Annotated in this window: 58 protein-coding genes, 1 tRNA gene and 2 pseudogenes (2 of these 61 cut by a window edge); 31 read left to right on the top strand and 30 right to left on the bottom strand. The window is 65.5% G+C overall.

The genetic code is table 11. The features are described 5' to 3' along the window. The 3 genes in view from LPJ38_RS15825 to LPJ38_RS15815 are tightly spaced (each overlapping or abutting the next) and all read left to right on the top strand, a layout consistent with a single transcriptional unit that may run on beyond the window. Positions 1-299, top strand: partial view of a phosphatase PAP2 family protein gene (locus LPJ38_RS15825; RefSeq protein WP_145637196.1) — the 3' portion only. 271 nt of this gene lie to the left of the window's left edge; the window shows 299 of its 570 coding nt (coding positions 272-570); its start codon lies beyond the left edge, outside the window; the stop codon is at positions 297-299. After that, entirely contained in the window at positions 296-643 is a 348-nt protein-coding gene (locus tag LPJ38_RS15820) for a DUF3147 family protein (protein ID WP_145637193.1), read from the top strand. Before LPJ38_RS15825 ends, LPJ38_RS15820 begins: the two co-directional genes overlap by 4 nt. Beyond that, entirely contained in the window at positions 643-1113 is a 471-nt protein-coding gene (locus LPJ38_RS15815) for a hypothetical protein (protein ID WP_145637189.1), read from the top strand. Before LPJ38_RS15820 ends, LPJ38_RS15815 begins: the two co-directional genes overlap by 1 nt. 157 nt (positions 1114-1270) lie before the next feature. On the opposite strand, the gene LPJ38_RS15810 is transcribed toward LPJ38_RS15815, so the two are convergent. Next, positions 1271-1429: a hypothetical protein gene (locus LPJ38_RS15810; RefSeq protein WP_167520546.1), complete on the bottom strand. Its 159-nt coding sequence runs from the start codon at positions 1427-1429 to the stop codon at positions 1271-1273. A 172-nt stretch (positions 1430-1601) separates the two neighbouring features. Between LPJ38_RS15810 and LPJ38_RS15805 the strand changes: the two genes are divergently transcribed. Next, entirely contained in the window at positions 1602-1850 is a 249-nt protein-coding gene (locus LPJ38_RS15805) for a hypothetical protein (protein WP_167520545.1), read from the top strand. A 142-nt stretch (positions 1851-1992) separates the two neighbouring features. On the opposite strand, the gene LPJ38_RS15800 is transcribed toward LPJ38_RS15805, so the two are convergent. Both LPJ38_RS15800 and LPJ38_RS15795 read right to left on the bottom strand, forming a co-directional pair. Then, positions 1993-2196 (bottom strand): hypothetical protein, encoded by a 204-nt coding sequence (locus LPJ38_RS15800; protein WP_145637186.1) that lies wholly within the window; start codon positions 2194-2196, stop codon positions 1993-1995. A gap of 318 nt (positions 2197-2514) precedes the next feature. Next, entirely contained in the window at positions 2515-2709 is a 195-nt protein-coding gene (locus tag LPJ38_RS15795) for a hypothetical protein (RefSeq protein ID WP_145637183.1), read from the bottom strand. Between the two features lie 93 nt (positions 2710-2802). Between LPJ38_RS15795 and LPJ38_RS15790 the strand changes: the two genes are divergently transcribed. Then, the gene (locus LPJ38_RS15790) at positions 2803-3318 is read left to right on the top strand and encodes a DUF4142 domain-containing protein (RefSeq protein WP_145637180.1); all 516 of its coding nucleotides are present in this window, start codon (positions 2803-2805) and stop codon (positions 3316-3318) included. A 9-nt stretch (positions 3319-3327) separates the two neighbouring features. Here the strand turns inward: LPJ38_RS15790 and LPJ38_RS15785 are convergent, their stop codons facing one another. Further along, positions 3328-3612, bottom strand: a complete 285-nt coding sequence (locus LPJ38_RS15785) for a hypothetical protein (RefSeq protein WP_167520544.1) — start codon at positions 3610-3612, stop codon at positions 3328-3330. Between the two features lie 261 nt (positions 3613-3873). Here LPJ38_RS15785 and LPJ38_RS15780 point away from each other — a divergent pair, with 261 nt between their 5' ends. Beyond that, a complete protein-coding gene (locus LPJ38_RS15780; protein WP_145637172.1) occupies positions 3874-10173 on the top strand; it encodes a HAMP domain-containing protein in 6300 nt (2099 codons plus the stop codon). Positions 10174-10187: 14 nt separating this feature from the next. Beyond that, positions 10188-11678, top strand: a complete 1491-nt coding sequence (locus LPJ38_RS15775) for an HWE histidine kinase domain-containing protein (protein WP_145637169.1) — start codon at positions 10188-10190, stop codon at positions 11676-11678. Here the strand turns inward: LPJ38_RS15775 and LPJ38_RS15770 are convergent. After that, entirely contained in the window at positions 11675-11896 is a 222-nt protein-coding gene (locus LPJ38_RS15770) for a hypothetical protein (RefSeq protein WP_145637166.1), read from the bottom strand. The two genes, LPJ38_RS15775 and LPJ38_RS15770, sit on opposite strands and share 4 nt — an antisense overlap. 140 nt (positions 11897-12036) lie before the next feature. Here LPJ38_RS15770 and LPJ38_RS15765 point away from each other — a divergent pair, with 140 nt between their 5' ends. After that, on the top strand, positions 12037-12294 hold the full coding sequence (locus LPJ38_RS15765) for a hypothetical protein (RefSeq protein WP_145637163.1): 258 nt from the start codon (positions 12037-12039) through the stop codon (positions 12292-12294). 95 nt (positions 12295-12389) lie between these two features. After that, positions 12390-12632 (top strand): hypothetical protein, encoded by a 243-nt coding sequence (locus LPJ38_RS15760; protein ID WP_145637160.1) that lies wholly within the window; start codon positions 12390-12392, stop codon positions 12630-12632. A gap of 83 nt (positions 12633-12715) precedes the next feature. Here LPJ38_RS15760 and LPJ38_RS15755 read toward each other — a convergent pair whose 3' ends face one another. Both LPJ38_RS15755 and LPJ38_RS15750 read right to left on the bottom strand, forming a co-directional pair. Continuing rightward, entirely contained in the window at positions 12716-12925 is a 210-nt protein-coding gene (locus tag LPJ38_RS15755) for a hypothetical protein (RefSeq protein ID WP_145637157.1), read from the bottom strand. A gap of 15 nt (positions 12926-12940) precedes the next feature. Continuing rightward, positions 12941-13159: a hypothetical protein gene (locus tag LPJ38_RS15750; RefSeq protein WP_145637154.1), complete on the bottom strand. Its 219-nt coding sequence runs from the start codon at positions 13157-13159 to the stop codon at positions 12941-12943. Between the two features lie 116 nt (positions 13160-13275). On the opposite strand from LPJ38_RS15750, the gene LPJ38_RS15745 reads away from it, so the two are divergent. Together LPJ38_RS15745 and LPJ38_RS15740 are read left to right on the top strand one after the other, a co-directional pair. Then, a complete protein-coding gene (locus LPJ38_RS15745) occupies positions 13276-13470 on the top strand; it encodes a DUF3072 domain-containing protein (protein WP_145637151.1) in 195 nt (64 codons plus the stop codon). A gap of 87 nt (positions 13471-13557) precedes the next feature. Beyond that, positions 13558-13860, top strand: coding sequence for a DUF6496 domain-containing protein (locus tag LPJ38_RS15740; RefSeq protein ID WP_145637148.1), 303 nt, complete (start codon positions 13558-13560; stop codon positions 13858-13860). A 6-nt stretch (positions 13861-13866) separates the two neighbouring features. Here LPJ38_RS15740 and LPJ38_RS15735 read toward each other — a convergent pair whose 3' ends face one another. The 12 genes from LPJ38_RS15735 to LPJ38_RS15680 all read right to left on the bottom strand — a co-directional run bounded on the left by LPJ38_RS15735 (position 13867) and on the right by LPJ38_RS15680 (position 27588). Continuing rightward, complete coding sequence (locus LPJ38_RS15735) at positions 13867-14229, bottom strand: hypothetical protein (RefSeq protein WP_145637145.1); 363 nt, start codon at positions 14227-14229, stop codon at positions 13867-13869. A gap of 271 nt (positions 14230-14500) precedes the next feature. Then, positions 14501-16042, bottom strand: coding sequence for a Do family serine endopeptidase (locus LPJ38_RS15730; RefSeq protein WP_145637142.1), 1542 nt, complete (start codon positions 16040-16042; stop codon positions 14501-14503). A gap of 270 nt (positions 16043-16312) precedes the next feature. Further along, positions 16313-16525, bottom strand: a complete 213-nt coding sequence (locus LPJ38_RS15725; protein ID WP_008551558.1) for a hypothetical protein — start codon at positions 16523-16525, stop codon at positions 16313-16315. Between the two features lie 183 nt (positions 16526-16708). Next, on the bottom strand, positions 16709-18565 hold the full coding sequence (locus LPJ38_RS15720; RefSeq protein ID WP_145637139.1) for a putative bifunctional diguanylate cyclase/phosphodiesterase: 1857 nt from the start codon (positions 18563-18565) through the stop codon (positions 16709-16711). A gap of 262 nt (positions 18566-18827) precedes the next feature. Continuing rightward, the gene (gene rpe, locus LPJ38_RS15715) at positions 18828-19565 is read right to left on the bottom strand and encodes a ribulose-phosphate 3-epimerase (RefSeq protein ID WP_145637135.1); all 738 of its coding nucleotides are present in this window, start codon (positions 19563-19565) and stop codon (positions 18828-18830) included. Then, the gene (gene cbbX / locus LPJ38_RS15710; protein WP_167520543.1) at positions 19562-20491 is read right to left on the bottom strand and encodes a CbbX protein; all 930 of its coding nucleotides are present in this window, start codon (positions 20489-20491) and stop codon (positions 19562-19564) included. The genes rpe and cbbX overlap by 4 nt, the downstream gene beginning before the upstream one ends. 97 nt (positions 20492-20588) lie before the next feature. Continuing rightward, positions 20589-20996: a ribulose bisphosphate carboxylase small subunit gene (locus LPJ38_RS15705; RefSeq protein ID WP_008566800.1), complete on the bottom strand. Its 408-nt coding sequence runs from the start codon at positions 20994-20996 to the stop codon at positions 20589-20591. A gap of 12 nt (positions 20997-21008) precedes the next feature. After that, positions 21009-22469, bottom strand: a complete 1461-nt coding sequence (locus LPJ38_RS15700) for a form I ribulose bisphosphate carboxylase large subunit (protein WP_145637132.1) — start codon at positions 22467-22469, stop codon at positions 21009-21011. A gap of 38 nt (positions 22470-22507) precedes the next feature. After that, positions 22508-23593 (bottom strand): class II fructose-bisphosphate aldolase, encoded by a 1086-nt coding sequence (gene fba / locus LPJ38_RS15695; RefSeq protein WP_145637129.1) that lies wholly within the window; start codon positions 23591-23593, stop codon positions 22508-22510. Between the two features lie 22 nt (positions 23594-23615). Then, positions 23616-25634, bottom strand: coding sequence for a transketolase (gene tkt / locus LPJ38_RS15690; protein WP_145637127.1), 2019 nt, complete (start codon positions 25632-25634; stop codon positions 23616-23618). 28 nt (positions 25635-25662) lie between these two features. Then, positions 25663-26538, bottom strand: a complete 876-nt coding sequence (locus tag LPJ38_RS15685) for a phosphoribulokinase (RefSeq protein ID WP_008557539.1) — start codon at positions 26536-26538, stop codon at positions 25663-25665. Positions 26539-26550: 12 nt separating this feature from the next. Next, positions 26551-27588: a class 1 fructose-bisphosphatase gene (locus tag LPJ38_RS15680; RefSeq protein WP_145637123.1), complete on the bottom strand. Its 1038-nt coding sequence runs from the start codon at positions 27586-27588 to the stop codon at positions 26551-26553. Positions 27589-27706: 118 nt separating this feature from the next. On the opposite strand from LPJ38_RS15680, the gene LPJ38_RS15675 reads away from it, so the two are divergent. Further along, the gene (locus LPJ38_RS15675; RefSeq protein WP_145637120.1) at positions 27707-28684 is read left to right on the top strand and encodes a LysR family transcriptional regulator; all 978 of its coding nucleotides are present in this window, start codon (positions 27707-27709) and stop codon (positions 28682-28684) included. A 229-nt stretch (positions 28685-28913) separates the two neighbouring features. Here the strand turns inward: LPJ38_RS15675 and LPJ38_RS37945 are convergent, their stop codons facing one another. Together LPJ38_RS37945 and LPJ38_RS37940 are read right to left on the bottom strand one after the other, a co-directional pair. After that, the gene (locus LPJ38_RS37945) at positions 28914-29483 is read right to left on the bottom strand and encodes an NAD-dependent epimerase/dehydratase family protein (protein WP_283811479.1); all 570 of its coding nucleotides are present in this window, start codon (positions 29481-29483) and stop codon (positions 28914-28916) included. A 125-nt stretch (positions 29484-29608) separates the two neighbouring features. Further along, positions 29609-30055 (bottom strand): annotated as a pseudogene (locus tag LPJ38_RS37940) (dTDP-4-dehydrorhamnose 3,5-epimerase family protein); the annotation flags it as partial. Positions 30056-30183: 128 nt separating this feature from the next. On the opposite strand from LPJ38_RS37940, the pseudogene LPJ38_RS15665 reads away from it, so the two are divergent. Continuing rightward, positions 30184-31404, top strand: a pseudogene (locus LPJ38_RS15665) (methyltransferase domain-containing protein). Positions 31405-31418: 14 nt separating this feature from the next. Here LPJ38_RS15665 and LPJ38_RS15660 read toward each other — a convergent pair. The 4 genes from LPJ38_RS15660 to LPJ38_RS15645 form a co-directional block, all read right to left on the bottom strand. After that, on the bottom strand, positions 31419-31628 hold the full coding sequence (locus tag LPJ38_RS15660) for a hypothetical protein (RefSeq protein ID WP_008557515.1): 210 nt from the start codon (positions 31626-31628) through the stop codon (positions 31419-31421). A gap of 138 nt (positions 31629-31766) precedes the next feature. Continuing rightward, positions 31767-32186, bottom strand: coding sequence for a DUF4118 domain-containing protein (locus LPJ38_RS15655; protein ID WP_145637117.1), 420 nt, complete (start codon positions 32184-32186; stop codon positions 31767-31769). A gap of 141 nt (positions 32187-32327) precedes the next feature. Beyond that, positions 32328-33521: an MFS transporter gene (locus LPJ38_RS15650; RefSeq protein ID WP_145637114.1), complete on the bottom strand. Its 1194-nt coding sequence runs from the start codon at positions 33519-33521 to the stop codon at positions 32328-32330. Between the two features lie 57 nt (positions 33522-33578). Next, on the bottom strand, positions 33579-34196 hold the full coding sequence (locus LPJ38_RS15645; RefSeq protein WP_145637112.1) for a TetR/AcrR family transcriptional regulator: 618 nt from the start codon (positions 34194-34196) through the stop codon (positions 33579-33581). Positions 34197-35352: 1156 nt separating this feature from the next. Between LPJ38_RS15645 and LPJ38_RS15640 the strand changes: the two genes are divergently transcribed. Beyond that, positions 35353-35577 (top strand): hypothetical protein, encoded by a 225-nt coding sequence (locus LPJ38_RS15640; RefSeq protein WP_060736712.1) that lies wholly within the window; start codon positions 35353-35355, stop codon positions 35575-35577. Between the two features lie 111 nt (positions 35578-35688). Further along, entirely contained in the window at positions 35689-36015 is a 327-nt protein-coding gene (locus LPJ38_RS15635) for a hypothetical protein (RefSeq protein ID WP_145637107.1), read from the top strand. Positions 36016-36221: 206 nt separating this feature from the next. On the opposite strand, the gene LPJ38_RS15630 is transcribed toward LPJ38_RS15635, so the two are convergent. Next, positions 36222-36298: transfer RNA gene (locus LPJ38_RS15630), tRNA-Pro, on the bottom strand. A 68-nt stretch (positions 36299-36366) separates the two neighbouring features. Between LPJ38_RS15630 and LPJ38_RS15625 the strand changes: the two genes are divergently transcribed. The 6 genes from LPJ38_RS15625 to LPJ38_RS15600 all read left to right on the top strand — a co-directional run bounded on the left by LPJ38_RS15625 (position 36367) and on the right by LPJ38_RS15600 (position 42129). Next, on the top strand, positions 36367-37356 hold the full coding sequence (locus tag LPJ38_RS15625) for an L-threonylcarbamoyladenylate synthase (RefSeq protein ID WP_145637105.1): 990 nt from the start codon (positions 36367-36369) through the stop codon (positions 37354-37356). A gap of 16 nt (positions 37357-37372) precedes the next feature. Then, complete coding sequence (locus LPJ38_RS15620; RefSeq protein WP_145637104.1) at positions 37373-38800, top strand: FAD-binding oxidoreductase; 1428 nt, start codon at positions 37373-37375, stop codon at positions 38798-38800. Next, a complete protein-coding gene (locus LPJ38_RS15615) occupies positions 38797-39240 on the top strand; it encodes a GNAT family acetyltransferase (protein WP_145637102.1) in 444 nt (147 codons plus the stop codon). The genes LPJ38_RS15620 and LPJ38_RS15615 overlap by 4 nt, the downstream gene beginning before the upstream one ends. Before the next feature lie 9 nt (positions 39241-39249). Then, positions 39250-39831, top strand: coding sequence for an NUDIX hydrolase (locus LPJ38_RS15610; protein ID WP_145637100.1), 582 nt, complete (start codon positions 39250-39252; stop codon positions 39829-39831). 141 nt (positions 39832-39972) lie between these two features. Continuing rightward, positions 39973-40899: a glycine/sarcosine/betaine reductase selenoprotein B family protein gene (locus tag LPJ38_RS15605; protein WP_145637098.1), complete on the top strand. Its 927-nt coding sequence runs from the start codon at positions 39973-39975 to the stop codon at positions 40897-40899. 36 nt (positions 40900-40935) lie between these two features. Next, on the top strand, positions 40936-42129 hold the full coding sequence (locus LPJ38_RS15600; RefSeq protein WP_145637096.1) for a CaiB/BaiF CoA transferase family protein: 1194 nt from the start codon (positions 40936-40938) through the stop codon (positions 42127-42129). Between the two features lie 84 nt (positions 42130-42213). Here the strand turns inward: LPJ38_RS15600 and LPJ38_RS15595 are convergent, their stop codons facing one another. Beyond that, positions 42214-42978: an SOS response-associated peptidase gene (locus tag LPJ38_RS15595; protein ID WP_145637092.1), complete on the bottom strand. Its 765-nt coding sequence runs from the start codon at positions 42976-42978 to the stop codon at positions 42214-42216. Positions 42979-43055: 77 nt separating this feature from the next. Here LPJ38_RS15595 and LPJ38_RS15590 point away from each other — a divergent pair, with 77 nt between their 5' ends. The 4 genes from LPJ38_RS15590 to LPJ38_RS15575 all read left to right on the top strand — a co-directional run bounded on the left by LPJ38_RS15590 (position 43056) and on the right by LPJ38_RS15575 (position 44895). Then, on the top strand, positions 43056-43556 hold the full coding sequence (locus LPJ38_RS15590) for a hypothetical protein (RefSeq protein WP_145637089.1): 501 nt from the start codon (positions 43056-43058) through the stop codon (positions 43554-43556). 3 nt (positions 43557-43559) lie between these two features. Beyond that, positions 43560-43994 carry an NUDIX hydrolase gene (locus tag LPJ38_RS15585; RefSeq protein ID WP_145637086.1) on the top strand — a complete coding sequence of 145 codons (435 nt, stop codon included), beginning with the start codon at positions 43560-43562 and terminating at the stop codon, positions 43992-43994. A gap of 45 nt (positions 43995-44039) precedes the next feature. After that, a complete protein-coding gene (locus LPJ38_RS15580; protein ID WP_145637083.1) occupies positions 44040-44417 on the top strand; it encodes a TIGR02301 family protein in 378 nt (125 codons plus the stop codon). Positions 44418-44628: 211 nt separating this feature from the next. Then, on the top strand, positions 44629-44895 hold the full coding sequence (locus LPJ38_RS15575) for a hypothetical protein (RefSeq protein WP_008562226.1): 267 nt from the start codon (positions 44629-44631) through the stop codon (positions 44893-44895). Between the two features lie 171 nt (positions 44896-45066). On the opposite strand, the gene LPJ38_RS15570 is transcribed toward LPJ38_RS15575, so the two are convergent. Together LPJ38_RS15570 and LPJ38_RS15565 are read right to left on the bottom strand one after the other, a co-directional pair. After that, entirely contained in the window at positions 45067-45936 is an 870-nt protein-coding gene (locus LPJ38_RS15570) for a sulfurtransferase (RefSeq protein ID WP_145637080.1), read from the bottom strand. A 163-nt stretch (positions 45937-46099) separates the two neighbouring features. Next, positions 46100-47434: a dihydroorotase gene (locus LPJ38_RS15565; RefSeq protein ID WP_145637078.1), complete on the bottom strand. Its 1335-nt coding sequence runs from the start codon at positions 47432-47434 to the stop codon at positions 46100-46102. A 101-nt stretch (positions 47435-47535) separates the two neighbouring features. Here LPJ38_RS15565 and ygfZ point away from each other — a divergent pair, with 101 nt between their 5' ends. The 6 genes from ygfZ (at position 47536) to LPJ38_RS15535 (ending at position 54181) form a co-directional block, all read left to right on the top strand. Next, positions 47536-48417 carry a CAF17-like 4Fe-4S cluster assembly/insertion protein YgfZ gene (gene ygfZ, locus LPJ38_RS15560; RefSeq protein WP_145637075.1) on the top strand — a complete coding sequence of 294 codons (882 nt, stop codon included), beginning with the start codon at positions 47536-47538 and terminating at the stop codon, positions 48415-48417. Beyond that, the gene (locus LPJ38_RS15555; RefSeq protein WP_145637072.1) at positions 48414-49040 is read left to right on the top strand and encodes a DNA-3-methyladenine glycosylase I; all 627 of its coding nucleotides are present in this window, start codon (positions 48414-48416) and stop codon (positions 49038-49040) included. The genes ygfZ and LPJ38_RS15555 overlap by 4 nt, the downstream gene beginning before the upstream one ends. Further along, on the top strand, positions 49037-49651 hold the full coding sequence (locus tag LPJ38_RS15550; RefSeq protein ID WP_145637069.1) for a YfbR-like 5'-deoxynucleotidase: 615 nt from the start codon (positions 49037-49039) through the stop codon (positions 49649-49651). The genes LPJ38_RS15555 and LPJ38_RS15550 overlap by 4 nt, the downstream gene beginning before the upstream one ends. A 145-nt stretch (positions 49652-49796) precedes the next feature. Then, positions 49797-50303, top strand: a complete 507-nt coding sequence (locus LPJ38_RS15545) for a tyrosine phosphatase family protein (protein ID WP_145637065.1) — start codon at positions 49797-49799, stop codon at positions 50301-50303. Positions 50304-50466: 163 nt separating this feature from the next. Beyond that, complete coding sequence (locus LPJ38_RS15540) at positions 50467-51435, top strand: NUDIX hydrolase (protein ID WP_145637062.1); 969 nt, start codon at positions 50467-50469, stop codon at positions 51433-51435. Positions 51436-51481: 46 nt separating this feature from the next. Next, the gene (locus LPJ38_RS15535; RefSeq protein ID WP_145637059.1) at positions 51482-54181 is read left to right on the top strand and encodes a DUF2339 domain-containing protein; all 2700 of its coding nucleotides are present in this window, start codon (positions 51482-51484) and stop codon (positions 54179-54181) included. 4 nt (positions 54182-54185) lie between these two features. Here LPJ38_RS15535 and LPJ38_RS15530 read toward each other — a convergent pair whose 3' ends face one another. Continuing rightward, positions 54186-54390: the final stretch of a methyl-accepting chemotaxis protein gene (locus LPJ38_RS15530; RefSeq protein WP_167520542.1), read on the bottom strand. It continues 1484 nt past the right edge of the window; only the last 205 of its 1689 coding nucleotides appear in the window; the start codon falls outside the window, past its right edge — the gene reads right to left on this strand; the stop codon is at positions 54186-54188.

The following is a 54390-nucleotide window of genomic DNA, read 5'->3' as shown; positions in this document are numbered from 1 at the left end:
CGGACCGACTCACCGCGAGCGGGCACGGGCGCGGCGTTCCCTATTCGGGGCGCCCCCGCGACGCGTTTCCCTCGGGCCACGCCGTGCACATGGGCGCCCTCGCCTCAGCCGCCGGCCTGTTGCCACCGGCCTCGCGCCGCCTGGCACGCTCCATCGCCGTGACGTTGTCATTGACGCGCGTGGCGCTACTCGCGCATTGGGCCAGCGATGTGGTGGCGGGCTTCACTCTCGGCGTCATCGTCGAGCGAGCCATCAGGCCGTTCACGCTGGCAGGGTCGCGGCAGCGGGCACGGCCATGACGGAGTATCTCGTGCGTTTCGTTGCCGGTGGCCTGATCGTCTCCATGTTCGCGATCGTCGGCGACATGCTGAAGCCCAAGAGCTTTGGCGGGCTGCTCGGCGCCGCGCCGTCGGTCGCTCTCGCCACGCTTGGCATCGCGGTCGTTCAGCACGGCCCGCACTATGCCGCGGCCGAGAGCTGGACCATGATCTATGGCGCGGTCGCCCTTGGCTGCTACAGCGTCGTCGTCTGCCATCTTCTGATGAGATTTCGTCTCGGGGCGCTGGCGGCGACCATCCTTGCATTTGTCGTTTGGCTTGCTGTCGCCTTCGGCCTGCTCACCGGTTTCGGAGGGGCCGCCTGATGCTGATCAAGCTGTCGCCAGCCGCGCTCAAGCAGACGCATTGGTACGAATACGCGGTGCGTTTCGCTCTCGGCGGCGTTGCGACTGTCGCGACAGGACTCATCGGTAGCCATTTCGGCGTCGCGATCGGAGGACTGTTTCTCGCGCTTCCCGCCATCTTCTGCGCCAGCGCGACGCTGATCGAAAGTCATGAGCGCCGGGCCAAGGAGAAAGCCGGCCTCAGCGGGCGAAGACGCGGACAACAGGCCGCGGCATTGGACGCAGCGGGCGCCAGTCTCGGAAGCATCGGCCTCGCCGCGTTCGCGGCGACGTTCTACATCGTGGTATCGACGAGCATCATCGGAGCCTTCGCCGCCGCCATCCTAGCCTGGACCCTGGTATCGGTGTCGGCATGGTGGCTGCGGCGGAAGCTTCGCACCACCTCAGGCCACGCACCGGCCCAACATGGGCCACGACCAGCGCGGAGCTGAAAGCTTCTGTCGCAGCATCAGGAAGTCGTACATCTCGGCGGCGGTCTGGAGCTGTTCGAGGCGCGCAACGACGCGTTGCTGCCCGTCCTGCAGTCTCGCGATCTCATGCTGGAGCCGCTGTCTTGGGGCGTCGAGGCGTTGCTCGAATGTGTGTGGCTCAGAGCGTCTTCGTATCGTCCGTCCTCGGTGGCTGCAGGCCCGGGCTGTTCGCCCAACGCTCGATGTCCTCAATGACCTTCTGATGGCTCGGACGTACCGGCTTCGGCGTTTCCGCCTCTTCGGAAAGTTTGCGGGGTAACCTGACGTCGTCCGTCATGGCCTTTCTCCCTTTCCACGGAAATGCACCAGCGCACGAGACGTTCAACCATAACACGTTGATTTTATTTGTATTTCCTACTCACTTAGGGATTCCTCCGCTACTTGTGGAACTTGCTCGGAGCTCGCAGGTTGAGTAAGTTACTCAACCTGCTCAATTCGCGTGATCGACCATGAACGACCTTCGCGCCGAGCGCCTGCAGGTCATGCTCTCGCCGGAAGAGCTGGCCGCCATCGATGATTTTCGATTCAAGCATCGCATGCCGACGCGAGCTGCCGCGGTGCGCGAACTGCTCAAATTCGGGCTGGCTGCGGCGGGCGTCGATGCGGCAGCCGGCGTGAAGTCCAGCAGTTTTGGCGTATTCGGCCGCGGACCCGACGGACACACCCAGGGAGATTCAGAGGGCGAGGCCGAGAAGTAATCCGCAGAGCCGTTCGCCCAAGCAAACGGCCCCGGCACAGGGTGCCGAGGCCGTCCTTGGAGATTGCTTCCGGCGCACCGGGGGCATGACAACCGGAAGCAATCCGTCGACTCTTCGCGCGGGGATTCGTTCCGCGTGACGGCTACCCCGTAGCGTCGCTTGATCCGTCAGGCATCGCACCGGAACCCGGCGTCTTGCTCTCATCGTTCAGCTTGGGATCGCGCGTCGCCTCCCGCGTGGGGGAGCCCTTGGGATCGGTCTTGTGCACAGATTGCGCACGCTGCTTATCGCGCGGCTGCTCCTCCGCCCGCTTGTCCTTGACGATACCGTGGTCGGAATGGGCCATGATCTGCTCTCGCCTCTCTTGATGTTCGAAGCGTTACGCGCAGGCCCGTCGATTGTTCCGGCGCATCAAGACCGCCGCTAACTGTGGGCCGCGTGGACCGCGGCCGATGCCTTTTCCAGATGCACCTGCCGTACTGTCGTGACCGTCGCGAACGCGACCGAAACGCCAAAAGCGAGGATCAGTGACACAAGAGCCAGACGTGGAGCCATTGCAAACCTCCTTCTGGAATCGAACATCAATGCGATGGACCGTTCACGGATGATCCTGGACCGGTCTTTTGCATTCCGTGCGCGGATTCACACACGGCTCCACAGGCGCCTACCTGTCCTGCTTCTGGGGGAGATGGACCGTGAGCGGCGGGATTTCCCCGTCCAGCCAATCCTGTTCCTTCGCAAGCGCCGTCCAGGCGTCCGCCATACGCGAATAGCGTTTGTAAGCGGGTTGCCCTTCAGCTCGCTCGGCGAGCTGAAGACAGTTGTCGGCGTTATCCCTGAAAATGTCAGACTGTTTCATGCAGAAAGACGTGGGGACGGAACTCCGTGGTCGCAATGCCCTTACGACATCGTAACGTTCGGGAACTTGGCGTGCCATCGTTCGTTGGCATCGATGCGAATCTTTGTCGCGATCATCCTGGCATCCATCAGCACCGCAGCGCTTGCCGACAGCACGGGCGACCGTAAGCTTGGCGACCGCACGCCGCCGAGCGCAACCGACGTCATCAGCGGCCTCTATGCCTTCAGCCGCTTCCAGCAGGGCCTGTTGGAAAGCACCGACCTGAAGGGCAATGCGGAGGTCAAGAATCTTGCCGCATTGCGCGCCGAGGAAGCGGCCAAGCGCGACAAGGCGCTGAAACACATCCAAGAGACGATCGGTGCGGAACCCCGCGTCAGCAAGACGGCGTCGGCCAGCGCGAGCCTCGTCGAGCCTGAAACTTCGGACGGACCCACCTACGTCAGAAGCTTTTACGCCTCGCAGATTCCCGAATATGAAGCGACCATTGAGTTGCTCGAACGCTACCTGAAGGCGCCCGACAATGCCGCGCTTGCAGCCTTCGCGCGCGAACAGCTGCCTCTGCTGCGCGCACAGGTCAAGGCCGCCGAGCGCACCATGGCGGACAAGTAGTCCGCTCTCCTACTTCGGACGTTGCTGACTCTCCGGAAGCACTGTCCGGTTGCTCTCCGGCATCTTGTCCCGGCCTCCATCCCTATTGTCGTCCTTCCCGCCCGAGGTCGAAGTGCCGCTGCCGCTGGGGTTCGACCGGTTGGCCGTACCCGTGGTCGGCGTATCGGCACGGGGGGTCGCCGAGCTTGCGGCTGGATCGCCGGTCACGGCCCCACGACCGCTGGGCTCGCCGCCCTGGGCGAGGGCCGATCCGGCAAACAACACGGCGATGATGGCAGCCAATCCAGCTTTCATTTGCGTCCTCCTGTCCTGCTGGGTAACCGCAGGGCCGCAGCTCCGTTCCGAAGGGTATCGGGCCGCCGGGCGGAGGCCAAATCTCTGGACCTGGCATGGAACCAATTCGGGGGGATGGACGTTACTGACATCGGGCTGAGCAAAGCAGGTTCCACATTCTCGCGCCGCACCTTGGCGCTTGATTTCGAATTAGGCTGACGCTCTATTTTGACTGAACGCGTCACGCCTTGGATTCGGCCGACGCCTGCGGGGGAATCAAGTATGAGCGACCTCGATCCCGGAACTGCATCACGCTCCGGTCGTCGCGTCCCAAAGCCAAAAAACAGCGATATGTCGGACCCAGATTCCCGGGCGGAATTGCTGCTCGCCCTGCAGGCGATGCGCAGCGGCGACTTCTCGGTGCGGATGAGCGGCGATTATCTTGGCATCGACGGCAAGATTGCCGACACTTTTAATGAAATCATCGCGGCCAACCAGCGCATGGCGCAACAGCTCGAGCTGGTCGGCCAGGTGGTGGGGCGCGAGGGCAAGACTCGCCAGCGCGTCAAGTTCGGCCTCGCCTCCGGCTCCTGGGCCGACATGGAAGGCTCCGTCAATACGCTGATCGACGATTTGCTGTGGCCGACCCGCGAGGTGACGCGGGCGGTCGCGGCGGTGGCGCAAGGCGACCTGCTCCAGACCGTCAAGCTCGACGTCGACGGCCGGCCGCTGCGGGGTGAATTCCTGCAGTCGGCCAACATCGTCAACACCATGATCAAGCAGCTCGGCGTGTTCACCTCCGAGGTGACGCGCGTGGCGCGCGAGGTCGGCACCGAGGGCAAGCTCGGCGGCCAGGCCCAGGTGCCGGAGGTGACCGGCGTCTGGAAGGACCTGACCGAGAGCGTCAACTCGATGGCGAACAACCTAACCAACCAGGTTCGCAACATCGCCGAGGTGACGATCGCGGTCGCCAACGGCGACTTGTCGAAGAAGATCACCGTCGACGTCCGCGGCGAGATCCTCCAGCTCAAGGAAGCCATCAACACGATGGTCGACCAGCTGCGCTCCTTCGCCTCCGAAGTGACGCGCGTGGCGCGCGAGGTCGGCACCGACGGCAAGCTCGGCGGACAGGCGATCGTGCCCGGCGTCGCCGGCACCTGGAAGGACCTCACCGATTCCGTCAACGCGATGTGCGGCAACCTGACCGCGCAGGTGCGCAACATCGCCAACGTGACGACGGCCGTGGCGCGCGGCGACCTGTCGCGCAAGATCACCGTGGACGTGCGCGGCGAAATCCTGGAGCTGAAGGACACCATCAACACCATGGTGGACCAGCTCAACTCGTTCGCCTCGGAAGTGACGCGCGTCGCGCGCGAGGTCGGCACCGAGGGCAAGCTCGGCGGCCAGGCCCAGGTGCCGGGCGTGGCCGGCACATGGAAGGACCTCACCGACAACGTCAACTTCATGGCGTCGAACCTGACCGCACAGGTCCGCAACATCGCCGACGTCGCCACCGCGATCGCCGGCGGCGACCTCTCCAAGAAGATCACGGTGAACGTGTCGGGCGAGATCCTTCAGCTGAAGGAAACGCTGAACACGATGGTCGACCAGCTCAACGCCTTCGCCGGCGAAGTGACGCGCGTCGCGCGCGAGGTCGGCACTGAAGGACGGCTCGGCGGCCAGGCCAACGTGCTCGGCGTCGCCGGCACCTGGAAGGACCTGACGGAGAGCGTCAACTCGATGGCTTCGAACCTGACCGCGCAGGTCCGCAACATCGCAGAGGTGACGACGGCGGTCGCGGGCGGCGACCTGTCGAAGAAGATCACGGTGGACGTGCGCGGCGAAATCCTCGAGCTGAAGGACACCATCAATACGATGGTCGACCAGCTCAACGCCTTCGCAGGCGAAGTGACGCGCGTGGCGCGCGAGGTCGGCACCGAAGGCAAGCTCGGCGGCCAGGCCGTCGTGCGCGGCGTCGGCGGCACCTGGAAGGACTTGACGGACTCGGTCAACTCGATGGCCTCGAACCTGACCGGTCAGGTCCGCAACATCGCCGAAGTCGCGACCGCGGTGGCGAAGGGCGATTTGTCCAAGAAGATCACGGTGAACGTGTCGGGCGAAATCCTTCAGCTGAAGGAAACGCTCAACACCATGGTCGACCAGCTCAACGCCTTCGCAGGCGAAGTGACGCGCGTGGCGCGCGAGGTCGGCACCGACGGCAAGCTCGGCGGTCAGGCCCAAGTCACCGGCGTTGCTGGCACCTGGAAGGACCTGACCGACTCCGTGAACTCGATGGCCGGCAATTTGACCGCCCAGGTCCGCAACATCGCGGAGGTCGCGACCGCGATCGCCGGCGGCGACCTGTCCCGCAAGATCACGGTCGACGTCCGCGGCGAAATCCTGCAGCTGAAGGAAACGCTGAACACGATGGTCGACCAGCTCAACCGCTTCGCGGGCGAGGTGACGCGCGTTGCGCGCGAGGTCGGCACCGAGGGCCGCCTCGGCGGTCAGGCCAACGTGCCCGGCGTCGCCGGCACCTGGAAGGACCTCACCGACAGCGTGAACTCGATGGCGGGCAACCTCACCGCCCAGGTCCGCAACATCGCCGAAGTGACCACCGCGGTGGCGCGCGGCGACCTCTCCCGCAAGATCACCGTGGACGTGAAGGGAGAAATCCTCGAGCTGAAGAACACCATCAACACCATGGTGGACCAGCTCAACGCCTTCGCCGGCGAAGTGACGCGCGTGGCGCGCGAGGTCGGCACCGAAGGCAAGCTCGGCGGTCAGGCCGAAGTGCCCGGCGTCGCCGGCACCTGGAAGGACCTCACCGACAACGTCAACTTCATGGCCTCCAACCTGACGGCCCAGGTCCGCAACATCGCGGAGGTCGCGACCGCGATCGCCGGCGGCGACCTCTCGAAGAAGATCACGGTGGACGTGCGCGGTGAGATCCTGCTGCTCAAGGACACCTTGAACACCATGGTCGAGCAGCTGCGCTCCTTCGCGGCGGAAGTGACGCGCGTCGCGCGCGAGGTCGGCACCGAGGGACGGCTCGGCGGCCAGGCCGTCGTGCCCGGCGTCGGCGGCACCTGGAAGGACCTCACCGACAACGTCAACCTGCTCGCGGCCAACCTCACGACGCAGGTCCGCAACATCGCCGAAGTCACCACGGCGGTGGCGCGCGGCGACCTCTCGCGCAAGATCACCGTCGACGTGAAGGGCGAGATCCTCGAGCTGAAGAACACCATCAACACCATGGTGGACCAGCTCAACGCCTTCGCCGGCGAAGTGACGCGCGTCGCCCGCGAGGTCGGCACCGAGGGCAAGCTCGGCGGCCAGGCGCAGGTGCCCGGCGTCGCGGGCACCTGGAAGGATCTCACCGACACCGTCAACTTCATGGCCGCGAACCTGACCGAGCAGGTCCGCGGCATCGTCAAGGTGGTGACCGCGGTCGCCAACGGCGATCTCAAGCAGAACCTCACCGTGAAATCGAAGGGCGAAGTCGCGGCGCTCGCCGACACCATCAACAACATGACCGAGACGCTTGCGACCTTCGCCGATCAGGTGACGTCGGTGGCGCGCGAGGTCGGCGTCGAGGGCCGCCTCGGCGGTCAGGCCAACGTGCCCGGCGCCGCCGGAACCTGGAAGGACCTGACCGGCAACGTCAACCTGCTCGCGGCCAACCTCACCTCTCAGGTGCGCGCGATCGCGGAAGTCGCGACCGCCGTGACCAAGGGCGACCTGACGCGGTCGATCCAGGTCGACGCCCGCGGCGAGGTCGCCGAGCTGAAAGACAACATCAACACGATGATCACGAATCTCCGTCTGACGACGGACGTGAACACCGAGCAGGACTGGCTGAAGACAAACCTCGCCAAGTTCACCAACATGCTCCAGGGCCAGCGCGACCTCACCACCGTCGGCCGGCTGCTGCTCACCGAGCTGTCACCGCTGGTGAACGCCCATACCGGCGTGATCTACCAGGTCGAGAGCGAGGACAATCCGCAGCTCCTGCTGCTGGCGTCCTACGCCAGCGACGGCATCTACCCCTATCAGCGCGTGCTCCAGTTCGGCGAAGGCCTGATCGGCCAATGCGCCCTCGACAAGCGGCCCCGGGTGGTTGGCGACATTCCCTCCGACGTGGTGCCGATCAACTCGGCGCTGTTCCGCGTCGCGCCGAAGAATCTCGTGGTGCTGCCGGTGCTGTTCGAAGGCCAGGTCAAGGCCGTGATCGAGCTCGCTTCGCTCGTCTCCTTCACGACGTCGCAGATGACCTTCCTGGAGCAGCTCACCGACTCCATCGGCATCGTGCTCAACTCGATCGAAGCGACGATGCAGACCGAAGGCCTGCTCAAGCAGTCGCAGCAGCTCGCCGGCGAGCTCCAGACCCAGCAGCGCGAATTGCAGCAGACCAACGACCAGCTCGAGCAGAAGGCGCAGCAGCTCGCCGAACGCAACGTCGAGGTCGAGCGCAAGAACCAGGAGATCGAGCAGGCCCGCCGCGCGCTGGAGGAAAAGGCGACCGAGCTCGCGCTGACCTCGAAATACAAGTCCGAGTTCCTCGCCAATATGAGCCACGAGCTGCGCACGCCGCTGAACTCGATCCTGATCCTCGGACAGCAGCTCACCGACAATCCGGACGGCAACCTTTCGGCCAAGCAGGTCGAATTCGCTCGCACCATCCACGGCGCCGGCACCGACCTGCTCAATCTGATCAGCGACATTCTCGATCTCTCCAAGATCGAGTCCGGCACGGTGACGGTCGACGCCGAGGAGATCCTGACTGCGAACCTGCTCGAGACCGTCGGGCGGCCGTTCCGGCACGAGGCGGACAACCGCAACCTATCGTTCAAGATCGACATCGATCCGAACCTGCCGCGCAGCATCGTCACCGACTCCAAGCGCTTGCAGCAGGTCTTGAAGAACCTGCTCTCCAACGCCTTCAAGTTCACTGCCGAAGGCGAGGTGCGCCTCACGGTCGCCGGAGCGGTCGGCGGCTGGGGCACCGATCACCCGGTGCTGAATTCGGCGCCGGCCGTGATCGCGTTCGAGGTGTCCGATACCGGCATCGGTATTCCCCTGGAGAAGCAGAAGCTGATCTTCGAAGCGTTCCAGCAGGCAGATGCCGGCACCAGCCGCAAATATGGCGGCACTGGCCTAGGACTTGCGATCAGCCGCGAGCTCGCGAGCCTGCTCGGCGGCGAAATCCACCTGCGCAGCTCGCCGGGCAAGGGCTCGTCCTTCACGCTCTATCTGCCGCTGAAATATTCCGGCCCGACGCTTGCACCGCGCGCAGCGCCTGCGCCGCAGCAGTACAACCAGCCGCCGGCACTCCAGCCGGCCGCGCCCGACCAGCAGCAGCGCGTCATTGAGCAGCTTCCCGACGACCGGCTCAATCTCGAGCCCGGCGACACCATCCTCCTGATCGTCGAGGACGACCCGCATTATGCACGCGTGCTGGTCGATCTGGCGCGCGACAAGGGATTCAAGGTGCTGGTCGCGGCCCGCGGCGCCGAAGCACTCGAGCTCGCCAAGCAGTACCAGCCGACGGCCGTCTCCCTCGACGTGTTCCTGCCGGACATGCTGGGCTGGACCGTACTGAGCCAGCTCAAGCACAATCCGCTGACTCGCCACATCCCCGTGCAGATCATCACCCTCGACGAGGACCGCCAGCACGCCTTGGCGCGTGGTGCCTTCTCCTTCGTCAACAAGCCGACGACGACGGAAGGCGTCTCCGCCGCGCTGACGCAGATCAAGGAATATGCGCGGCCGCGGCGCAAGCGGCTCCTGATCGTCGAGGACAACGAGGCCGAACGGCTCTCGATCCGCGAGCTGCTGCACCACGACGACATCGAGATCGTGGCAACGGACACCGGTGCCGGCGCGCTTTCGACGCTGCGCGAGCAGCCCTGCGACTGCGTGGTGCTCGACCTCAGGCTGCCCGACATGACCGGCTTCGAGGTGCTCGACCAGATCCGCAACGACGAGGCGCTGTCCAACATCCCGGTCGTGGTGTTCACGGGCCGCGAGCTCTCCGCGGAAGAGGATGCGGAACTCCACACCATGGCGCGCAGCATCGTGGTCAAGGGCGTCGAGTCGCCGGAGCGCCTGCTCGACGAGACCGCGCTGTTCCTGCACCGTGTCATCACGGAACTGCCGGTCGAGAAGCAGCGCATGCTGGAGAAGCTGAACAGTTCCGACGAGGACCTGATCGGCAAGACGGCCCTGCTCGTCGATGATGACGCCCGCAACATCTTCGCGCTGTCGAGCGTGCTGGAACGGCGCGGCATGAAGGTGCTGACGGCCACGACCGGCAGCGAGGCGGTTGCGTTGGTCGAATCCAATCCGGAAATCGCCATCGTGCTGATGGACATCATGATGCCGCAGATGGATGGCTATCAGACCATGGGCGTGATCCGAGAGAATCCGTCCTTTGCGCGGCTGCCGATCATCGCGCTGACCGCCAAGGCGATGAAGGGCGATCGTGAGAAATGCCTGGAAGCCGGTGCGTCCGACTACCTCGCCAAACCCGTCAACACCGATCAATTGCTGCTTGCGATCCGCATGTGGCTGCACCGCTGAGTTTGGATCCGCGAATGGACCACGAAAAGGTCAACATCCTGCTCGTCGACGACCAGCCTGCCAAGCTGCTCGCCTATGAGGTGATATTGAAAGACCTCGGCGAGAACCTCGTGATCGCCTCGTCCGGACGCGAGGCGCTGGAGGTCCTGCTCAAGACCGAGATCGCGGTGATCCTGGTCGACGTCTGCATGCCCGAGCTCGACGGTTTCGAGCTCGCCGCGATGATCCGCGAGCATCCGCGCTTCCAGAAGACCGCGATGATCTTCATCTCTGCCATTCAGGTCAGCGACATCGATCGGTTGCGCGGTTACGAGATGGGCGCGGTCGATTACGTTCCGGTGCCGGTCGTGCCGGAGGTGCTGCGCGCCAAGATCAAGGTGTTCTCCGAACTCTATCGCAAGACGCGCGAGCTCGAGCGACTGAACCAGGAGCTCGAGGACCGCGTCCGCGCGCGCACCGCCGAGCTGGAAAACTCCACCGCCAAGCTGCGCGAAAGCGAGCAGCGGCGCAGCATGGCGATCGCCGCCGGCAAGATGGGCTCCTGGGACTGGGACTGGATCACCGGCGACTGGATGTGGGACGAAGGCCAGTATCGCATCTTCGGCGTCGGCCCGGAGAGATTCGAGGTCAATCCGGCCAACGTCCAGGCGTTGCTGCATCCCGATGACGTCGACCAGTTGCGCAAGGCGATCGCCGAGTTCAACAGCGGCACGCGCGCCTATGAAACCGAATTCCGCATCGTGCGGCCCGACGGGGAGGTGCGCTGGTGCGTCGGCACGGCGGCCGCAACCATCGACGATAACGGCCGCGTGGTGCGGGTGAGCGGCGTCACCGTGGACATCACCGAACGCAAGCGCGCCGAGGAGCGGCAGAATCTCCTTGCGCGGGAAGTCGACCATCGCGCCAAGAATGCGCTGGCGTTGGCGCAATCGATCGTGCGCCTCACCCGGGCCGACGAGGTCAAGGCCTATGTCAATGCCGTCGAGGGGCGCATCAACGCGCTGGCGCGCGTCCACACCATCCTGTCACTGTCGAGCTGGCAGGGCGCCGAGCTCTCCAAGCTGATCGACGAGGAGCTTGCGCCCTATTCGCTGGGCGGCCAGATCAAGTTGGCAGGCCCCGAAGTTCAGTTGCTGCCGGCAACCGCCCAGACGCTAGCGCTCGCTCTGCACGAGCTCTTCACCAACTCGGCCAAGTATGGCGCGCTGTCGACGCGGTCGGGACGGCTCATAATCGCCTGGCAGGCCGAGGACGACCGCCTCACGCTCACCTGGGAGGAATCCGGCGGCCCGCTGGTCAGGACGCCGAAATCCCGCGGCTTCGGAACGCGGAGCCTGCTTGCGAGCGTCGAGTCCCAGCTCGGCGGACAGGCGCAATTCGATTGGCGTGCCGAGGGCCTGTTGTGCCGCCTGGAGGTGCCGTTGACGCGCAAGACCGCGGCGACCACCGGACCCGGCAAGTTCGATGCCGCAGCCGCGGCCGAATTGCAGCGCGCCTCCGGCTAACCGGACGCCGCGCCCGTCATGCGCTGCTCGGTTCGTGGATCGCGCGCAATGCGTCCTTCGAGCCAGGCTTCCGTTCGGGAGAGATCGCGTAACGCCTTCGCATAGCGGCGAGCCGCACTTCGTTCTGCGCCGCGCGGGAGCTTGCGTGCCTTACGCAGGATGTCCGCGGCCGCATTGCGATAGGCCAGCGAGCGGTACAGAAAGACTACCTTGCCCATATCGACTATTCCCGTGTTGATGGCGTCATCTTCGCAAGCCCGGCATGAACGTCGGATGAAGCCGGCGATGACAATTCCTTCATCCGGATGGAACCAGTGAATGCCGCGTGCGTTTGCAAGCCAGCTCGGGACATTGTTCCATGCGCGCGAAAAAGTCGTCCGACCTGATCTCTCCCACCGGCCTCATCAAGCTGATGACACACGCGATGATGGGCGCAGCGCTCGGCCTTTCCTTCAGCCTCGCGCTCATTCTGTGCAATCCAGCCGTCGCCAACCTGCTCAAGAACGGCGGAAGCCAGGCCGCCATCGTCTTCGTCCTCACACTGGTGACGACGTTCACGATCGGCGCCACGCTGACCGGCGTCGTGTTCATCCTGGAAGAGAACAACCAATCTTGAAGCATCCGTGACGTAGGGAGACGCTTTGTCGGGGAACTCCTGCGACCAACGGCCGTTGGCCGCCTGCGTCAATTTAACTCAGGGAGTTCCCTTACATGAAGACGACCAAGCTCGCACTCGCCGTGATGCTGGCAACCGGCCTCGCCGCCGCACCCTTCGCCGCGCAGGCGAAGTCGCACAAGGCAAAGCATGGATCCTCGATGTCATCGTCGCAGACCACCGGCGCCAACACCAAGACCTCCAAGGGCGCCGATCCCTCCGGTCAGGGCGGCTCTGGTCCGGGCTCCGACCAGGGCGGCACGATGACCAACAAGGGCGGCACGAATAACGCCAAGTGAGCTCTGCACGGTAAGCCGATTCAAAAGTCCCGCGTTCTGCGCGGGACTTTCACGTAAACCCTCTCGCGCCACATGGTCGGCGCTTAGCTGCGCCGGATGTCAGTGACGTTAGGGCTGCGCGTTGCGGGACTGTTTTTTGCGAGACGATCGAGCAGCGCCCGCTTGCGCGCGATCAGGAGTTGGGCCGCAGCATCCTCGAGGCCCTCGCGCTGCAATTGCCTGATGGCAGAACCCAATTCCAGAATCTCGGCGCGCAATTTCAGGATCCGGTAATCGTCCGGGTCTTCCTCCATCGCGCCCCCCATGTCTCAGCTGCGAACCAATATGCTTGCCGGCTTGTCCTTCGTCACGGCGCGAAGACGCATCCGGCCGCGGACATCAGGCAGAGCATCGCCGCCCCCGGCCGCCTTCCATTCCTCGATGAGCAGGTTGAGTTTGCGGCGCAGATCGATCTGAACCAGGGCGTGTTCGGCGCAGTCGCAATCGCGATTGACGAGATCGCGCACGGACGCCTCGACGTCGGCCATCTCCAGCCTCAAGGCGCTGATTTTACGGCGAATTTCATTAATCCTATTGTCCATGGCTTGTTAGAACAAAATAAGAACATATAGTCAAGTCACGATTTCCAGAACGGAGGAGCGACATGCAGGTTCAGGCCAAATATGATGCCAGGGTTTTTCTGAGCGAGCGGATGACCCGGACGCAGGGACTGAGATTGAAGCGGCTCAGCGAAGAGGCGTATCAGCCGGCACAATATGCGCGCGATCTGTCGTCCGCCGAGGCTGCGCGGCGCATCCAGGTGCTGGAAGCCGAGATCGAGCTGGCGAATTCGTTCTAGGCTGCCCGGCCAGCCGGTCCGTTGCTCGCCTGACTTCGGAACCATGCCTGTGTGGAACGGTTCTTCCCCGGCCAAGGGAGAACAGGCATGGCACGCAAGGCAAAGAAGCGCCGCTACTCACGCAGCTCCGGCAGCGATGTCGAAAGCGAGATGCGGCGCTACAAGAAGGGGACCGCGAAGAGCGGGCGTGGCGGTCGCGGCGGACGCGTGAAGAGCCGCAAGCAGGCGATCGCGATCGGGCTGTCGAAGGCCCGCAAGAAGGGCAAGAAGGTCCCGAAGAAGGCATCCAAGCGCACGACGTCCAAGAAGAAGACCGCCAAGAAATCTTCCAAGAGCAAGAAATCTTCCAGGGAAACGTCGAAGCGGAAGTCCGCCAAGCGCTCGCGCTGACTTTGGTCAGATCATGCTGCCGGGCATGAAGCAGCGGATCGAAATCCCGAACGCAGTCTTCACCGGCCACACCATGGTGCGGCCGGCGCGGTTCGGCTCGGTGATGACGGCTTCGTCCGGCACGTCGATCCACTGCCCATCCAGCCTGACGCGGTAATGTCCGTCGTGCGATTCCCAGTCGGGGTCGGCGACGGCAAAGCCGTCCGCATCCGAGCAGCACGGACCGAGATGGCTGCGGAGGCTGTCGAACCAGGGCTTCAGGGGCGAGTTGGCATAGCGGCCGTCATCGCGCCCGAGGGCGCTTGCAGTCGGCAGCACGAAAGACGCCACAAATAGTGCCGTCATCAGCGAGAGCTTCAATCGATCCATGTCGGCACCGATCAAATGCGAACCACCGGCCAGTCCCACAAAGCGACGGGGCGGCTCGAAGTTCCACGCTTGCAACCCGACCGCGCGGCGCCATTGCCGCAGGGCACGCGGGTGCTGTTCGGAACTGTGATCGACGAACACGGCTTTTTCGGACGAAGCGGGTCATCTTCACTGCCGTTAACGAGATTGTTATCGGCGCCGCGATCTCGACAGCACATTGGAAAGGCGGCCCGAGGGCCGCCTTTTTGGAGCTTCGCTGATGAGGTGCATCTTATGCGAGTGGGACCGCGACGAATCGCGTCGCCTCCGCGCTCTTGACCTGCAACAGCACGCTGCGCTTGCCGGACGATTTGGCCTGAGCCAGCTCCGAGCGAACCTCGCCGACATTGCTGACGGCCTTGCCGCCGACATTGAGGATGACGTCGCCTGTCTGGATGCCGCGCTGCGCCGCCGGCCCTTCCGGATCGACCTCGGTGACGACGACGCCCTTCTGGCCGGCGCCCTGAACCTCGCCGGCGGGCGCCAGACCAAGCCCGAGACGCGGGGTGCCGGTGTCCGGCTGCACTTTCCCGTCATTGGCCTTGCCCTGAGCCTGCTTTTCGTTCGACAGCTCGCCAAGCGCCAGCGTCACCGTCTTGCTCTCGCCCTTGTGGTAGACATCGAGCTTGACCGAACTGCCCGGCGCCAACGTGGCGATGGTGCGGGCGAGATCGCGGGAATCCTTGATCGCGGTGCCGTTGACCGCGGTGATGACGTCGCCCGCCTCGATACCCGCCTTCGCCGCCGGACTGTCGGCTTGCGGATTGTCGACGATCGCGCCGCGCGCCTCCTTCAGGCCGAGGCTGTCGGCGATCTCGGACGTCACGGGCTGCACCTGCACGCCGAGCCAGCCGCGGGTGACCGCGCCCTTGTCCTTCAGCTGCGCCACCACGAGTTTCGCGGTCGAAGCCGGAATGTCGAAGCCGATGCCGACCGAACCGCCGGAGGGCGAGAAGATCGCGGTATTCACACCGATCACGTTGCCGTTCATGTCGAAGGCCGGACCGCCGGAATTGCCCTTGTTGATGGGCGCGTCGATCTGGATGAAATCGTCATAAGGACCATTGCCGATGTCGCGCCCGCTGGCCGAGACGATACCCGCAGTCACGGTGCCGCCGAGGCCGAAGGGATTGCCGACAGCAACGACCCAATCGCCGATCCGCGGCTTCTGGTCGGAGAATTTGACGAACGGAAAATCCTTCTTGCCGTCGACCTTGATCAGCGCGAGATCGGTCTTGGGATCGGTGCCGACGACCTTCGCCTTGTAGGTCGTGCCGTCGTCCATGGTCACCTGCACGGATTCGGCGTGATCGACCACGTGGTTGTTGGTGACGGCATAGCCATCGGCAGAGATGAAGAAGCCCGAGCCTTCACCCGTGATCATTTGGTGGCGCTGGCGCGGCATGCCATTCATGCCGCCCGGAAAGCGGAAGCCGAACTGGCGGGAGAACTGGTCGGACGGCGAGTCCTCGTCCGAATCCATCCGGTTCTGTTGCAGCATCGCGCTCTTGTCGTTGTCCTGGTCGATCCTGACCCGCACCGAGATGACGGCGGGTTTGACCCTGGCCACGAGATCGCCGAAGCCCGGCGGCGTCCCAGCCGTCTCGGCGGCGTGGGCCGGCGCGACGAAGGAGGTCACGCCGAATGGCGAGGTCCCGGGCGTGGCCGCGAGCACGGCCACGCCTAGCGCGGCCACGGTGCCAAGCAACGCCAGCCGGCGCGGCCTCAAGATCTTGCGGGTCGTGGGAATGTCGGAATTGACGCGATCGTTCATGTCAGAATGTCCATGTTGAGCAGGTGTCGCCTTGCACGCAACATGGGCGTTGGCACCTTACGGCGTCCCGTCCCCGCGATTAAATCTTGGCAAAGAATTGAAGGCCGGGGCGCGGCGACGAAAACTGCCGCGGCACATGACGCGGCTCGACGCGAATCCTTGATGCAGTGAAGGCAGTCGTCTCACTGCCCGTGCGCCAGCCCGCGACGTCCGTTCCAGGCGCGCTACCAGAGATCGTGATGCCATTGAGCGGAGCCGTTACGACGCTCGTTACGCCGCAGCCGGCCTTTCCCATGCCTCGGCGTCAGCGGCGCTCTCGTCGCCTTGTGCATTGCACGCGTCGAAATGCGCCTTGAGCTCGACTTCCGCAAGATATTCGAAATGTTCGGCCTGGCCGAGGAGCTCCCAGTTCTGGAGCGGGCGATAGGCCGCCTGCTGACGACAGAGGGACGCCAGTGCGCGGTAGCGACGTACGTTCTCCATGAGACCCTCCCTCGCATTCACGGGGCTTATTGCTCAGATTTGCGTCAGGCCGATGGCGGCCATGCAAAAGTTTTGCTGCGCGCCGCACGCCCGAACTCCGTCGATTCCAGGAAGTGCCGGGACAAGCCAAAGTTCCAGTCGGCGGCTCTCTCCCTTCCGAATTCCCGCCGCTGCCTGCCCAACCTAGACGGAGAGGCCGCGCTCGACGGTCACGCCGACGAGGTCGAGATAGCGCTCGATCAGATCCGGCCGGCCGACCAGATGGCCCTGCATTTCCTCGCAGGCCTCGCGCGTCAGGAAGGCACGCTGCGCCTCCGTCTCCACACCTTCGGCAATGACGGGGATACTCAAGGCGCGCGCGAGGCTCAGGACTGCACGAACGATCTCGCCCGATTGCGGCGTCGCTTCGAGATTGGAGATGAAGCTGCGATCGATCTTGATCTTGTCGAACGGGAACGACTGGAGATAGGACAGCGAAGAATAGCCGGTGCCGAAATCGTCCATCGCGATGCGGATGCCCAGCGCCTTGAGCCGTCGCAGCAGATCAAGTGCGCCGTTGAAATCACCGATCAGCACGCCCTCGGTGATCTCGACCTCGAGCCGCGTCGGCGCGAGCCCCGTTTCCAGTAGGATCCGTTGGATCGACCCTTCGAGATCGCCGGCCTGGAATTGGACCGGAGAGAGATTTACCGCGACCTGCAACGGTCTTTGCCATGACGCCGCCTCGCGGCACGCTTCGCGCAGGATCCACTCGCCGATCTGGATGATCAACCCGTTCTCCTCGGCCAGCGGAATGAACTGATCGGGCAACACGAAGCCGCGCGTGGGGTGATTCCAGCGCAGCAGCGCCTCGAAGCCGATGACCTCGCCCTCGATCCGCGCCTGCGGCTGGAAGTAGACGAGGAGCTCGTTCTGCTCCAGCGCCCGCCGCAGATCGTGCAGCAACAGCCGGCGGTCGCGCAGCTCCTGGTCCATCTCGGATTCGAAGAACCGGACCCTGCCCCTGCCCTCGCGCTTGGCGCGATAGAGCGCGGAGTCGGCGTTGGCAAGCAGCGTGGCGGCATTGACGCCGTCATCCGGATAGGACGCGATGCCGACGCTGAGGCCGACATGGGAGAGATAGTCGTCGACCTCGAGCTCGTTGCCGATGGTCTCGACCAGTCGTTCGGCAAGGGCCAGCACGTTCTCGCGGCTGACATTATCGGGCATCAGGATCATGAATTCGTCACCGCCGATGCGCGCGACGAAAGCGCCGTCGGCTTCGGCGGCAAGGCGATCGCCCGCCGCCCGCATCAGCATGTCGCCGACGGGGTGGCCGAATACGTCATTGACCTCCTTGAAGCGGTCGAGGTCGAGGCTGAGCACGGCAAAGCTGGTCGATGCCTCCTGCGCCCGCTCCAATCGTTCCTCCAGCGCGGCGTTGAAGGCGCTGCGGTTCGGCAGGTCGGTCAGCACGTCATGATGCGCGAGATGGCTGATCCGCGCCTGGCTCGCGATCCGTTCGGTGACGTCCTCGATGACGCCGACCAGATATTGCGGCTCCCCGTCGGAATCCTTGATCAGCATCTTGCGTGAATTGACGACACAGCCACGGCCTTTGACGCCCACTTCGAGCAGATGCTCCTCCAGGAACAACGGCAGGCCGCTGGCCACCACGCGTCGATCCTGCTCGTTGACCACGCGGGCGACTTCGGCTGGGAAAATCTCCTCGGGTGTTCGGCCCAGCATCTGTTCGCGCGGCATGCCGTAATAGTCTTCCCCGGCGCGGTTGAGCAGGATGTAGCGCGAACTCTTCGCGCATTTCGCGAAGACGGCGATCGGAACGTTTTCGACGATGGTATCGAGGAATTCCTGAGTCCGCAGCAGATCTCGCTCGACCACACCCTGCGTGTGTGCGCGTGCCTCGATCATCCGCTGGCGGTCGCGATCGCTCGCCTCATAGGCAGCGCTGACGAGCTCACCCAGCCTCACGACGTCGACCTGTCCAGCCGCGTCGGTAGCGCAGCGGAGCTGCTCGGCAAACAAGCGATGCATGCTCATAGCATCGTCTCGTGCCGCGTGCAGGCTTCATGCCTGCCAATGTACTGGATCCGCATCCCCACGCTCTCTCGCGTTCCTGGACCCAGACTGCGACGCACGGCCTTGCGCAGGGGTTAACCGAAACTTCGTGCCCAACCCGTTGGTTACTCAGGCCTGAAGAGTTGTTAATTTTTCCGCGCTAACTCCCGTAGCCCCCCGGAGAAAGTGCCACGCCTTAGGACAACCGGCACGTCGATCCATCGACGCTTGCGCCTCCCGTAGTCTAACGGATACGGCCTCCATCGCTGAGGCGCATCCGATGTGTACAACTGTCCTGCAACTTCGGAACCCGGCCGGCCTCGGCGGCGGTGCGAATGGCCGCGATATTGGCCGCATATTCGGCAGCGCTGTTGCCGCGAAATACCGCGGAGCCCGCCACGAGCGTGTCGGCGCCCGCTGCGGCCACGGCAGCGGCATTGTCGCGTGTAACACCGCCATCGACTTCGAGCCGGATCGGCCGGGCGCCGATCATGCTTTTGATGCGCGCGATCTTCTCCAGCTGGGACCCGAGGAAGGACTGGCCGCCGAAGCCTGGATTGACCGTCATCACCAGCACGAGATCGAGACGATCGAGCACATGTTCGATCGCGCTCTCCGGCGTCGCAGGGCACAGGCTCACGCCGGCCTTCTTGCCGAGCATGCGGATCGCCTGGAGCGAGCGATCGAGATGCGCACCGGCTTCGGCATGCACGGTGATGACATCGGCCCCGGCCTTCGCGAAGGCTTCGAGATAGGGATCGGCCGGCGCGATCATCAGATGCACGTCGAATATGTTCTTCGTCCGCGGACGGATCGCCTTGATGACATCGGCACCGAAGCTGATGTTCGGCACGAAGTGCCCGTCCATGACGTCGCAATGGATCCAGTCAGCCCCGGCCGCATCGATCGCCGCGACTTCTTCGCCAAGGCGCGCAAAATCCGCGGCCAGGATCGAGGGCGCGATGAGGATCTCTTTCGTCATGGCTTTGCACTCCGCGCGTCGGCACCGCCGCTGAAGACACGGCTTGCCAGGACATCCATGGGATCGATGGTCTCGAGGTCGGCGATGTCGAGCATGCGGTCGAGATCGGACACCAGACGATCGGCCTGCCGCAGGCGGATGCGGTCGACCGCGTTACGGATCGAGCGCGCGTTGGAGAAGAATGGCTGGGTCCGCCGCAGCGCGATGTACTTCTCGAACGCCTCGCGCGCTGCCGCCGAGAAGCGATAGCCCCGCTCCTTCAGCATCAGCTCGGCGATGACGAGCAGCTCGGCTTCGGCATAGTCCGGGAATTCGATGTGGTGCGCGATGCGCGAACGGAAGCCGGGATTGGAGGCGAAGAAGCTCGTCATACGCTCGCCATAGCCGGCGAGGATCACGACCAGATCCTCGCGCTGGTTCTCCATCACCTGGAGCAGGATCTCGATCGCCTCCTGACCATAGTCACGCTCGTTGTCGGGGCGATGGAGATAATAGGCCTCATCGATGAACAGCACCCCGCCCATCGCCTTCTTCAATATCTCCTTGGTCTTCGGTGCGGTGTGGCCGATATATTGACCGACCAAGTCGTCGCGCGTCACCGAGATCACCTGCCCGCGCCGCACGAAGCCGAGGCCGTGCAGGATCTTGGCCATACGCAGCGCCACGGTGGTCTTCCCGGTGCCGGGATTGCCGGTGAACGACATGTGCAGCGTCGGCGGCGCGGAGGCGAGGCCCGCGCGCTGCCGGATGCGTTCGATCAACAGCAGCGAGGCGATCTGGCGCACGCGGGTCTTGACCGGCTTCAGTCCGATCAGCTCCTGCTCGAGTTGTTGCAGCGTGGCGGTGATCCCGGCCGCCTCGGCCTCCTTGCGGAGATCGAAATTGGTCTCGCCATGTTCGGTCGTCGAGTGGGGAACATCGAGCATCGGCACCTCGAAGAAAAGGGCTTCGCCGCGGGGAGCGGCGAAGCAGTGGTCCGCCAAGGATACGGAGCAGGGAGCGCTCCGCGCGGAGGAGAACGGTTCAGGTTGAGGCGTACGCGACCGGCTTGCGCACGGTGGTGTAACGGATCGCGCGGCCGCCCACCTCCTGCCGCACCAGCTCGAACTCAGCCTCCTGAGGCGGCCGGTTGACGAGGAAGGAGATGCGCACGGACTCCCAGCCATGGCTGGAATCGAAGCCGCTGATGCGGATGTAGCGGTCGCCGTACACTCTGCGGCATTCGGCGAGCTCCATCATCACGCCGGCGGCATCCTGGAGATCGAACATCGGCAAGCCCCACATTTCCCAATAAGTGTTACGGGGATGCGGATCGTCGGTGAACTCGATGTTCACCGCCCAGCCATTGGCGAGGCAGTATTGCACCTGCTTGGTGATCTGGTCGTCGGTCAGGTCGGGCAGGAACGAAAAGCAGCCCTGGGTCAGTTTCATGGTCAAAGCTCCTCAGACGGTTTCCAGCGCCGTCGGCACGAAGTCCGGCGTGTCGGTGGATTGATAGTTGAAGGTGACGTCCTTCCAGACCTCGAGCGCCGACTTCAGCGGCGTACAGGTCTGGGCCGCCTTGGCCAGGATTTCCGGGCCCTCGTGGACATAGTCGCGGCCCTCGTTGCGGGCGAGGATCATCGCTTCCAGCGCGACGCGGTTGGCGATGGCGCCGGCCGCGATTCCCATGGGATGGCCGATGGTGCCACCGCCGAACTGCAGCACGACGTCCTCACCCAGGAGATCGAGCAGCTGATGCATCTGGCCGGCATGGATGCCGCCCGAGGCGACCGGCATCATCTTGTTCAGGCTCGCCCAGGACTGGTCGAAGAAAATGCCGTGCTCGAGCCTGGTCGGGTTGAACTCCTCGCGACAGACGTCGTAGTAGCCGCGCGTGGTATTGGGATCGCCTTCGAGCTTGCCGACCACGGTGCCGGCATGGATGTGGTCGACACCGGCGAGCCGCATCCATTTGGCGATGACACGGAACGACACGCCGTGGCTCTTCTGCCGCGTATAGGTCGAGTGACCGGCGCGGTGCAGATGCAGGATCATGTCGTTGCGGCGCGCCCATTTCGCCATCGACTGGATCGCGGTATAGCCGATCACGAGGTCGATCATGACGATGACGGAGCCGAGCTCCTTGGCGAACTCCGCGCGCTCGTACATGTCCTCCATCGTCCCCGCGGTGACGTTGAGATAGGTGCCCTTCACCTCACCCGAGGCAGCCTGCGCGCGATTCACGGCCTCCATGCAGTAGAGAAAACGGTCGCGCCAATGCATGAAGGGCTGCGAGTTGATGTTCTCGTCGTCCTTGGTGAAGTCGAGCCCGCCCTTCAACGCCTCGTAGACCACACGGCCGTAATTGCGCCCGGAAAGACCGAGCTTCGGCTTGACGGTGGCGCCCAGCAGCGGCCGGCCGAACTTGTCGAGCCGCTCGCGCTCGACCACGATGCCGGTGGCAGGTCCCTGGAACGTCTTCACATAGGCGACCGGGAAGCGCATGTCCTCCAGCCGCAGCGCCTTGAGCGGCTTGAATCCGAACACGTTGCCGATGATGGATGCCGAGAGGTTCGCGATCGAGCCCGGCTCGAACAGGTCGAGATCATAGGCGATGTAGGCGAAATACGAGCCCGGCGAGCCCGGGACCGGATCGACGCGGTAGCACTTGGCGCGATATTTCTCGGCGGCGGTCAGGCGATCGGTCCACACCACGGTCCAGGTCGCGGTCGAGGATTCACCGGCCACCGCAGCCGACGCTTCGATCGGATCGACACCTTCCTGCGGCGTGACGCGGAACAGCGCGATCACGTCCGTGTCCTTTGGCGTGTAATCGGGCTCCCAATAGCCCATGCGCTTGTATTCCATCACCCCGGAGCGATAGCGCTCTTTGCCGCGGACCGTGCCTGCATGTGCGTTCATGTCTCTCTCCTGCTCTTTTCTCTCTGCTTTCTGATTGACTATGCCGCGACGGACTCGCGGGCGTCCACGCGCGGATCAAGCTCGCCGGCGCGGTAGCGCCGCGCCATCTCGCTCATCGGGATCACCTTGATCTTACTGGCGTGGCCTGCCGTGCCGAATTGCTCGAAGCGCTCGCGGCAAAGCTCGCGCATTGCATCCATCGCGGGCTTGAGGAATTTGCGCGGGTCGAACTCCGAGCGTGTTTGCGCGGCAACCTTGCGGAAGACGGCCGTCATCGCGAGGCGGCAGTCGGTGTCGATATTGACCTTGCGTACGCCGCTCTTGATGCCGCGAACGATCTCCTCGACCGGCACGCCCCAGGTCTGCGGCATCTCGCCGCCGAATTCGTTGAACATGTCCTGGAGCGGCTGCGGCACCGAAGACGAGCCGTGCATCACCAGATGCGTGTTCGGCAGCCGGCGGTGGATCTCCTCGACCACGCGCATCGCCAGGATGTCGCCGTCGGGCTTGCGGCTGAACTTGTAGGCGCCGTGCGAGGTGCCCATCGCGATCGCAAGTGCATCGACCTTGGTCGCGCGGACGAAGTCGACCGCCTGGTCGGGGTCGGTCAGCAGCTGGTCGTGGCTGACCTTGCCCTCGACACCGTGACCATCCTCCTGCTCGCCGCCGCCATGCTCGAGCGAGCCAAGCACGCCGAGCTCGCCTTCGACGGAGGCGCCGACCCAATGGGCGAGATCGACGACGCGGCGGGTGATCGCGACGTTGTAATCGTAATCGGCCGCGGTCTTCGCGTCGGCCTTCAGCGAGCCGTCCATCATGACGGACGTGAAGCCATGGGCGATGGCGGAGGCGCAGGTCGCCTCGTCATTGCCGTGGTCCTGGTGCATGCAGAGCGGGATGTCCGGATAGGTCCGCTCCAGCGCGTCGATCATGTGCGAGAGCATGATATCGCCGGCATAGCTGCGCGCACCGCGCGAGGCCTGCATGATCACGGGCGCGTCGACCTCGGCCGCCGCCTGCATGATTGCGATGCCCTGCTCCATATTGTTGATGTTGAAGGCCGGCACGGCGTAGCCGTGGCTGGCCGCGTGATCGAGCAATTGGCGAAGGGTGGTACGAGCCACGATTGATCCTCCTTGTTGTCCCTTATTGTCCCTTGTGGGCGACCGCCCGGCGGGCCGCTTCCGCAACGCTTTGCGGCGTGATGCCGAATTCACGGTACAGCACGGGCGCCGGCGCCGAGGCACCGAAGCCGCGCATGCCGACGAACTCACCGTCGGCACCGATCCAACGTGCCCAATCACCCTGCACGGCCGCCTCGATCCCGACACGCGGCGCCGTGCCGAGCACCGTGGCGCGGTAATCCTCCGGCTGCTCCTCGAACAGAGCAAAGCAAGGCGCGGACACCACTGCCGCACGGATATGCTCGGTCGCGAGCAGGCGAGCGGCTTCCAACGCGATCGACACTTCCGAGCCCGTTGCGATCAGCGTCACGTCGCGTCCTCCATCCGGTGAGACGATGAGATAGGCACCACGGGCGACCCGGTTTCTGCCGCGCGCATCGCTGCGGAAGGTCGGAAGCGCCTGGCGCGACAGGCAGAGCACGGACGGGCGGCTCTCGGAGCTGAGTGCGCAGTCCCAGGCCTCCAGCGTCTCCACGGCGTCAGCGGGCCGGAACACGAGCAGATTGGGAATCACCCGCAGCGCGGCGAGATGCTCGACCGGCTGGTGCGTGGGGCCATCCTCGCCGAGACCGATGGAATCATGGGTCATGACGTGGATGGCGCGCAGCCGCATCAGCGCCGCAAGGCGGATGGCGGGCCGGCTGTAATCCGAGAACGCGAGGAATGTGCCGCCATAGGGGATGAAGCCGCCATGCAGCGCAAGGCCATTCATCGCGGCGGCCATGCCATGCTCTCGAATGCCGTAATGGATGTAATCGCCGGCGAACGCGCCGCTCTTGACCGGAGCCTGCGCCTTGACGTGCGTGAGGTTCGAATGGGTCAGGTCGGCCGAGCCACCGACCAGGCCCGGGATGGTCCCGGCGATGCCGTCGAGCACCTGCTGTGAGGCCTGGCGCGTTGCGATCTTCGGACGTTCGCTGGCGAAGCGCTCGCGCAGCTTCGCCACAGCCAGCGCATAGCCGCCCGGCAAGGCGACGGCCCTGCCCTCGACGAACAGATCGCGCTGCTCCGGCGTCGCGCTTTCGTAGCGATCGAGCCAGGCGAGTCGATCGACCTGCCCGCGCTGTCCGATCATCCGCCACGCCTTCTGGATCGTGACAGGCACCACGAAGGGCTGATAATCCCAACCCAGCGTCCGGCGCGCCGCCGCGGTCTGCTCGGTGCCGAGCGGTGCGCCATGCGCCTTCTCGGTGCCCTGCCGGTCCGGCGCGCCGTAGCCGATGATGGTGCGGCAGGCGATCAATGACGGCTTGGCGGTCTCGCGCTCCTCCGCGATCGCCTGCGCGACGGCTTCGGGATCGTGGCCGTCGACACGGCGCACCGACCAGCCGGAGGCGGCGAAGCGCGCGAGCTGGTCATCCGACGTCGCCAGCGAGGTCGGCCCATCGATGGAGATGCCGTTGTCGTCGAACAGCACGATCAACCGGCCGAGCTGGAGATGACCGGCAAGCGAGATCGCTTCCTGGCTGATGCCTTCCATCAGGCAGCCGTCGCCGGCGATCACATAGGTGAAGTGATCGACGAGGCCGTCGCCATGCCGCGCATTGGCCATGCGCTCGGCGAGCGCCATGCCGACGGCCGTGGCAATCCCCTGCCCCAGCGGACCTGTCGTGGTCTCGACGCCGGGCGTATGGCCATATTCGGGATGGCCCGGCGTCTTCGAGCCCCACTGCCGGAACGCCTTGATGTCGTCGAGGCTGACGTCGCCGCCGGTCAGATGCAACAACGCATAGAGCAGCATCGAGCCATGACCTGCGGACAACACGAAGCGGTCGCGGTCGGGCCAGTTCGGATGCGCCGAGTCGAATTTGAGGAAGCGCGAGAACAGCACGGTCGCGACGTCGGCCATGCCCATGGGCAGGCCGGGATGGCCCGACTGCGAGGTCTCGATCGCGTCGACCGCAAGGAAGCGGACGGCATTGGCGAGATCGTTGTGGCTGACGGCATAGAGGTCGGCTTCGGCATGAACCGAGATGTTCATCAGATCCTCCCGTTGCTTGTCTTGCGGATCACTTCAGGCTCCGCTTGCGCTCGATCAGTTGCATGATCAGTGGCGTCAGGATGAGCTGCATCGCGAGGTCGAGCTTGGCGCCGGGGCAGACGATGGAATTCGCCCGGGACATCCAGCTTTGCGGCAGCATCGACAGCAGATAGGGAAAGTCGATGCCGCGCGGATTCTTGAATCGGATCACGACCATCGATTCGTCGGGCGTCGGGATCCAGCGCGCGATGAACGGATTGGAGGTATCCACCGTCGGCACGCGCTGGAAGTTGATGTCGGTCTCGGTGAATTGCGGGCAGATGTAGTGGATGTAATCCGGCATCCGCCGCAGGATGGTGTCGGTGACGGCCTCGGTCGAATAGCCGCGGGCGCTGCGGTCGCGGTGCAGCTTCTGGATCCATTCGAGATTGATGACGGGCACGACGCCGATCTTGAGGTCGGCATAGCGCGCGACATTGACCTTGTCGGTGACGACGGCGCCGTGCAGACCTTCGTAGAACAGCAGGTCGGAGCTCTCCGGCAGCTTTTCCCAATCGGTGAAGGTGCCGGGAGGCGCGCCATGCAGCGCCGATTCCTCGGCGTCATGAACGTAGTGACGCGTCACCGCCGTGCCGGTCTCGCCATAATCGCGGAACGCGCGCTCCAGCTCCTCGAACAAATTGGTCTCGGGACTGAAATGGCTGAAATGCTTGTTGCCGCGCTCGGCCTCCTTGGCCATCTGCGCGCGCATCTCGGCGCGGTCGTAACGATGGAAGGCGTCACCTTCGATGTAGGCGGCGTTGACCTTCTCGCGGAAGAAAATCTGCTCGAAGGTCTTCTTGACCGAGGTGGTGCCGGCGCCGGAGGAGCCGGTGATGGAGATGATCGGATGCTTCCTGGACATGCGTCACCTCGCTCAGAGCCGGAAGAATCCGCGCCGCGCGAAGAGCGGCGCAGAGACGCTGGCGACCAGCAGCGGATCGCAATGCAATTCCTCGACGCGCCGCACCTCGTTGATCGAGCCCATGATCAGCGGCACGCGCTGGTGCAGGCTTTGCGCCGACAGTTCGAGGATGCGCTCGCGCCCGGTCGAGGCGGAGCCGCCGGCCTGCTCGATGATGTAAGCCATCGGGTGCGCCTCATAGACGAGGCGCAGGCGGCCGTCGCCGTAACCGGGGCGCGCGTCCGAGGGATAGAGGAAGACGCCGCCGCGGGTGAGGATGCGATAGGCCTCTGCGACCAGCGAGCCGATCCAGCGCATGTTGAAATCGTGGTTGGCGGGTCCTTCAATGCCGGCGAGGCATTCGTCGATGAAGGCGCGCACCGGCGGATCCCAGTGCCGGCGGTTCGAGGTATTGATCGCAAACTCCTCGCAGGCCTCGGAGATCTGCACGCCGCTGCGGGCGAGGCGGAAGCAGCCGGCCTTGCGGTCGAGCGTAAAGACGTCGACGCCGTCGCCGAGCGTGAGCACCAGCGAGGTCTGCGGCCCGTAGGTGACGAACCCCGCCGCCAGCTGCGCCGAGCCGCGCTGGTGGAAGGCGAGCGACAGATCGTCGGGCGCGGGCAGGATCGAGAAGATCGTGCCGACGGTCATGTTGATGTCGATGTTGGAGGAGCCGTCGAGCGGGTCGATCGCGACGCAGATGCGGCCGTCGCGGTCGACGATCTGGGCTTCACGCATCTCCTCCGACGCCAGCGCCGCGATCGACAGCGTGCCGAGACAGCGGCGCAGGATCGCATCGGCTTGGACGTCGAGATTTCGTTGGACGTCGCCGTCGCTATTGCGGCCCGTCGTCAGGCCCGAGGCGTCGGCGAGATCGCCGGAGGCGATGAGATCGGCAATCTCGATCGCCGCTGCCGCGATGGCATCGACGGCGGCCGCCACGGCGAGCGCATGGGGTGCGGTCTCACAATACCGCTGAAGGAGGTCGTCCAGCCTGAGTTGCCCGGTCATCTGCGTCCATCCCTTGCCGGCGCCGCATCCGTTTCCCTCCCCAGTGGAGGTCGATGCGGTCAGTCCCAGCACGATGAGATTGACAGGCACCACTTAATAAGGAAAATTTCTATTTATAATGAGCGCCAAAGAATTTTCTTATAATGGCCCCAGCCATGGGGCGGCTCAGCTCCGGCATCTGACGATCCGGCAGCTGCGTTCGCTCGCGGCGCTCTCGGCCAAGGGCAGCGTGACGGCGGCGTCCAGCCATCTCGGGCTGACGCAGCCCGCCGTGACCCAGCAGCTCCGGCAGCTTCAGGACCTCGCAGGTTTGCCGCTGGTGCAGCGGACCGGCGACGGGATGCTGCTGACCGAGGCTGGCAAGGAGGTCTTGGCGCTGGCCGAGCGGGTCGAGGCCGCCATCATGGACTGCCAGGGCGCGCTTGACCTGCTGGCGGGGCGGACCGGCGGCACCGTGCAGCTCGGCGCGGTCTCCACCGCGAAATACTTCGTGCCGCATGCGATCGCGGCGTTCTCCAAGCGGCATCCCAAGATCGAGATCAAGCTCACCATCGGCAACCGCGAGGAGATCCGCGAGGCCATGCACGGCTACGACCTCGATTTCGCAGTGATGGGTCGGCCACCGACCGACGTCACGGTCGACGTCCGTCAGCTCGGGCGCAATCCGCACATCATCGTCGCGCGCAAGGGGCACTGGCTGGAGAAGGATTCCGGCCTCAACCTGACCGACCTCGTGCACGAGACCTTCCTCACCCGCGAGCCCGGCTCGGGGACGCGGACACTAATGGAAGGCATGTTCCAGAAGTCGGATCTCGAGCCGATCATCGGCATGGAGATGAGCAGCAACGAGACCATCAAGCAGGCGGTGATCGCCGGGCTCGGCATCGCCTTCATCTCGGCCCACACCGTGGCGCACGAACTTGCCGAGGGCCGGCTGATCGTGCTCGACGTCGCCGGCCTGCCGATCGTGCGGCAATGGTACGTGATCCGCCGCAGCGACAAGGTGCTGCTGCCGCCGGCGCAGGCGATGTTCGATTTTCTGGGTTCGGAGGGCTCGAACTATCTGCCCGACGTGCCCGAGCTCGGCGGACGATAGCCCCCGCGCGCTCAGCTCATCAGCCTCATGGCGAGCGTCGCCGCCAGCACCACGATGATCTGGAGCAGGCGCTCCGTCGTGAAGATGCGGTTGAAGGTGGTCATCGCTTGCCCCGGCCGGCGTGAAGGAGATGTCGGTCGGCCCGTGACTAGCACAGGCGGGGGGCGAGACAACTCCGTAATTACCAGGGGTGCAGGCTGTCGTCATTTCGCCGCGAGAATGCCGCACGTCACGTCGTCCCCGACAGGCGATCGGTCCACCACGCGAGAGCGCGCCCGGCGCCCGCCTCGAAGCCGATCATCGGCAGGCCCGTGGTCACCTCGCGAAGGCGGCGAATGTCGGCGGCGATGATCGGCTCGGCGTCGACGCCGGTTGCCTCGATGGCCCCGAACCGGACCAGATGCCGCGCCTCGAGGCGATCGGCGACATGCTCGACCACGCTGCGCAGGCTGCGCGGCTCGCCACTGCCGAGATTGACCGCGCCGGTTAGATCGCTGTCGAGCACCGCGGCGATCATCTCCGCGAGGTCCTCGACATAGACGAAGTCGCGCAGCTGCCGGCCATGCGAGCAGTCGAAGCTTTGGCCCGCGCGAAGATGCCGGATCAGCGACGGAATGAGACGCGCGTCGGGCTCGTACGGGCCGAACGGGAAATATACACGGCCCCAAGTCGCGCCGGCGGCGATGTAGGCTTCGGCTGCGCAGAGCTTGCTCTGTCCATACAGGGTCGTTGGGCGGCATGCGCTCGTGCGCTCGTCGCACAAGCCGTTCTGCGGGCCGTATTCGAGACAGCTTCCGATGCCGAGGATGCGACTGGTATCGCGGGCGCTGGCCCCGCGAGCAGATCGATACTCGCTTTCGCCCAGAGCCGGTTGACGGGATCGTCACGATAACGGCCCGGCCGCGCGTCCCAGGCGAGATCGACCAGATGCGTCGGGCGCGATGCCGACAGCACCTGCACGCGGCCGGCTTCCCTGAGAAGATCAGCGGCGTGCCACCTCACGCCGGCGGTTGACGGCTGAGCCGAGCGCGCGACGCCATAGACCTCGAAGCCGCGATCGACCAGCACAGACAGCAGCGCACGGCCGAGGAATCCGGACGCGCCCGTGACCAGCACCCGCTTCATGCGAGAAAAGGCAGCGCGCGGTCGCGCGGACAGGATCGGATCAGGAAGCGGCCAGGCGATCGCCAGCGACGGATCGTCCCAGCGAATGCCGGCCGCTGCTCGCGGATCATAGGGCACGTCGATGGAGCGTCTGGAACCGTGCGCGCATCCGGCGGGAATGAACACTGCATTATGCCGATCGGCGGCGAGCTCGACCGCGCACCATTGCCCATATGTCGGCAGCGACCGGCGCAGATCGACGATCACATCGAAGGCGCGGCCGGCGACGCACCGCACCAGCTTGGTCTCGTCATGCGCAACGTTAACGGCATTTGCGTAGCTTGAGGCAATTCAGTAACAGCCGCGGCAGGACGGCACAACGGGTCGATCCGTCCATGGACAGGCGATGCCGCTTCTGCGCGGACGAGTTCGACGAGACCTTCGTCGATCTCGGCCTGTCGCCTCTCGCAAACTCTTTCGTGCCGCGGGAGCGGGCGGACACGACCGAGCCGGTCTATCCGTTGCATGCCCGGGCCTGCCGGGCCTGCGGGCTGGTCCAGCTGCCGCAATTCGAGCCTGCGGCGAGCATCTTCGACCAATATCTCTACGACTCCTCCTATTCCGAGAGCTGGCTGCGTCATTGCGAGAGCTACGCCGCAGCGATGATCGCCCGCGCGAAGCTCGGCGCAACGTCCGAGGTGATCGAGATTCGCCAGCAATGATGGATATCTCCTGCAATATTTCCGGCGTGCCGGCTTCCGCGTGCTCGGCGTCGAGCCCGCCGGCGGCCCCGCGGCGGCGGCCGTCGCCAAGGGCATTCCGACCCGGACCTGCTATTTCGGCCGCGACGTCGCGCGCGCGCTGCGGGCCGAAGGACACAGGCCCGATCTGGTCGTCGCCAACAACGTGCTGCCCCACGTCACCGACATCAACGACTTCGTCGCCGGACTGCGCATTCTCCTGCCCGAGACCGGGCGCGCGACGCTGGAGCTGCCGCATCTTCTGCAGCTGATCGAGGCATCCAGTTCGACACGATCTATCACGAGCATCTGTCGTACTTCTCGCTCGCAACCCTCGGGACCGTGTTTCGCGCACACGGCTTGCGCATCTTCGATGTCGAGGAGTTGCCGACGCATGGCGGCTCGCTGCGTCTGCACGTCTGCGACCAGGCTGCGCCTGAAGGCTCCTCGCCCGCACTCGAGACATTGCGCCGGCGTGAAGCAGAAGCGGGCATCGACCAGCCGGCGACCTATCGTGGTTTCCGGGAGAAGGTGGCGGCGAAGCGCGAGATGATGCGCGGCTTTCTCGTCGCGTCGCGACGTGCGGGCAAGACGGTGTTGGCCTATGGCGCGCCCGCGAAGGGCAATACGCTGCTCGATTATTGCGGCGTCACGCGCGAGATGATCCCGTTCACCGTGGACCGCAATCCGCACAAGCAGGGCCTGCTGCTGCCGGGATCGCATCTGCCGGACCGCGATCCCGCCACGCTGATCGCAGCCCGGCCGGATTACGTGCCCTGGAATCTCAAGGACGAGATCATCGCCCAGCTGCCGGAGGTCCGTCGCTGGGGCGGGCAATTCGTCGTGCCCGCGCCCGATCTCACGATCATATCGTGAGCGATGGTTAACGATCAGGCCGCGCGCGGAGCGGCGTAATCCGTGCGCGCCGCGAAATAGGCTTCGAGCTCCGACAGCGCGCGCGCTTCCCAATCCTTCGCCTGCTCCAGCAGCGACCAGCTCTGGCCCGGACGGAATGCAGCGGTCTGGCGATAGAGCGATGCGATGCCGCGGTAGCGACGCACGTTCTCCAAAATGGCGTGACCGGTGATGTGGCCGTTCATGTCCGAATACTCCCTCGTCGTTCCCGCGGGAGAAACTGCGGCCAAATCTTTTTCGAAAAGTTAGCGGCGCGCCGCAAGCTTGCGGATGGTTGCCGAACTGTTGCGCGCGCGCAACGCGCATGGTCGCCCGCGGCCGATCTATTGCGGATTCGTTGCGGCGCTCTCGTCCGAGTGCTTCAGGCCCCCACGGCTGACGATCAGTATCGTCTTGCGACAGAGATCGGCGAGCCCGATCAGCAGCACCGCCAGCAGGCAGAACAGGTTGATGGAATCGGCATTCGCGCTGGTCAGCGAATTGAATTCGAAGAAGGGCGGCATGAAGGCCCACCACACCAGCGGAACGGTCACCAGCGCAGCGAACGCCGCCGACGGCACGCCCGCAACGAGCGCGAGCACGAAGAGGCCGGGCAGGAATGCCCCGAAATAGAGCTTTGCGCCGAGGGCGACACAGATCCCCTGCAGCACGGCCGACAGTGCAACGACGACCAACCCGAGCAGAAACGCCTGCCACGACCATGGCCGTACCCGCGGTACGCCAAACAGCCCCGCACGCCTCATCAGCCTCCCCCTGCCGCCCGTTAACCAGGCCCGATTGCGACCAAAGTACTACAGCCGCGCCCGCACCGCGAGGCGGAAATTGCGCCCTCGCGACGATCGGTAAACGGGCCGCATCGCACAAGTGTCGGCCGTGCCGGGCGGCTACTCGGTCGCCGCATAGAGAAGGCCGGCGACCGGCAGGGCTAGGCCAATGGCCGATGCCAACGTCCAGCCGCCTTGCGCGAAGGCGAAGGCGCCGAGTGCGGAGCCGGCAGCGCCGGCGGCGAAGAACGTCGCCATATAGAGGCCGTTGAGGCGGCTGCGGTGCTCGTGCCCGAGCACGAAGATGGCGCGGAAGCCGAGCACGACATTCCCCTGAACGCCGATATCGATGGCGATTGCCGCCACGACCAGGCAGGCCAGGTTCAGCATCGATCCGGGCGCGCCGATATGCGTGATCAGGAATCCCGCGCCAGCGAGCAGCATCGCGACCCGCGTCGCCAGACGGCTATGGCCGCGATCGGCGAGCCGTCCCGCGATCGGGGCCGCGAACACGCCGGCAGCGCCGGCGAGCGCGAACAGCGCGATGCCGCGCTGGGTGAAGCCGAACTCACGCGCCAGCAGCAGCGGCGCCACCGTCCAGAACAGCGTGAAGCAGCCGAACAGGCTCGCCTGATAGAGGGCGCGGCGGCGCAGCAGCGGCGTCGTTCGCACGAGCTCCGGCATCGACAGCAGCAGCGCGCCATAATGCATGCGCGCGACCGGCTTGCGCTTCGGCAAAGTCATCCAGAGAACTGCTGCGAGCACGATCATCAGCGCGGCCGAGCAGAAGAACACCGCATGCCACGACAGTGCCGCCGTGACGAAGCTCGACACCGGGCGCGCCAGCATGATGCCGAGCATCAGGCCCGTCGAGACGTTGCCGACGACGCGGCCGCGGCTGGCTTCCGGCGCCAGATGCGCGGCATAGGGAATGATGATCTGCACCGCGACCGAGCCGAGCCCGACGAACAGCGCGGCGAGCAGGAACGGCAGCGCGTGGGTCGCGAACGCGGCCGCGAGCAGAGCCGCGGCGCCGAGCGCAATGACCGAGCAGATCAGCAGGCGATTCTCGACGAGATCGCCGAGCGGCACGATCAGCAGCAGCCCGGTGCCGTAGCCGATCTGGGTCATGGTGACGATCAGCCCGCCGGCTGCATCCGAGAGGCCGAGCGCGGCGCTGATCGGCGCGATCAGCGGCTGGGCGTAATAGATGTTGGCGGCGACCATGCCACAGGCCGCGGCAAGTACCAGGGTCAGGCGCTGCGAGATCGCGTCCGGTTCGGGCGCGGTCTCGATCGTGGCATTCATCGTCATTCGCATCGACTCCAGATAGGATATAGGGAATGACAATTCCCTATTCTGACAAAGAATTCAGGTGAGCAGCTTCATCGCGACGCCGACGAGGCGCAGCGCCTCGAGCCGCAGGCGGGACTTGCCGACGACGCGCAGACCTTGCGTGATGCAGATCATCAGCCGCGCGGTGTCCTCGGCGTCGACATGGCGCGGGATCGAGCCGTCGGCCAATCCTTCGCGAATGAGGCCGGCGATGAAGTTCTCGTTTGCCTCGAGCTGCGCGTTGACGCGGGCGCCGACCACAGGATCGAGCGCCGACAGCTCGACCGCACTGCCGACGACGAGACAGCCGCGCCGTCCTTCGCTGCCCTGGGAATGCTCGACATACGACAAGAGCACGTTGCGGATTTTCTCGCGGCCGTTTGCGCCGCGCGCCGCGGCCTGCTGCGTCTGCTCCTGGCGGAGATGGGTGTAACGTTCGAAGGCGGCGAGGAATACCGCATGCTTGTCGCGAAACGCCTTGTAGATGCTCCCCGTCGCCAGCCGCATCGCGGCGGCGAGGTCGCCGATCGAAGTCGCATGATAACCGCGCTCGCGAAACACCCGCACCGCCCTTTCGAGGGCGATGTCCATGTCGAACTCCCGGGGGCGGCCGGGCGGACGAGCAGGTCGAGATCGGCGGGCGGTCTTTTGCATTGCGGGATAATAGGGAATGAACGTTTCCGAATACAGACACGAGCTTGTGAGCGGAGGAAATGAAGCTGGTACGTCGATCACCAGTTCTCGTGTCCCGGACGCGCTGCGGCGCGCAGTGGCGCTGCGCAGAGCCGGGACCCATCCGATGCGGATTACTCGGAGAGATGGGCCCCGGCTCTGCAGCGCATCGTCGAAGGGACGCTGCGCTGCGTCCGGGGCACGAGCGGAGTGGGGCGCGACACTCTCTCCACGTCATTGCGAGGAGCCCTTGCGACGAAGCAATCCAGAGTCTTTCCGTGGAGGGATTCTGGATTGCTTCGTCCTCGCAATGACGGAGTATGAGGTTGCAGCATCGCTCGGTTTGCATTCGAAGCCTAGACACGCCTTCACAGCCTCGCGGCGCTTTTCGCCCGAGCTTTGCTTGATCGCTCCACCCTCATATCCGAGAGGGTGCAGGGAAGGCCGGGTGCCGGCGGCACCCGCGGTCCGCTGCGCAAAAGCACACGCAGGAAGAACCGCACAGCAGCATACAGGTGAAGCCCAACACACGGCCTTCCCTGCGCGATGGTCGGACGGCTTATGCCGCGCTCTCCCGGGAGCCGAGTTCCTTCTGGCCTCCCTCGCCCTTGCGAAATTCACCAGCCCCGCGCCGGTTGGCGCAGATGCCGCCTCCGCAAGAGCTTGACCGTAGCAACGACGGCCAGGACCACACGGTTTTGCCGTACGCACGGTTCGTTGGCGCCACAGGGTCCGGCGGCGTTGTGCACGTTGCCACCGGAATATGACGCGACGAACCTGACAGCGCCGCTCGTCCGCGCGATGCCTCAGGGCTCACGGAGAGCAATCCGCCCTGCCCTTGGCTCTCGCGCACGACGCTGCTGCGTCCACCGCAAGCCCGGCTCTGCGACCACACGACAACATGACCGCCCCTCAAGGGTGAGCCGGGATGGGCGACACATACGTCAATTCCGAATTTCGGTAAAGTAGAATATTTTCACCGCGCCGGCTTGACAGAGGGCGACACAGGCGCGGCAACCACCACGGAACTCGTTGCGAATTTGCAACGGTTCCCAACTGTCTGAAGCCTGACAAGAGAAACTCCCAATCCGGCCACGAACCGCTCTCACAAGGCCGTGAGACGATCAGGGGAACGACGATGCGTGCACAACGCGTTTGGAAAGTGAATGGGGCTGCCAGCATCGGGCAGCTCCAGTCGAGACTGGATGACCTCAACAAGCGGCTCGGCCAGCTGGAAAGCCAGCATCCCGAGAGCTGGAAGGTGGAAGAGCTGAAGGCGAGCGCGCTGAGCTTGTCGCGCGAGATCGACGACATCCGCTGTGCCGAGGCGACGGCGGCGCTGAGCGAGCTGCTGCGGAAATAACCAGACCCTTCGTGATTCGCTCACGCCGAGGGAACCAACGTCGCGCATCACCATTTCCATGCCGGGCATGGCGTAAATCGTGACGCGCTTCGCGCCCGCGAGGGATTTCGCATGACGTCCGATCCCGAGGAGTCGGTGAGGCTGCAAGGCTATGGCGAGATGACATTGCGCACCGCGGTCGCAACGCTGATGGCGCTCGCACCGCGCGACCGATCGGAAGCCGCCATCTTCCGCGTCCGCGACGGCGTGCGCCTGGCGCAAAGCGAGATCGCCGAGCTCGCCTCGGAATGGGGCATGACGCCGCTCGCCGAGGTCAGGTCGCCAAAGCTCGTGCCGGATCAGCACTGGCCGGACATCGTCCGCAGCATGGTGCGCGAGGCGCCGCTGCCGTCGCTGATGGTGGCGTTTCTGGTGGGCGTGGTGGTGGCGCGGCGATAGATTCTGCGCGGACGCGCGGCTGCACAGGACCGAGCATATCGAATGACGGAAGCGCATCGCTCCGCGCCAGCCATGCCGCGCGCACAGGCGTCCCTGCTTGGGCCAAATCGGCCGTGGACCCGCCTCGAAAATCGTTGCAGAAAGGCGCTCCCGAGGCCCCGGCGGCCGCCCGCCAAGTCTCTGGGAAACGTCGACTTTTGGAAGAATGGTCGGAGTGGCAGGATTCGAACCTGCGACCCCTGCGTCCCGAACGCAGTGCTCTACCGGGCTGAGCCACACTCCGACAAGAAGGCGGCTTATAGCGTCGGGTTTGGCGCACCGCAAGCGGCGGGCTAGAGGAATTTTATCCCTGTGAAAACGGGTCTTGAAACGCTGATTTTACCGGCAGGCGCGGCGGCCGATGCCACGGCTGCCCGCGTGCTCGCGGCCGGCGGGCTGGTCGCGTTTCCGACCGAGACGGTCTATGGGCTCGGCGCGGATGCCGCCAATGCCGCCGCGATCGCCCATCTCTACGCCGCCAAGGGGCGGCCGGCGTTCAATCCGCTGATCGCCCATGTCGCCGACCTCGGAGCCGCGCGGCGGATCGGGCGGTTCGATGCGCGCGCCCTGGCGCTGGCGGAGGCGTTCTGGCCGGGGCCGCTGACGCTGGTGCTGCCGAAGACGGACGACTGCCCCGTCGCGGACCTTGCCACCGCCGGCCTCGACACGGTCGCGATCCGCATCCCCGCTCACCCCGTGGCGCAGGCGATCCTGCGCGCCTTCGGCGGCGCCGTGGTGGCGCCGTCCGCCAACATCTCCGGCCATGTCTCGCCGACGGTGGCCGCCCACGTCCAAAGTGATCTATCGGGGCGGATCGACCTCATCGTCGATGGCGGGCCGGTCGAGGTCGGCGTCGAATCGACCATCGTCGGCTGCTTCGAGACTTCGACGCTGCTCCGCCCCGGCGGCCTGTCGCGCGAGCGGATCGAGGCCGTGCTCGACGCGCCCCTGGCGCGGCCGCCCGCGGAAGCCGAGAGCGACGACAGCCAACCGCTGGCGCCGGGCATGCTGGCCTCGCACTACGCGCCGCGTGCCGATGTGCGGCTCGACGCGCGCGATGTGGCACCGGGCGAAGCGCTGCTGGCGTTCGGCCCTGCGCGCCTGCCCGGCATCGAGGCTGCCGCGGCCGTCATGAATCTGTCGCCCACAGGTGATCTCGATGAAGCCGCCGCCAATCTGTTCGGCTATCTTCGCGCCCTCGATGCGAAGAGCCCGCGCGCGATTGCGGTGATGGCGATTCCGGAGGAAGGGCTGGGCGAAGCGATCAATGACCGGCTGCGCCGGGCTGCCGCGGCAAGATGAGAGCGAAGTAGACGACATGAACATCAACCAGCCTGCCATCCCGCCGCTTGCGCCCGAACTGATCGACCAATTTCGCAAGATCGTCGGCAAGCGCCACGCCATCACCGATGCCAACGACATCGCGCCTTACGTCACTGAAGAGCGCAATTTGTTCCACGGCCGCTCGCCGCTGGTGCTGCGCCCGGGCTCGACCGCCGAGGTCTCGGAGATCTGCAAGCTCGCCTCCGCGCACAGGATCGCGCTGGTGCCGCAGGGCGGCAATACCGGCCTCGTCGGCGGGCAGACCCCGCACAATGGCGAGGTGGTGGTGTCGCTGCGGCGGCTCGACAAGATCCGCGAGGTCGACGCCGCCTCCAACACCATGACGGTCGAAGCCGGCGTGGTGCTGCAGATCGCGCAGCAGAAGGCGGCCGAGGTTGACCGGCTGTTTCCGCTGTCGCTGGGCGCCGAGGGCAGTTGCACCATCGGCGGCAATCTCTCGACCAATGCCGGCGGCACCGCCGCGCTGGCCTATGGCGTCGCGCGCGAGATGGCGCTGGGGCTGGAAGTCGTGCTCGCCGACGGCCGCGTGCTCAACGTGCTGTCGAAGCTGAAGAAGGACAACACCGGTTACAATCTGCACAACCTGTTCATCGGCGCGGAAGGCACGCTCGGCATCATCACGGCGGCGACGCTAAAACTGTTTCCGAAGCCGCGGTCGGTGGAGACCGCCTTCGTCGGGCTGAAATCGCCGGCGGCCGCGCTCAAGCTGCTGACGATCGCGCAAGGCGAAGCCGCCAACGCGCTGACGAGCTTCGAGCTGCTGTCGGAGATGGCGGTGGATTTCTCGGTGCGCCACGGCATCGACGTGCGCGACCCGCTCGCAGAGAAGCATCCCTGGTACGTGCTGATGGAATTATCCTCTCCGGGTGAAGACGCCCGCACGCCGCTGGAGACGATCCTGACGCGCGCCATGGAGGAGGAGATCGTCGACGACGCCGTGATCGCGGCCAATCTCAGCCAGCGCAACGACTTCTGGAAGCTGCGCGAGGAGATGTCGGCGGCGCAGAAGCCGGAGGGCGGCTCGATCAAGCACGACATCTCGGTGCCGATCGCCGCCGTGCCTGACTTCATCGCCGAGGCCGACGCCGCCGTGGTGAAGCTGATCCCGGGCGCACGGCCGGTGCCGTTCGGCCATCTCGGCGACGGCAATTTGCACTACAATGTCAGCCAGCCGGTCGGCGCCGACACGGCCGATTACCTGGCGCGCTGGCACGACGTGAACGCTGTTATCTTCGAGATCGTGCTGCGCATGGGCGGCTCGATCTCGGCCGAGCACGGCATCGGCGTGCTCAAGCGCGACGAGCTGCCTGAGGTGAAGGACAAGACCGCGATCGAGCTGATGCGGTCGATCAAGGCGATGCTCGATCCGCACGGCATCATGAATCCGGGGAAGGTGCTGTGAGCAGGCTCGCGATCGACGCCATCAATGATGCCGACGTGGAGGGCGTCGTGGCGCTGTGGCAGCGCTGCGGCCTGACGCGGCCCTGGAACGATCCGCATGCCGACATCGCGCTGGCGCGGCGGCGCGACAATTCGACGGTGCTGCTCGGCCGCGACGATGGCGCGATCGTCGCGAGCGTCATGGTCGGCCATGATGGCCATCGCGGCTGGGTCTATTACGTCGCGGTCGATCCCGATTGCCAGAAGCGCGGCTACGGCCGCGTCATCATGACTGCCGCCGAGGACTGGCTGCGGCGTGCGGGTATCGCCAAGCTCCAGCTGCTGGTCCGGCGCGAGAATGCGCAAGCCAATGCGTTCTATGGCTCGCTGGGCTTCGAGCTCTCGACGTCCGTGATGTTCCAGAAGTGGCTCGACGGCCGCGCGACCACGCCAAGCAACTGAGATCGATCCATGACCATTTCCGATCGCGTCCGCATCAAGGACGTCCGCGTGCTCTCCGACAATTGGACGCCGCTGAAGAACACCACGCTCGAATACCGGCGCACCAACGGCGAGTGGCAGACGCAGCACCGCGAGACCTATGAGCGCGACAACGCCGCCACGGTGCTGCCGTATAATCGCGCGCGGCGCACGGTGATCCTGGTGAAGCAGTTTCGCCTGCCGGCGTTCATCCGCGGTTACGACGACCTGCTGATCGAGGCGGCCGCCGGCGTGCTGGACAACGCCGAGCCCGAGATGCGCATCCGCGCCGAAGCCGAGGAGGAAACCGGCTATCGGCTGCACCATGTCCACAAGGTGTTCGAGGCCTTCATGAGTCCCGGCGCCCTCACCGAGAAGGTGCATTTCTTCGTCGCCGAATACGAGCCGGAGATGCGCGTCAGCGACGGCGGTGGCCTCGAACACGAGGGCGAGGACATCGAGGTGCTGGAGCTCTCGATCGACGAGGCGCTGGCGATGATCGCGGACGGACGGATCATCGACGCCAAGGCGATCATGCTGCTGCAATACGTGGCGCTGCATGTGTTCAGGTGAGCTTGCTTGCGGAGGAGTGGCGCCTCACGCGGGGCGAGCCATCGCGGCAAGCAATTCAGCCCTGCATCCTCGCCGCCCCCCGTTGAGCAACGCCGAAACTATCTCTAGTCTGGCTCCAACCAAGAACCAGGAGACGCGCCCATGTCCGCTCCGCGCGACGAATTCGGCTTTGCACCCGACTACGATGCTCCCGTCCCTTACATGCAGCGCACGCGCGATTACTACGCTGCGATCGGCTACACCACGCCGTATCGCTGGGCGCATTACACCGAGGCGCCGTTCCAGCCGCTGAAGAAGCCCTTGTCGCAGTCGCGCGTGACGATCGTCACCACCGCTGCGCCGTTCGATCCCGACAAGGGCGACCAGGGACCGGGCGCGGCGTATAATGGCAGCGCCAAATTCTACCAGGTCTATGACGGCGACACCTCGAAAGAACACGATTTGCGCATCTCGCATATCGGCTACGACCGCAAGCACACCTCGGCGACCGACAACGGCACCTGGTTTCCGCTGCCGCAGCTGTTGAAGGCGAGCGCTGCGGGGCGGATCGGCGAGGTGAGCCAGCGCTTCTTCGGCGCGCCGACCAACCGCAGCCATCGCGTCACGCTCGACACCGACGCGCCGGAGATCCTGGCGCGCTGTCTGGCCGACAAGGTCGACGTCGCCGTGCTGGTGCCGAACTGCCCGGTCTGCCACCAGACCACGGCGCTGGTGGCGCGGCATCTGGAACGAAACGGCATTGCCACCGTGATCATGGGCTGCGCCAAGGACATCATCGAGCACGCCGCCGTGCCGCGCTTCCTGTTCTCGGACTTCCCGCTCGGCAATTCCGCCGGCAAGCCGCACGACATCGCCTCGCAGGCGCAAACGCTCGAGCTGGCCTTGAAGCTGCTGGAGAGCGCCAGCGGCCCGCAGACCACGATGCAGTCGCCGCTGCGCTGGAGCGAGGATGCTTCCTGGAAGCTCGACTACAACAACGTCGCCCAGCTCTCGCCCGAGGAGCTGGCGCGCCGCCGCGCCGAGTTCGACAAGCAGAAGGAGATTGCGCGCGGCAACCGCGCCGCCTGACGTCGTCCAACAATCAGAACAAGCTCGGAGAGCGACGTGACGCGACCGTTCGAGGGCGTGAAGATCCTGGACTTCACGCAAGTGCTGGCCGGCCCCTATGCGAGCTACCAGCTCGCGCTGCTGGGAGCCGACGTCATGAAGGTCGAGCGGCGCGAGGGCGAGGACATGCGCCGCACGCCGCTGTCACGCGAATGGGCAGAGCGCGGCCTGGCGCCCGCGTTCCAGGCCGTCAACGGCAACAAGCGCAGCCTGACACTGGATTTGCAGAAGCCGGAAGCCATCGCGATCGTGAAGAAGCTCGCGGCGCAGGTCGACGTCGTCATGGAGAATTTCCGCCCGGGCGTGATGGACAAGCTCGGCATCGGCTATGAGGCGCTCTCGGCGATCAATCCGAAGCTGATCTATTGCGCGGTCTCCGGCTTCGGCCAAACCGGTCCCGATCGCTTGCGGCCCGGCTATGACGGCAAGATGCAGGCGCTGTCGGGCATCATGGCAATCACCGGCCATCCCGAGACTGGGCCGACGCGCGCCGGCTTTGCGGTCTGCGACGTGCTGTCGGGCGCAACGGCTGCCTTCGGCGTGTCGAGCGCGCTGTATCAGCGCGACCGCACCGGCAAGGGCCAGCTGATCGACGTCTCCATGCTGGAGGCGACGCTGGCGTTCCTTTCGGGCCAGATCGCGGATTGGTCGGTCGCCGGCCATCGCCAGCAATTGTCAGGCAACCAGGCGGTGAGCCGCAGGACCACGGCGAATTTGTTCAAGTGCGGCGACGGCCACATCCTGCTCGCCGTCAACAACGAGAAGCAGTACCGCGCGCTGATGTCGGCGCTCGGCCGCGAGGACACGCTAACCGATCCGCGTTTCGCCGACTGGTTCTCCCGCAACGAGAACGAACCGGCTCTGCGCGCCATCATCGAGGAGGCGCTTGCGGCAAAGCCGGCGCGCGAATGGGAGACGATCCTGGAAGACGCCGGCGCGCCCTGCGCCAGCATCTGGAAGGTCGAGGAGGTGATCGACCATCCGCAGGTCGCCGCGCGAGGTGCGATCCAGGAGCTCGACACACCGTACGGCCGGCTGCGCTTTGCCGGCAGCAGCTTCAAGCTCGCGCATGGCGGCGGCAGACTGGACCGCATGGCGCCGGAGCTGGGGGCGGATACGGATGCGGTGCTGGGCGAGCTGGGATTCGATGCGGCGGCGATTGCGGAGCTGAGGGCGAAGGAGATTGTGTAGGTCTCTATTCGTCGTCCCGGATCGCGCTTCGCTTGTCCGGGACGACAGCGGAGTAAATGGCGCCAGCTCGACTAAGACAATCGCCTAAAACAACGACCCCTGCCCGTCATCCGCCGAACTCGCAGTAACCTTCCGCACCACCTTCTTCGGCTTGACCGCCACGGCCTCCGCCTCCATCTCCTCGGCGCTGATCGGCAACGCCAGCTGCTCGTCGTCGTTGGCTACGCGGTTGACGCGGGTGGAGACAGGGTGCCAGGCGAACTCGCCGATGCGCGGGGCGGTCAGCAGCGGCAGGATCGCATCGACCTCGTCGCCGCGGATGTCGAGCCAGCGCTCGAAATCGCGCGGGCTGATGGTGACGGGAACGCGGTCATGCAGCGCGGCGAGATCCTCGCCCGCCGCCGCCGTGACGATCGCAACCGTGTCGAGCTCTTCGCCGTTCGGCCCCATCCAGGTCTCGAACACCGCAGCGAAACCGAGCGGCTCGCCGTCGGCGCGGTGGATGAAGAACGGCTGCTTGCGGCCGCCCTCCGTCTTCCATTCGTAATAGCCGTCCGCGGGGATCAGGCCGCGCCGCCGCCGGATCGCCTTTTTGAAGGCGGGCTTCTCGAGAATCGTCTCGGAGCGGGCGTTGATGAGGAGCGTGAACCCGCGGGGATCCTTGACCCAGGTCGGCAACAGGCCCCATCGCATCAGGCGGAAATGCCGCGCGCCGTTCTCGACCAGCACGACGGGAATCGGTTGTGTCGGGGCGACATTGTACCGAGGCGGGAAATTCGGCTGCTCGACATAGCCGAACAGTTGCCGCAAAGCCGCGGGGGCCGAAGTTATGACGAAGCGTCCACACATCCCAAACCGTCTATATCAGGCCGTCTATATAGGGTCCGTTCAGGTCCTTTTAACCCCGAACGTTAACACTGCGGCCGATGAGCTCAATGGCCTCCCAACCCGCGCGGACGCATGTACAGACGGGCCCCGAGGCCGCCGCCTGGGCCGAACGGCTGCGCGTCGCCAACATCAACCCGCGGACCGGGCTTGCCACCGACTATCTCAACCATTTCAATGAAGCGGTGATGCTGCTGGAAATGGTCCCCGACATGCCGGAATGCGCGGAAGACTTCTTGACCTGGTCGCCGCTCTCCTATGCCGAGCATTTCACGGCGTCGAATTTCAAGGCGAGGGATCTCGCCATCGAGGCCTATGAGAAAGCCGATCCCAGCGTGCGCGCCCAGTTCGACCACATCACCGACACCATGACCTCGATTCTATCAGCGGTCGGCTCGGCCATGCGCGAGGTCGAGAAGGACACGACGCGCGTGCGGCTCGCCGAGCAGGCGACGGCCTGGGTCAAGCCGCTGATCGCGGCCTGCGGCGGCATCATCAATGGCGGCGCGGAAGCCGACATCGACACCATCATGGCGAACTGAGCCGTGGTGCCGGCAGCCCAGCCCACCCATCCGCAGATCGCCGTCAGCGCCGCGATTTTCCGAGACGACAAGGTGCTGCTGACCCGCCGCGCCCGCTCGCCCGCCAAAGGGTTCTATTCGCTGCCCGGAGGCCGGGTCGAGTTCGGCGAATCGCTGCACCAGGCCCTGCTGCGTGAAGTGGACGAGGAAACCGGGCTTGCCATCGACATCGTCGGCCTTGCCGGCTGGCGCGAGGTACTGCCGGCGTCGGCCGGCGCCGGCCATTATCTGATCATGTCCTTTGCCGCGCGCTGGGTGGCCAAGGAGCCGGCTCTGAACGACGAGCTCGACGACTACCGCTGGATCGCCCCGGATGCCCTGGCGGGCCTCGGCGACCTTAAGCTGACCGGGGGGCTGGAAGAGGTGATCCAGTCGGCCGCACGCCTGATCGGGCCCTGACGCCCCGCCTTGCTTCCACCGCCCCGAGGGGGCATACAGCCGCCGATGTCCACGCGATTTCCGGCCATTTTTGCCCTGATTCTCGCCTGCGCCTGCGTGCCCGCCCGGGCCCAGGGCGTGGCGGCGCCGTTTGACGGCGACCTGCAGCGGCTGGCCGAGATCCTGGGCGGCCTGCACTATCTGCGCGGCATCTGCGGGTCCAACGAGGGAAACAAGTGGCGCAACGAGATGCAGGCGCTGATCGATGCCGAAACACCCTCGGGCGAACGCCGCACCCGCATGATCGCGGGCTTCAACCGCGGCTATAACGGCTTTCAGCAGACCTACCGGAGCTGCACGCCGGCGGCGACGGTGGCGATCCGCCGCTATATCGAGGAAGGCTCGAAGATCTCGCGGGATTTGACGGCGCGCTATGCGAACTGAGCTCATCTCTTCCGGCCGCGGGCAGACGCGTGCTTCGCACGCTCCTCACCATAAGGGTTGGGCTTGGCGCGTGCGGCTGGAACTCTGTCATCGACTTTGTTCACAGCCGTTAACCTTTCTTAAAGATGTGGCCTAGCGGCCGTTAACGCCCGTGCTACACCTCTCGCACAGCGCATCGCCGTGGATCGCGCCCCAGCCCTGACCGAGTTTCATGAGCCAGCCGATTTCCTACGCCCCCGCCCGCGCGCCGCTGCCCGATCACGAGCAGAAGCAGGCCGCACTGAGCTATCTCAACGAAGCCTGGGCCGAAGCGCGCCATGACGGCGTCGACGGCGACTGCCTGGCGCAGGCGAGCTTGTTCGCCGCCTTTGCCGAACTGGTCGGCACCTATGGCGAGGACGCGGTGGCGAAATTCGTCGAGGGCTTTCCCGGCCGCATCCGCAACGGCGAATTCTCGGTCAGCCTCGCAAGGCAGTGAGCCGTCGAAAAATGACCCCGCCACGCGGGCGGGGCCAGTTGACGGATGAATGACTTTGCGAAAAGCGTCGCGCAGTCTGACGCGTTTATCGCACGATGGCGATTAAACGCGGACAAGCATTAGTCTCGCGATGACCGGGACATGTTCCCGGTGGCGCCGGGAATGCGCGCCTCAGTCGGTCTCGATCGGCAGCGCTGGATCCCTTGCCCACTCGCCCATCGATGCGTCGTACAGCGTCAGCCTGTCGTAGCCGAGCTGGGTCAGCAGCAGCAGATCGATCGTGGCCGAGATGCCGCCGCCGCAATAGAGGATCACGCTCTTGTCGCGCGTGACGCCTGCCGCGGCGAATTTCGCTTCGGCATCCGCAAGCGTCGTCAGCGTCTTGTCCGCGTTGGTGAGCGTCGCGGCGGGAACGTTGACGCTGCCGGGAACGCGGCCGGGCCGGCCGTAGCGGCTCGGCTCGAGACCCTGATGAAACTGCGGACCGAGCGCGTTGACGATGACGGTCGCGGGATCGCCGATCCGCGACATCACCGCGGTCTTGTCGACGAAGAAGCCCGCGCGCGGCGTGGCCTTGAAGGTCGTGACCGGATAGCCCTTGGGCGCGCCGGTCTCGACCGGCCGCCCCTCTTCCTTCCATTTGTCGAAACCGCCGTCGAGCACGCGCGCATCGACGCCGAGCGAGCGCAGCATCCACCAGAACCGCGTCGACCACATCATGCTGCCGATGCTGTAGAGCACGATGGTCTTGCCCGCATCGAGGCCGTGGCGGCCGAAGGCGGCCTCCAGCTGGGCCACATCGGGCATCATGAAGAACTGCTCCGACGAGGCGTCGGAGAACTCGCCCTGCAGATCGAGGAAATCGGCGCCCGGGATGTGGCCGGCCGCGAACGTCTTGTCGCCGGGCACCGCGCGATAGGGCACCTCGCTGCCCGGCGGCACCGGCTCGTTGTAGGTGGTGCAGTCGTAGACGCGGAGGTTGGGATCGCCGAGGATGGCGGCGAGCTGCTCAGTGGTGATGAGGGGGGATGGCTGGGACATCGGACGGCGCTCCCGTTTGAGAGGAAGTTAGACCTCTCCCCTCGTCATTGCGAGCGCAGCGAAGCAATCCAGAAATCCCTCCGCGGAGGCAGCCTGGATTGCTTCGTCGCAAGGGCTCCTCGCAATGACGGGGATGGTGCGATCGTCCCCCGATGGTCGCAACCTACTGCTTCAACGTCTCCAGAAACCGCACCGGCTCGCCTTGCGAAGGCGTCACCAGCTCGCCCTGCCACATCACGCGGCGGCCGCGGATGAAGGTACCGACGGGCCAACCCGTGACGCGCAACCCGTCATAGGGCGTCCAGCCGGCCTTGGACGCCACCCATTTGTTGGTGATGGTCTCACTGCGCTTGAGGTCAACGATGGTGAAGTCGGCGTCGTAGCCGGCGGCGATGCGGCCCTTGCAGGCCATGTTGTAGAGACGCGCGGGTCCGGCGCTGGTGAGATCGACGAACCTTGCCAGCGAGAGCCGGCCGGCGTTGACGTGATCGAGCATGATCGGGACCAGCGTCTGCACGCCGGTCATGCCCGAGGGCGAGGCCGGATAGGTCTTCGACTTCTCTTCCAGCGTATGCGGCGCGTGGTCGGAGCCGAGCACGTCGATGATGCCCTGCTCGATGCCGCGCCAGATGCCGGCGCGATGATCTGCCCCGCGCACCGGCGGATTCATCTGCGCCAGCGTGCCGAGCCGCTCGTAGCATTCGGGCGCGACCAGCGTGAGATGATGCGGCGTCGCCTCGCAGGAGGCGACGTCCTTGTGATCGCGCAGGAACTCGATCTCTTCCTTGGTCGAGATGTGCAGCACGTGGATGCGCTTGCCGGTCTCGTGCGCCAGCTTGACGAGGCGCTGCGTCGCCATCAGCGCCGCGGTCTCGTCGCGCCAGACCGGATGCGAGCGCGCGTCGCCCTCGATCCGCAGCGATTTGCGATCGTTGAGGCGGTACTCGTCCTCGGCATGGAACGCGGCGCGGCGGCGGATCACCTGGAAGATGCGGCGCAGGCTTTCGTCGTCCTCCACCAGCAGCGCGCCGGTGGATGAGCCGATGAACACCTTGACTCCGGCGCAGCCCGGCGCACGCTCCAGCACCGGCAGATCCTGCACGTTCTCGCGGGTGCCGCCGATGAAGAAGGCGAAATCGCAATGCATGCGGTGATGGGCACGCTTGACCTTGTCGGTGAAGGTGGCTTCGGTCACTGTGAGCGGAGAGGTGTTCGGCATCTCGAACACGGCGGTGACGCCGCCCATGACGGCGCTGCGCGAGCCGGTCTCGAGGTCTTCCTTCTGCTCCAGCCCGGGCTCGCGGAAATGCACCTGCGTGTCCATCACGCCAGGCAGGATGTGCAGGCCCTTGCAGTCGATCACCTCGGCAGCTGAGCCTTGCGACAGCGGACCCAGCTCGGCAATGCGACCATTGCTGATGCCGATATCGCGAACACCCTCGCCGTCCTGGTTGACCACCGTGCCGCCTTTGAGGATCACGTCGAAACGCTGGGTCATGGCAAAGGGCCTCTCTCATCCCCAAGCGCAGGGCTCGAGGTCTTGTCGTTTTTGCCTTGCGGGCTTACGTTCCGGAGCAACATGTCGCAAGAGATTTTCGCATGAAATCAGCGTTTCTTCCCGACCGGGGTGTGGTCAAGGTCGCGGGCGAGGATGCGCGCAACTTCCTCAACGGCCTCATCACGACCGACCTCGACAGGCTCAAGCCGGGCCTGGGGCGATTTGGCGCGCTGCTGACGCCTCAGGGCAAGATCGTCGTGGATTTCCTGATCACGGAGGTCCCCGCCGGCCATGGCGGCGGGTTCCTGATCGACTGCCCGAAAGCGTTGGCGGAAATATTCGCGACCAAGCTGAAATTCTACAAGCTGCGCGCCAAGGTCACGGTGGAAAACCTGTCCGACAATCTCGGCGTGCTCGCCGCCTGGGGTGGCCCACTCGCGGCGCAGCCGGACCTTGCCTTTGCCGATCCGCGCAATGAAGGCCTCGGCTTTCGCATCCTGATCCCCGAAGATCTCAAGCAGAAGCTGTCCGATCTGATCGGCGCAGAGCTCGTCGAGCCCACCGAGTACGAGTCCCACCGCATCGCGCTCGGCGTTCCGCGCGGCGGGCTGGACTTCATGTACAGCGATGCGTTCCCGCACGAGACCAACATGGACCGGCTTGCCGGCGTCGATTTCGACAAAGGCTGCTATGTCGGCCAGGAGGTCGTCTCGCGCATGCAGCATCGCGGCACCGCGCGCACCCGCAGTGTGAAAGTGTTGCTCGACGGTCCCGCGCCCGAGGCCGGCGCCGCCATTCTCGCCGGCGACAAGCAAGTCGGCACCATCGGCTCGACCGCCGGCGGCAAAGGCATCGCGCTGGTGCGCATCGACCGCGTTGCGGACGCCCTCGACGCCGGCCAGCCGCTCACCGCCGGCGGCCTCGAACTGACGCTCGCGGAACCCGAGAGCGTGCGCATTCCAACCAAGCAACCCATCGCATGAGCCGCGCCCCTCGCCTGCATCCCGACGGAAAGACGCGTTGCCCCTGGCCCGGCGAAGATCCGCTCTATGTCGCCTATCACGACACCGAATGGGGCGTGCCGGAATATGACGACCGCGCGCTCTATGAGAAGCTGATCCTCGACGGTTTCCAGGCCGGCCTGTCCTGGATCACGATCCTGCGCAAGCGCGACAATTTCCGCAAAGCCTTTGACGATTTCCAGCCGGAGAAGATCGCGCGCTACAACGAGAAGAAGATTCATGCGCTGATGAACGATGCCGGCATCGTGCGCAACAAGGCCAAGATCGACGGCACGATCTTGAGCGCGAAATCGTATCTCGACATCATGGAGAAGGGGCCCGGCTTCTCGAAGCTGCTGTGGGACTTCATGGACGGAAAGCCCAAGGTCAACCACTTCAAGACCACCGCGAGCGTGCCGGCCTCGACGCCGCTGTCCGTGCAGATCTCCAAGGAGCTGTCCTCGCGCGGCTTCAAGTTCGTCGGCCCGACCATCGTCTATGCCTTCATGCAGGCGACCGGCATGGTCAACGACCATCTTGTCGACTGCCATTGCCACGCGAGCTGCGGCAAGACGCAGCGCAAGCCGCGTCTCAAGTCCAAATGACGGCGAAGAAGACCGCGCGCGATGCGCAGTCCCGCGCCTGGCAGCGCATGCTGTCCGGCCGGCGGCTCGACCTGCTCGATCCCTCGCCGCTCGATATCGAGATCGCCGACATCGCACATGGCTTGGCGCGCGTCGCGCGCTGGAACGGGCAGACGACGGGCGCGCATATCTTCTCGGTTGCGCAGCACACGCTCCTCGTGGAGACCGTGATGCGGCACGAAATGCCAGGCGTCGATCAGCGCATGCGGCTTGCGGCACTGCTGCACGATGCACCCGAATATGTGATCGGCGACATGATCTCGCCGTTCAAGGCGGTGCTCGACGGCCATTACAAGGCAGTCGAGAAGCGCCTGCTCGGCGCCATCCACATTCGCTTCGGCCTGCCGCCGGAGCTGCCGGAGGAAATCACGCAGGCCATCAAGGCCGCCGATCGCGGCGCGGCCTATCTGGAAGCGACCGAGCTTGCCGGCTTCAGCGAGAGCGAGGCGCGGCGCCTGTTCGGCAAGGATCCCGGCCTCGCCGACAGCGTCCGGCGCGACTACCTCACGCCCTGGACCGCGGCGCGGGCCGAGAAGCAGTTTCTGGAGCGGTTCGACGCGGTGTTCGCGTAGCATCATTCCTTCGTTGCCTCGTAGGGTGGGCAAACGCGCTCTTGCACCGTCCACCGACTTTTCCCAGTTGCGACGAAAGTGGTGGGCACGCTTCGCTTTGCCCACCCTACGATCGCTCGCTATAATCCGCGGCAAAAGGTACGCCATGATCCACGTCTGTTCCCTCGCCGCGCTTCCCGAAACCGTCCGCCTCACCAAGGCCAGCCACGTGCTGACCGTGATGGCCAATGTCGAGCAGGTGGCGCGGCCGGTGTCGGTGCTGCCGGCCAACCATCTCAAGGTGTCGATGGACGACATCACCGAGGAGATGGACGGCTTTGTCGCGCCGTCGGAGACGCATATCGAGCAGGTGCTGAACTTCGTGCGCGGCTGGGACCGCTCAGCGCCGCTGGTGGTGCATTGCTACGCCGGCATCAGCCGCTCCACCGCGAGCGCGTTTGCAGCGGTGTGCGCGCTCAATCCGAACCGTGACGAAATCGAGATCGCCAGGAAGATCCGCGCGGCCTCGCCGATCGCCTCGCCGAACCGGCGCATCGTCGGCCTCGCCGATCGCGCATTGGGACGCAACGGCCGGATGCTGCGCGCGCTCGACGAGATGGGCCCGGGCGCGATGATGGTCGAGGGCCGCCCCTTCGTGATCGAGCTCGAATGACGGCAGGGGGCTACATCGCTCGCGCGTTCGTGCCCGGATGTCTCCGCACCGTCATGGCCGGGCTAGTCCCGGCCATCCACGACCTTCGTCGCTGCCAGAAGCACGTGGATGCCCGGGACAAGCCCGGGCATGACGAGTTTGTGGCACCACTTGCGATCATCGCATGAGCGAGACGCTGCTGACGCCGATCGAAATCGGCCTCACCGCCGCGATCGTCGCGATCGAGGACCACGAGCCGCTGATCCTCACCGCTCGCGGCGGTGACGGGCTTGCCGGCCTGCCGTTCGGCCCGTTCGATGCGCTCGCCCACCGCACCTTCGAGATCGGCCTGCGCGCCTGGGTCGAGGAGCAGACCGGCCTGCGTCTCGGCTATGTCGAACAGCTCTACACGTTCGGCGATCGCGGCCGTCATGCCGAGGCCGGCGACACCGGCGCGCATATGGTCTCGATCGGCTATCTCGCGTTGACGCGTGCTTCCGGTGGCGAGCTCGCAGCGACCAGCGCCAGCTTCGAGCCATGGTACCGCTTCTTCCCCTGGGAGGACTGGCGCGAGCAGCCGCCGGACATCATCGCCCGCGATATCATTCCGGCGCTGACGAGGTGGGCCGAGGAGGAGACGCCGGAGACGACGCGCGCGCTGCCGCGGAAGGATCGCGTGCGGTTCTATTTCGGTCTCGATGGTGCGCCCTGGGACGAGGAGCGCGTGCTCGACCGCTACGAGCTCCTGTACGAGGCAGGGCTGATCGAGGAGGCACGGCGCGACGGCCGCCCTGCGGCATTAGCGCGCAAGGCACTTCCCGCGCTCGGGACCTCGATGCGGTTCGACCACCGCCGGATTCTCGCCACGGCGATCGCGCGGCTGCGGGCAAAACTGAAGTATCGCCCTGTGGTGTTTGAACTTTTGGCCGCCGAATTCACACTCACCGAATTGCAGCATACGGTGGAGGCCATCTCCGGCCGGCACCTGCACAAACAGAATTTCCGCCGCCTCGTCGAAACGGAAGCCCTGGTCGAACCGACCGGAGTGATGTCGACACAGACCGGCGGACGCCCGGCAGCACTCTATCGCTTTCGCCGCGACGTGCTTCAGGAGCGGCCCGCGCCGGGCTTGGGCGTGCGCTCCCGGCGCTAGACAAGGATTTCGCGGCCGCCCTGCCCGCCGGTCGCCTGGAGGCTTCATGTTCGACGGCCCGTTTGACGTCTTCGCGTTGATCATCGCGATCGCCGCCTTCTTCATCGCGATCAAGGCCTCGAGCCAGGCGGCCGAGCTGCGGCGGCGGCTGAGCTCGCTCGAAGAAATGGTATACGCGCAGCGGCCGGTGCAGCCGCCGCCCGTGCCTGCGTGGGTGCAGGCAGAGACGCCCGCACCAACGCAGGCAGAGCCGCCGCCGCTAGCGCCCGACGCGGAGCTTGCGCTGGCCCCGTCCATCACCGACGCTGCTGAGCCGCCGCTTGAGACGACCCCTGAGGCCGCACCGCCGCCGCCACTGCCCGCGCCCGCCCCCGGCTTCGAGGAGCGGCTCGGCACGCGCTGGGTGGTGTGGATCGGCGGGCTTACGCTCGCGCTCGGCGGCTTCTTCATGGTGCGCTATTCGATCGAGGCCGGCCTGCTCGGCCCCGGCGTGCGCGTGTTCCTGGGCGGCCTGTTCGCGCTGGCGCTGCTGGGCGCCGGCGAATGGACGCGCCGCAAGGAAAGCATCTCGACCATCGAGGCGCTGCCGATCGCCAACATCCCCGCGATCCTCACCGCGGCCGGAACGGCAGTGGCGTTCGCCACCATCTATGCCGCCTATGCGCTCTACGGCTTCCTGGTGCCTGCCACGGCCTTCGTGCTGCTCGGCATCGTCGCCATGGGGACACTCGCCGCCGCACTCCTGCACGGCCCGGCGCTCGCGGGCCTCGGCGTCGTCGGTGCCTTCGTGACGCCGATCCTCGTCTCCAGCGGCAAGCCGGACTATTGGGCGCTCTATATCTATCTCGCCGTCGTCACCGCCGCGAGCTTCGGCCTCGCCCGCATCCGTCTATGGCGCTGGCTCGCCGTGACCACGATCGCGTTCGCCGTGCTCTGGACCTTCCCCGGCCTCGATACCGGCCACCTTCAGGTCGCGCCGCATGCTTTCCATGTGATCGCCGGCTTCGTGCTGGCCGCGCTGCTCGTCGTTTGCGGCTTCATGTTCGGACCGACGATCGAGGACGGCGAGATCGAGCCGGTGTCATCGAGCTCGCTCGGCGCCTATCTGTTCGGTGCGATGCTGATCGTGCTGTCGAGCGCACATGCCGATCTGGCGCTGATCGCCTTCGCGCTGCTGGTCGCCGGAACACTGTTCGTCGCCTGGCGCGCGCCGGCCGCGACCGGTGCGCTGGGCGCGGCGGGCGCAACCGTCTTCATCGTGTTCGCCGAATGGGCGGTGCGCGCCAATCCCGACATGCTGGTGCTGCCGAGCGGCCCGATTGCCGGTGTCGGGCCGACGGCGATCGATGGCTCCGTGACGCTGCATCTGCTGACGGCCGCGATCTTCGCTGCCGGCTTCGGCATTGCCGGCTTCCTGGCGCAGGGCCGGTCGAACTCGGCCGTCATTCCGGTGGTGTGGTCGGCGGCAGCGGTCGCAACCCCGATCGCGATCCTGGTTGCGCTCTACGCACGCATTGCCCATCTCGACCGCTCGATCCCGTTTGCGATCCTCGCCGTGCTGCTCGCTACCGGCTTCGGTGCTGCGACCGAAGCCCTCTCGCGCCGCGAGGATCGACCGGGGCTTGCCACATCCATTGCGCTGTTCGCGACCGGCACGCTCGGCGCACTGGCGCTGGCGCTGACCTTCGCGCTGGAGAAGGGCTGGCTCACCATCGCGCTCGCGCTGATGTCGCTCGGCACGGCCTGGATCTCGATGCAGCGGCCGATCCCGTTCCTGCGCTGGCTCGCGGCGATCTTCGCCGCGATCGTCACCGCACGCATCGCTTATGATCCGCGTATCGTCGGCGATGCCGTCGGCACCACGCCGATCTTCAACTGGCTGCTCTGGGGCTACGGCCTACCCGCCGCATCGTTCTGGGGTGCGAGCATCTTCCTGCGCCGCCGCGCCGACGACGCGCCGCTGCGCATGGTCGAGGCCGCGGCCATTCTGTTCACCGCGCTGCTCGCCTTCATGGAAATCCGCCACTTTGCCACCGGCGGCCGCATGACTGCGGCCCCCTCGCTGCTCGAATTCGCGCTGCAGGTCTGCACCACGCTGGCGATGGCGATCGGGCTGGAACGGCTGCGGCTGCGCAGCGGCAGCCTCGTGCACAATGTCGGCGCAATCGCGCTCACGGCGATCGCCGGCGTCATCAGCGTGTTCGGCCTCCTGATCCTGGAGAACCCGTTGCTGTTCTCCGGCGTCGACGTCGGCGGTCTCGTGTTCAACCTGCTGCTGCTCGGCTATGCCCTGCCGGCCGTGCTGATGCTGCTGCTGTCCTATGCAGTGGCGGGACATCGCTCCGTCGCCTACGCCAACACGATCGCAGGTGGCGCACTGGTGTTCGCACTCAGCTATGTGACCCTGGAGATCCGACGCTTCTATCACGGCCCGGTCCTGCTCTACGGCGGCACCACGGGCGCGGAGCAATACACCTATTCGATCGGCTGGCTCGCCTTCGGCGTGGTGCTGCTCGGCGTCGGCATCCTCGTCAATTCGGAGCGGGCGCGGCTCGCCTCCGCCGCGGTCATCGCGCTGACGATCCTGAAGGCCTTCGTCATCGACATGTCGACGCTGACAGGCGTCTATCGCGCGCTGTCGTTCATGTGCCTCGGCGTCGTGCTGGTGGCGATCGGCTGGCTCTACCAGCGCATCCTGTTCCGGCGGCAGATCGCACCGCCGCCGGCTCCGCAGGCGAGCAGCTGAAGGATCAGGCCGCGCGCACCGATTCCAGGAACTGCGCGACCTCGACCTTCAGGCGGGTGCTGTCGGTCGCGAGCGACTTCGCCGCTGACAGCACTTCGACCGAGGCCTCACCGGTCTCGATCGCACCGCGCTGCACGTCGGTGATGTTCGCCGAGACCTCCTGCGTGCCGACTGAGGCCTGCTGCACGTTGCGAGAAATCTCCTGCGTC

Source organism: Bradyrhizobium daqingense, assembly GCF_021044685.1.
Taxonomy (GTDB): domain Bacteria; phylum Pseudomonadota; class Alphaproteobacteria; order Rhizobiales; family Xanthobacteraceae; genus Bradyrhizobium; species Bradyrhizobium daqingense.
Note: the sequence above shows the minus strand (reverse complement) of the source record. Positions and strands in the feature narration are given on the sequence as shown.

Excerpts from the sequence above, each read along its gene's own strand:
- LPJ38_RS15810 (WP_167520546.1), bottom strand. The coding sequence starts at position 1,429 with ATGACGGACGACGTCAGGTTACCCCGCAAACTTTCCGAAGAGGCGGAA.
- LPJ38_RS15610 (WP_145637100.1), top strand. The coding sequence starts at position 39,250 with ATGACCATTTCCGATCGCGTCCGCATCAAGGACGTCCGCGTGCTCTCC.
- LPJ38_RS15640 (WP_060736712.1), top strand. The coding sequence starts at position 35,353 with ATGCGTGCACAACGCGTTTGGAAAGTGAATGGGGCTGCCAGCATCGGG.
- LPJ38_RS15795 (WP_145637183.1), bottom strand. The coding sequence starts at position 2,709 with ATGAAACAGTCTGACATTTTCAGGGATAACGCCGACAACTGTCTTCAG.
- LPJ38_RS15770 (WP_145637166.1), bottom strand. The coding sequence starts at position 11,896 with ATGGGCAAGGTAGTCTTTCTGTACCGCTCGCTGGCCTATCGCAATGCG.
- LPJ38_RS15655 (WP_145637117.1), bottom strand. The coding sequence starts at position 32,186 with ATGAGGCGTGCGGGGCTGTTTGGCGTACCGCGGGTACGGCCATGGTCG.
- LPJ38_RS15755 (WP_145637157.1), bottom strand. The coding sequence starts at position 12,925 with ATGGAGGAAGACCCGGACGATTACCGGATCCTGAAATTGCGCGCCGAG.
- LPJ38_RS15575 (WP_008562226.1), top strand. The coding sequence starts at position 44,629 with ATGAGCCAGCCGATTTCCTACGCCCCCGCCCGCGCGCCGCTGCCCGAT.
- LPJ38_RS15725 (WP_008551558.1), bottom strand. The coding sequence starts at position 16,525 with ATGGAGAACGTACGTCGCTACCGCGCACTGGCGTCCCTCTGTCGTCAG.
- LPJ38_RS15565 (WP_145637078.1), bottom strand. The coding sequence starts at position 47,434 with ATGACCCAGCGTTTCGACGTGATCCTCAAAGGCGGCACGGTGGTCAAC.
- LPJ38_RS15750 (WP_145637154.1), bottom strand. The coding sequence starts at position 13,159 with ATGGCCGACGTCGAGGCGTCCGTGCGCGATCTCGTCAATCGCGATTGC.
- LPJ38_RS15700 (WP_145637132.1), bottom strand. The coding sequence starts at position 22,469 with ATGAACGCACATGCAGGCACGGTCCGCGGCAAAGAGCGCTATCGCTCC.
- LPJ38_RS15730 (WP_145637142.1), bottom strand. The coding sequence starts at position 16,042 with ATGAACGATCGCGTCAATTCCGACATTCCCACGACCCGCAAGATCTTG.
- LPJ38_RS15805 (WP_167520545.1), top strand. The coding sequence starts at position 1,602 with ATGAACGACCTTCGCGCCGAGCGCCTGCAGGTCATGCTCTCGCCGGAA.
- LPJ38_RS15675 (WP_145637120.1), top strand. The coding sequence starts at position 27,707 with ATGAGCGCCAAAGAATTTTCTTATAATGGCCCCAGCCATGGGGCGGCT.
- LPJ38_RS15650 (WP_145637114.1), bottom strand. The coding sequence starts at position 33,521 with ATGACGATGAATGCCACGATCGAGACCGCGCCCGAACCGGACGCGATC.
- LPJ38_RS15780 (WP_145637172.1), top strand. The coding sequence starts at position 3,874 with ATGAGCGACCTCGATCCCGGAACTGCATCACGCTCCGGTCGTCGCGTC.
- LPJ38_RS15545 (WP_145637065.1), top strand. The coding sequence starts at position 49,797 with ATGATCCACGTCTGTTCCCTCGCCGCGCTTCCCGAAACCGTCCGCCTC.
- LPJ38_RS15595 (WP_145637092.1), bottom strand. The coding sequence starts at position 42,978 with ATGTGTGGACGCTTCGTCATAACTTCGGCCCCCGCGGCTTTGCGGCAA.
- LPJ38_RS15820 (WP_145637193.1), top strand. The coding sequence starts at position 296 with ATGACGGAGTATCTCGTGCGTTTCGTTGCCGGTGGCCTGATCGTCTCC.
- LPJ38_RS15605 (WP_145637098.1), top strand. The coding sequence starts at position 39,973 with ATGTCCGCTCCGCGCGACGAATTCGGCTTTGCACCCGACTACGATGCT.
- tkt (WP_145637127.1), bottom strand. The coding sequence starts at position 25,634 with ATGAACATCTCGGTTCATGCCGAAGCCGACCTCTATGCCGTCAGCCAC.
- LPJ38_RS15785 (WP_167520544.1), bottom strand. The coding sequence starts at position 3,612 with ATGAAAGCTGGATTGGCTGCCATCATCGCCGTGTTGTTTGCCGGATCG.
- LPJ38_RS15765 (WP_145637163.1), top strand. The coding sequence starts at position 12,037 with ATGCGCGCGAAAAAGTCGTCCGACCTGATCTCTCCCACCGGCCTCATC.
- LPJ38_RS15760 (WP_145637160.1), top strand. The coding sequence starts at position 12,390 with ATGAAGACGACCAAGCTCGCACTCGCCGTGATGCTGGCAACCGGCCTC.
- ygfZ (WP_145637075.1), top strand. The coding sequence starts at position 47,536 with ATGAAATCAGCGTTTCTTCCCGACCGGGGTGTGGTCAAGGTCGCGGGC.
- LPJ38_RS15735 (WP_145637145.1), bottom strand. The coding sequence starts at position 14,229 with ATGGATCGATTGAAGCTCTCGCTGATGACGGCACTATTTGTGGCGTCT.
- LPJ38_RS15570 (WP_145637080.1), bottom strand. The coding sequence starts at position 45,936 with ATGTCCCAGCCATCCCCCCTCATCACCACTGAGCAGCTCGCCGCCATC.
- LPJ38_RS15740 (WP_145637148.1), top strand. The coding sequence starts at position 13,558 with ATGGCACGCAAGGCAAAGAAGCGCCGCTACTCACGCAGCTCCGGCAGC.
- LPJ38_RS15800 (WP_145637186.1), bottom strand. The coding sequence starts at position 2,196 with ATGGCCCATTCCGACCACGGTATCGTCAAGGACAAGCGGGCGGAGGAG.
- LPJ38_RS15620 (WP_145637104.1), top strand. The coding sequence starts at position 37,373 with ATGAACATCAACCAGCCTGCCATCCCGCCGCTTGCGCCCGAACTGATC.
- LPJ38_RS15685 (WP_008557539.1), bottom strand. The coding sequence starts at position 26,538 with ATGTCCAGGAAGCATCCGATCATCTCCATCACCGGCTCCTCCGGCGCC.
- LPJ38_RS15705 (WP_008566800.1), bottom strand. The coding sequence starts at position 20,996 with ATGAAACTGACCCAGGGCTGCTTTTCGTTCCTGCCCGACCTGACCGAC.
- LPJ38_RS15540 (WP_145637062.1), top strand. The coding sequence starts at position 50,467 with ATGAGCGAGACGCTGCTGACGCCGATCGAAATCGGCCTCACCGCCGCG.
- LPJ38_RS15815 (WP_145637189.1), top strand. The coding sequence starts at position 643 with ATGCTGATCAAGCTGTCGCCAGCCGCGCTCAAGCAGACGCATTGGTAC.
- LPJ38_RS15550 (WP_145637069.1), top strand. The coding sequence starts at position 49,037 with ATGACGGCGAAGAAGACCGCGCGCGATGCGCAGTCCCGCGCCTGGCAG.
- LPJ38_RS15720 (WP_145637139.1), bottom strand. The coding sequence starts at position 18,565 with ATGAGCATGCATCGCTTGTTTGCCGAGCAGCTCCGCTGCGCTACCGAC.
- LPJ38_RS15645 (WP_145637112.1), bottom strand. The coding sequence starts at position 34,196 with ATGCAAAAGACCGCCCGCCGATCTCGACCTGCTCGTCCGCCCGGCCGC.
- rpe (WP_145637135.1), bottom strand. The coding sequence starts at position 19,565 with ATGACGAAAGAGATCCTCATCGCGCCCTCGATCCTGGCCGCGGATTTT.
- LPJ38_RS15635 (WP_145637107.1), top strand. The coding sequence starts at position 35,689 with ATGACGTCCGATCCCGAGGAGTCGGTGAGGCTGCAAGGCTATGGCGAG.
- cbbX (WP_167520543.1), bottom strand. The coding sequence starts at position 20,491 with ATGCTCGATGTTCCCCACTCGACGACCGAACATGGCGAGACCAATTTC.
- LPJ38_RS15580 (WP_145637083.1), top strand. The coding sequence starts at position 44,040 with ATGTCCACGCGATTTCCGGCCATTTTTGCCCTGATTCTCGCCTGCGCC.
- LPJ38_RS15555 (WP_145637072.1), top strand. The coding sequence starts at position 48,414 with ATGAGCCGCGCCCCTCGCCTGCATCCCGACGGAAAGACGCGTTGCCCC.
- LPJ38_RS15680 (WP_145637123.1), bottom strand. The coding sequence starts at position 27,588 with ATGACCGGGCAACTCAGGCTGGACGACCTCCTTCAGCGGTATTGTGAG.
- LPJ38_RS15535 (WP_145637059.1), top strand. The coding sequence starts at position 51,482 with ATGTTCGACGGCCCGTTTGACGTCTTCGCGTTGATCATCGCGATCGCC.
- LPJ38_RS15775 (WP_145637169.1), top strand. The coding sequence starts at position 10,188 with ATGGACCACGAAAAGGTCAACATCCTGCTCGTCGACGACCAGCCTGCC.
- LPJ38_RS15790 (WP_145637180.1), top strand. The coding sequence starts at position 2,803 with ATGCGAATCTTTGTCGCGATCATCCTGGCATCCATCAGCACCGCAGCG.
- LPJ38_RS15745 (WP_145637151.1), top strand. The coding sequence starts at position 13,276 with ATGCAGGTTCAGGCCAAATATGATGCCAGGGTTTTTCTGAGCGAGCGG.
- LPJ38_RS15660 (WP_008557515.1), bottom strand. The coding sequence starts at position 31,628 with ATGAACGGCCACATCACCGGTCACGCCATTTTGGAGAACGTGCGTCGC.
- LPJ38_RS15590 (WP_145637089.1), top strand. The coding sequence starts at position 43,056 with ATGAGCTCAATGGCCTCCCAACCCGCGCGGACGCATGTACAGACGGGC.